The 57,019-nt window shown below is 73.0% G+C and carries 50 protein-coding genes (2 of these 50 only partly in view); 22 read left to right on the top strand and 28 right to left on the bottom strand.

Annotated elements, in window-relative coordinates; translation table 11 throughout:
• From purD to ACZ7LE_RS01960, 3 genes are all read right to left on the bottom strand, one after another.
• A protein-coding gene (gene purD, locus ACZ7LE_RS01970; protein ID WP_470401715.1) for a phosphoribosylamine--glycine ligase crosses the window boundary here: on the bottom strand, positions 1–996 show its 5' portion. Its footprint begins 294 nt before the window's first position; the window shows 996 of its 1,290 coding nt (coding positions 1–996); it begins with the start codon at positions 994–996; its stop codon lies off the left edge, out of view.
• Positions 997–1,013: 17 nt separating this feature from the next.
• A complete protein-coding gene (locus ACZ7LE_RS01965; protein ID WP_470401714.1) occupies positions 1,014–2,306 on the bottom strand; it encodes an adenylosuccinate synthase in 1,293 nt (430 codons plus the stop codon).
• 76 nt (positions 2,307–2,382) lie between these two features.
• Complete coding sequence (locus ACZ7LE_RS01960; protein ID WP_470401713.1) at positions 2,383–2,826, bottom strand: DUF3151 domain-containing protein; 444 nt, start codon at positions 2,824–2,826, stop codon at positions 2,383–2,385.
• A gap of 161 nt (positions 2,827–2,987) precedes the next feature.
• Between ACZ7LE_RS01960 and ACZ7LE_RS01955 the strand changes: the two genes are divergently transcribed.
• A complete protein-coding gene (locus ACZ7LE_RS01955) occupies positions 2,988–3,392 on the top strand; it encodes an STAS domain-containing protein (protein ID WP_285101873.1) in 405 nt (134 codons plus the stop codon).
• 94 nt (positions 3,393–3,486) lie between these two features.
• Here the strand turns inward: ACZ7LE_RS01955 and ACZ7LE_RS01950 are convergent, their stop codons facing one another.
• Positions 3,487–5,793: an ATP-binding SpoIIE family protein phosphatase gene (locus ACZ7LE_RS01950; RefSeq protein ID WP_470401712.1), complete on the bottom strand. Its 2,307-nt coding sequence runs from the start codon at positions 5,791–5,793 to the stop codon at positions 3,487–3,489.
• Positions 5,794–6,180: 387 nt separating this feature from the next.
• Between ACZ7LE_RS01950 and ACZ7LE_RS01945 the strand changes: the two genes are divergently transcribed.
• Positions 6,181–6,660, top strand: coding sequence for an STAS domain-containing protein (locus ACZ7LE_RS01945; protein WP_397390825.1), 480 nt, complete (start codon positions 6,181–6,183; stop codon positions 6,658–6,660).
• Positions 6,661–6,772: 112 nt separating this feature from the next.
• Here the strand turns inward: ACZ7LE_RS01945 and fbaA are convergent, their stop codons facing one another.
• The 4 genes from fbaA to ACZ7LE_RS01925 form a co-directional block, all read right to left on the bottom strand.
• Positions 6,773–7,792, bottom strand: a complete 1,020-nt coding sequence (gene fbaA, locus ACZ7LE_RS01940; protein WP_377230822.1) for a class II fructose-bisphosphate aldolase — start codon at positions 7,790–7,792, stop codon at positions 6,773–6,775.
• A 191-nt stretch (positions 7,793–7,983) separates the two neighbouring features.
• A complete protein-coding gene (locus ACZ7LE_RS01935) occupies positions 7,984–9,234 on the bottom strand; it encodes an MFS transporter (RefSeq protein ID WP_470401711.1) in 1,251 nt (416 codons plus the stop codon).
• A gap of 46 nt (positions 9,235–9,280) precedes the next feature.
• Positions 9,281–9,931: a hypothetical protein gene (locus ACZ7LE_RS01930; RefSeq protein ID WP_470401710.1), complete on the bottom strand. Its 651-nt coding sequence runs from the start codon at positions 9,929–9,931 to the stop codon at positions 9,281–9,283.
• An 80-nt stretch (positions 9,932–10,011) separates the two neighbouring features.
• Positions 10,012–10,638, bottom strand: coding sequence for a TrmH family RNA methyltransferase (locus ACZ7LE_RS01925; protein WP_470401709.1), 627 nt, complete (start codon positions 10,636–10,638; stop codon positions 10,012–10,014).
• A 31-nt stretch (positions 10,639–10,669) separates the two neighbouring features.
• Between ACZ7LE_RS01925 and ACZ7LE_RS01920 the strand changes: the two genes are divergently transcribed.
• From ACZ7LE_RS01920 to ACZ7LE_RS01905, 4 genes are all read left to right on the top strand, one after another.
• Positions 10,670–11,443, top strand: coding sequence for a VTT domain-containing protein (locus ACZ7LE_RS01920; RefSeq protein ID WP_470401708.1), 774 nt, complete (start codon positions 10,670–10,672; stop codon positions 11,441–11,443).
• A 149-nt stretch (positions 11,444–11,592) separates the two neighbouring features.
• On the top strand, positions 11,593–11,898 hold the full coding sequence (locus tag ACZ7LE_RS01915) for a hypothetical protein (protein ID WP_470401707.1): 306 nt from the start codon (positions 11,593–11,595) through the stop codon (positions 11,896–11,898).
• Positions 11,895–12,170 carry a type II toxin-antitoxin system RelE family toxin gene (locus ACZ7LE_RS01910; protein ID WP_470401706.1) on the top strand — a complete coding sequence of 92 codons (276 nt, stop codon included), beginning with the start codon at positions 11,895–11,897 and terminating at the stop codon, positions 12,168–12,170. Before ACZ7LE_RS01915 ends, ACZ7LE_RS01910 begins: the two co-directional genes overlap by 4 nt.
• 66 nt (positions 12,171–12,236) lie before the next feature.
• Positions 12,237–13,013: an HAD-IIA family hydrolase gene (locus tag ACZ7LE_RS01905; RefSeq protein ID WP_285101866.1), complete on the top strand. Its 777-nt coding sequence runs from the start codon at positions 12,237–12,239 to the stop codon at positions 13,011–13,013.
• A gap of 49 nt (positions 13,014–13,062) precedes the next feature.
• Here the strand turns inward: ACZ7LE_RS01905 and ACZ7LE_RS01900 are convergent, their stop codons facing one another.
• Complete coding sequence (locus ACZ7LE_RS01900) at positions 13,063–13,788, bottom strand: type III secretion system chaperone family protein (RefSeq protein WP_470401705.1); 726 nt, start codon at positions 13,786–13,788, stop codon at positions 13,063–13,065.
• A gap of 82 nt (positions 13,789–13,870) precedes the next feature.
• The gene (pyrE, locus tag ACZ7LE_RS01895; protein ID WP_182620223.1) at positions 13,871–14,446 is read right to left on the bottom strand and encodes an orotate phosphoribosyltransferase; all 576 of its coding nucleotides are present in this window, start codon (positions 14,444–14,446) and stop codon (positions 13,871–13,873) included.
• 109 nt (positions 14,447–14,555) lie between these two features.
• Here pyrE and ACZ7LE_RS01890 point away from each other — a divergent pair, with 109 nt between their 5' ends.
• Positions 14,556–15,653, top strand: a complete 1,098-nt coding sequence (locus tag ACZ7LE_RS01890) for a magnesium and cobalt transport protein CorA (protein WP_470401704.1) — start codon at positions 14,556–14,558, stop codon at positions 15,651–15,653.
• Positions 15,654–15,690: 37 nt separating this feature from the next.
• Here ACZ7LE_RS01890 and ACZ7LE_RS01885 read toward each other — a convergent pair whose 3' ends face one another.
• Genes ACZ7LE_RS01885 through ACZ7LE_RS01870 form a run of 4 tightly spaced genes read right to left on the bottom strand, consistent with a single transcriptional unit; the run spans position 15,691 to position 19,528 of the window.
• Positions 15,691–16,470: an SDR family NAD(P)-dependent oxidoreductase gene (locus ACZ7LE_RS01885; protein ID WP_470401703.1), complete on the bottom strand. Its 780-nt coding sequence runs from the start codon at positions 16,468–16,470 to the stop codon at positions 15,691–15,693.
• Between the two features lie 10 nt (positions 16,471–16,480).
• Positions 16,481–17,983: a tripartite tricarboxylate transporter permease gene (locus tag ACZ7LE_RS01880; RefSeq protein ID WP_470401702.1), complete on the bottom strand. Its 1,503-nt coding sequence runs from the start codon at positions 17,981–17,983 to the stop codon at positions 16,481–16,483.
• On the bottom strand, positions 17,976–18,530 hold the full coding sequence (locus ACZ7LE_RS01875) for a tripartite tricarboxylate transporter TctB family protein (protein ID WP_470401701.1): 555 nt from the start codon (positions 18,528–18,530) through the stop codon (positions 17,976–17,978). Before ACZ7LE_RS01875 ends, ACZ7LE_RS01880 begins: the two co-directional genes overlap by 8 nt.
• Positions 18,527–19,528: a Bug family tripartite tricarboxylate transporter substrate binding protein gene (locus ACZ7LE_RS01870; RefSeq protein WP_470401700.1), complete on the bottom strand. Its 1,002-nt coding sequence runs from the start codon at positions 19,526–19,528 to the stop codon at positions 18,527–18,529. Before ACZ7LE_RS01870 ends, ACZ7LE_RS01875 begins: the two co-directional genes overlap by 4 nt.
• Positions 19,529–19,719: 191 nt before the next feature.
• Between ACZ7LE_RS01870 and ACZ7LE_RS01865 the strand changes: the two genes are divergently transcribed.
• Together ACZ7LE_RS01865 and ACZ7LE_RS01860 are read left to right on the top strand one after the other, a co-directional pair.
• The gene (locus tag ACZ7LE_RS01865) at positions 19,720–21,090 is read left to right on the top strand and encodes a sensor histidine kinase (protein WP_470401699.1); all 1,371 of its coding nucleotides are present in this window, start codon (positions 19,720–19,722) and stop codon (positions 21,088–21,090) included.
• A complete protein-coding gene (locus ACZ7LE_RS01860; RefSeq protein WP_470401698.1) occupies positions 21,087–21,794 on the top strand; it encodes a response regulator in 708 nt (235 codons plus the stop codon). The genes ACZ7LE_RS01865 and ACZ7LE_RS01860 overlap by 4 nt, the downstream gene beginning before the upstream one ends.
• A gap of 50 nt (positions 21,795–21,844) precedes the next feature.
• Here the strand turns inward: ACZ7LE_RS01860 and ACZ7LE_RS01855 are convergent, their stop codons facing one another.
• The 7 genes from ACZ7LE_RS01855 to ACZ7LE_RS01825 all read right to left on the bottom strand — a co-directional run bounded on the left by ACZ7LE_RS01855 (position 21,845) and on the right by ACZ7LE_RS01825 (position 30,981).
• Entirely contained in the window at positions 21,845–22,264 is a 420-nt protein-coding gene (locus ACZ7LE_RS01855; RefSeq protein ID WP_470401697.1) for a rhodanese-like domain-containing protein, read from the bottom strand.
• A 155-nt stretch (positions 22,265–22,419) separates the two neighbouring features.
• Positions 22,420–23,424, bottom strand: a complete 1,005-nt coding sequence (locus ACZ7LE_RS01850) for an isopenicillin N synthase family dioxygenase (protein WP_470401696.1) — start codon at positions 23,422–23,424, stop codon at positions 22,420–22,422.
• A gap of 285 nt (positions 23,425–23,709) precedes the next feature.
• A complete protein-coding gene (locus ACZ7LE_RS01845; protein ID WP_470401695.1) occupies positions 23,710–24,390 on the bottom strand; it encodes an alpha/beta fold hydrolase in 681 nt (226 codons plus the stop codon).
• A gap of 128 nt (positions 24,391–24,518) precedes the next feature.
• Entirely contained in the window at positions 24,519–27,182 is a 2,664-nt protein-coding gene (locus ACZ7LE_RS01840; RefSeq protein ID WP_470401694.1) for a dipeptide ABC transporter ATP-binding protein, read from the bottom strand.
• The gene (locus tag ACZ7LE_RS01835; protein WP_400537622.1) at positions 27,179–28,126 is read right to left on the bottom strand and encodes an ABC transporter permease; all 948 of its coding nucleotides are present in this window, start codon (positions 28,124–28,126) and stop codon (positions 27,179–27,181) included. Before ACZ7LE_RS01835 ends, ACZ7LE_RS01840 begins: the two co-directional genes overlap by 4 nt.
• A 24-nt stretch (positions 28,127–28,150) precedes the next feature.
• Complete coding sequence (locus ACZ7LE_RS01830; protein ID WP_470401693.1) at positions 28,151–29,674, bottom strand: ABC transporter substrate-binding protein; 1,524 nt, start codon at positions 29,672–29,674, stop codon at positions 28,151–28,153.
• Between the two features lie 35 nt (positions 29,675–29,709).
• Entirely contained in the window at positions 29,710–30,981 is a 1,272-nt protein-coding gene (locus ACZ7LE_RS01825) for an ATP-binding protein (protein ID WP_470401692.1), read from the bottom strand.
• Between the two features lie 182 nt (positions 30,982–31,163).
• Between ACZ7LE_RS01825 and ACZ7LE_RS01820 the strand changes: the two genes are divergently transcribed.
• Positions 31,164–31,988, top strand: a complete 825-nt coding sequence (locus ACZ7LE_RS01820) for an exodeoxyribonuclease III (protein WP_470401691.1) — start codon at positions 31,164–31,166, stop codon at positions 31,986–31,988.
• A gap of 144 nt (positions 31,989–32,132) precedes the next feature.
• The gene (locus ACZ7LE_RS01815; RefSeq protein ID WP_470401690.1) at positions 32,133–34,010 is read left to right on the top strand and encodes a septum formation family protein; all 1,878 of its coding nucleotides are present in this window, start codon (positions 32,133–32,135) and stop codon (positions 34,008–34,010) included.
• Here ACZ7LE_RS01815 and ACZ7LE_RS01810 read toward each other — a convergent pair.
• The gene (locus tag ACZ7LE_RS01810; protein WP_470401689.1) at positions 33,988–35,031 is read right to left on the bottom strand and encodes an ArsR/SmtB family transcription factor; all 1,044 of its coding nucleotides are present in this window, start codon (positions 35,029–35,031) and stop codon (positions 33,988–33,990) included. The genes ACZ7LE_RS01815 and ACZ7LE_RS01810 overlap by 23 nt on opposite strands.
• A 219-nt stretch (positions 35,032–35,250) precedes the next feature.
• Positions 35,251–37,878, bottom strand: a complete 2,628-nt coding sequence (gene clpB, locus ACZ7LE_RS01805) for an ATP-dependent chaperone ClpB (RefSeq protein ID WP_470401688.1) — start codon at positions 37,876–37,878, stop codon at positions 35,251–35,253.
• A 127-nt stretch (positions 37,879–38,005) separates the two neighbouring features.
• On the opposite strand from clpB, the gene cpt reads away from it, so the two are divergent.
• A complete protein-coding gene (gene cpt / locus ACZ7LE_RS01800) occupies positions 38,006–38,563 on the top strand; it encodes a chloramphenicol phosphotransferase CPT (RefSeq protein ID WP_470401687.1) in 558 nt (185 codons plus the stop codon).
• The gene (locus ACZ7LE_RS01795) at positions 38,547–39,341 is read left to right on the top strand and encodes a sulfite exporter TauE/SafE family protein (RefSeq protein WP_470401686.1); all 795 of its coding nucleotides are present in this window, start codon (positions 38,547–38,549) and stop codon (positions 39,339–39,341) included. Before cpt ends, ACZ7LE_RS01795 begins: the two co-directional genes overlap by 17 nt.
• A 108-nt stretch (positions 39,342–39,449) precedes the next feature.
• Here ACZ7LE_RS01795 and ACZ7LE_RS01790 read toward each other — a convergent pair whose 3' ends face one another.
• Genes ACZ7LE_RS01790 through ACZ7LE_RS01780 form a run of 3 tightly spaced genes read right to left on the bottom strand, consistent with a single transcriptional unit; the run spans position 39,450 to position 43,380 of the window.
• Positions 39,450–40,868 (bottom strand): carboxyl transferase domain-containing protein, encoded by a 1,419-nt coding sequence (locus ACZ7LE_RS01790; RefSeq protein WP_470401685.1) that lies wholly within the window; start codon positions 40,866–40,868, stop codon positions 39,450–39,452.
• Entirely contained in the window at positions 40,865–42,043 is a 1,179-nt protein-coding gene (locus ACZ7LE_RS01785; protein ID WP_470401684.1) for a CaiB/BaiF CoA transferase family protein, read from the bottom strand. Before ACZ7LE_RS01785 ends, ACZ7LE_RS01790 begins: the two co-directional genes overlap by 4 nt.
• 14 nt (positions 42,044–42,057) lie before the next feature.
• On the bottom strand, positions 42,058–43,380 hold the full coding sequence (locus ACZ7LE_RS01780; protein ID WP_470401683.1) for an SLC13 family permease: 1,323 nt from the start codon (positions 43,378–43,380) through the stop codon (positions 42,058–42,060).
• A gap of 109 nt (positions 43,381–43,489) precedes the next feature.
• Here ACZ7LE_RS01780 and ACZ7LE_RS01775 point away from each other — a divergent pair, with 109 nt between their 5' ends.
• The 9 genes from ACZ7LE_RS01775 (at position 43,490) to ACZ7LE_RS01735 (ending at position 55,547) form a co-directional block, all read left to right on the top strand.
• The gene (locus tag ACZ7LE_RS01775) at positions 43,490–44,203 is read left to right on the top strand and encodes a FadR/GntR family transcriptional regulator (RefSeq protein ID WP_470401682.1); all 714 of its coding nucleotides are present in this window, start codon (positions 43,490–43,492) and stop codon (positions 44,201–44,203) included.
• Positions 44,200–44,961: a sulfite exporter TauE/SafE family protein gene (locus tag ACZ7LE_RS01770; RefSeq protein ID WP_470401681.1), complete on the top strand. Its 762-nt coding sequence runs from the start codon at positions 44,200–44,202 to the stop codon at positions 44,959–44,961. Before ACZ7LE_RS01775 ends, ACZ7LE_RS01770 begins: the two co-directional genes overlap by 4 nt.
• Before the next feature lie 104 nt (positions 44,962–45,065).
• Entirely contained in the window at positions 45,066–45,698 is a 633-nt protein-coding gene (locus ACZ7LE_RS01765; protein ID WP_470401680.1) for a winged helix-turn-helix domain-containing protein, read from the top strand.
• Positions 45,695–47,080 (top strand): MFS transporter, encoded by a 1,386-nt coding sequence (locus ACZ7LE_RS01760; RefSeq protein ID WP_470401679.1) that lies wholly within the window; start codon positions 45,695–45,697, stop codon positions 47,078–47,080. The genes ACZ7LE_RS01765 and ACZ7LE_RS01760 overlap by 4 nt, the downstream gene beginning before the upstream one ends.
• Positions 47,077–48,024: an alpha/beta hydrolase gene (locus tag ACZ7LE_RS01755; protein ID WP_470401678.1), complete on the top strand. Its 948-nt coding sequence runs from the start codon at positions 47,077–47,079 to the stop codon at positions 48,022–48,024. Before ACZ7LE_RS01760 ends, ACZ7LE_RS01755 begins: the two co-directional genes overlap by 4 nt.
• Before the next feature lie 114 nt (positions 48,025–48,138).
• Positions 48,139–52,500, top strand: coding sequence for an SCO7613 C-terminal domain-containing membrane protein (locus ACZ7LE_RS01750; protein ID WP_470401677.1), 4,362 nt, complete (start codon positions 48,139–48,141; stop codon positions 52,498–52,500).
• 74 nt (positions 52,501–52,574) lie between these two features.
• Positions 52,575–53,168, top strand: a complete 594-nt coding sequence (locus ACZ7LE_RS01745; protein ID WP_470401676.1) for a GNAT family N-acetyltransferase — start codon at positions 52,575–52,577, stop codon at positions 53,166–53,168.
• Positions 53,169–53,202: 34 nt separating this feature from the next.
• Positions 53,203–54,930, top strand: coding sequence for a DNA-3-methyladenine glycosylase 2 family protein (locus tag ACZ7LE_RS01740; protein ID WP_470401675.1), 1,728 nt, complete (start codon positions 53,203–53,205; stop codon positions 54,928–54,930).
• Positions 54,931–54,998: 68 nt separating this feature from the next.
• Complete coding sequence (locus ACZ7LE_RS01735; protein WP_470401674.1) at positions 54,999–55,547, top strand: methylated-DNA--[protein]-cysteine S-methyltransferase; 549 nt, start codon at positions 54,999–55,001, stop codon at positions 55,545–55,547.
• Positions 55,548–55,570: 23 nt separating this feature from the next.
• On the opposite strand, the gene ACZ7LE_RS01730 is transcribed toward ACZ7LE_RS01735, so the two are convergent.
• Both ACZ7LE_RS01730 and ACZ7LE_RS01725 read right to left on the bottom strand, forming a co-directional pair.
• Positions 55,571–56,500 (bottom strand): carbohydrate ABC transporter permease, encoded by a 930-nt coding sequence (locus ACZ7LE_RS01730; protein WP_377230318.1) that lies wholly within the window; start codon positions 56,498–56,500, stop codon positions 55,571–55,573.
• On the bottom strand, positions 56,497–57,019 hold the 3' portion of the coding sequence (locus tag ACZ7LE_RS01725) for a carbohydrate ABC transporter permease (protein ID WP_470401673.1). 464 nt of this gene lie beyond the right edge of the window; the window shows 523 of its 987 coding nt (coding positions 465–987); its start codon lies off the right edge, out of view — the gene reads right to left on this strand; the stop codon is at positions 56,497–56,499. Before ACZ7LE_RS01725 ends, ACZ7LE_RS01730 begins: the two co-directional genes overlap by 4 nt.

Below are 57,019 nucleotides of genomic sequence, written 5' to 3'. Positions count from 1 at the left end.
GACCACGGTGACGGACGCCTCGGGGCGCCAGCGGAGGGGCTCCAGGTCCGCGAGCCCGCCGCGGGCCGCCGCGAGCAGCACCTCGGACAGCGGTGTCGCGAGCCGGGCCAGCACGGACTGGGTCTCCGGGTCGCCGAAGCGCGCGTTGAACTCGACCACGCGAGTACCGCGGCTGGTGAGCGCGAGCCCGACGTAGAGCACGCCGGAGAACGGCGTGCCGCGGCGGGCCATCTCGTCGACCGTGGGCTGCGCGACACGGCTCAGCACCTCGTCCACGAGGCCGGACGGCGCCCAGTCGAGCGGCGTGTACGCGCCCATGCCGCCCGTGTTGGGGCCCTCGTCGTCGTTCCCGACGCGCTTGAAGTCCTGCGCGGGGACCAGGGGGACCACCGTGGTGCCGTCGCACACGCAGAACAAGGAGACCTCGGGGCCGTCGAGGTACTCCTCGACCACCACCCGGCCGTTCTCGTGGGACAGGCAGGCCGTGCCGTGGGCGAGCGCCGCCGCGCGGTCGTCGGTGACGACCACGCCCTTGCCGGCCGCGAGGCCGTCGTCCTTGACCACGTACGGGGCGCCGAAGGCGTCGAGCGCGGCTTCCAGCTCGGTGACGTCGGTGCACACGTGCGCCATCGCGGTCGGCACGCCGGCGGCGGCCATGACCTCCTTGGCGAACGACTTGGAGCCCTCCAGCCGGGCCGCCTCGCCGGACGGGCCGAAGACCGGGATGCCGGCCGCGCGGACGGCGTCCGCGACACCCGCGACCAACGGCGCCTCGGGGCCGACGACGACCAGCTCCGCGCCGAGCCGCTCGGCGAGGGCCGCCACGGCGGCCCCGTCGAGGGGGTCGACCTCGTGCAGCGTGGCAGCCCCGGCGATGCCCGGGTTGCCCGGCGCGGCGTGCAGCTCGTGGGAGGCGGTGCCGGAGACGTTCTCCCGGTCGAGCGAGTGGACGATGGCGTGCTCGCGGGCACCTGTCCCGATGACGAGGATCTTCACGGTGGCAGAGGTCCTTCTCAGCGCTGGTGGATGAGGTCGTGGACGGGGATGATCTCGTCGCGCTTGGGCCCCACGCCGATGGCGGAGATCCGGGTGCCCGACATCTCCTCGAGCGCCTTCACGTAGGCCTGGGCGTTCTTCGGCAGGTCGTCGAAGGACCGCGCCTGGGAGATGTCCTCCCACCACCCGTCGAGCTCCTCGTAGATCGGCTTCGCGTGGTGGAACGCCGTCTGGTCGGTGGGCATCTCGTCGTAGCGGACGCCGTCGACGTCGTAGGCCACGCAGACCGGGACCTTCTCCATGCCGGTGAGCACGTCGAGCTTGGTGAGCACGATGTCGGTGAGGCCGTTGATGCGCGTCGCGTAGCGCGCGATCACGGCGTCGTACCACCCGGTGCGCCGCGCGCGGCCCGTGGTGACGCCGTACTCGCCGCCCGTCTTGCGGAGGAACTCGCCCTTGTCGTCGAACAGCTCCGTGGGGAACGGCCCCTCGCCGACGCGTGTCGTGTACGCCTTGATGACGCCGATCACGGAGTCGATCCGGGTGGGCCCGACGCCGGACCCGGTGACCGCGCCGCCCGCCGTCGCGCTGGACGACGTGACGAACGGGTAGGTGCCGTGGTCGATGTCGAGCATCGTCGCCTGGCCGGCCTCGAACAGCACGTTCTTGCCCGCGTCGAGCGCCTTGTTCAGCTCGACCGCGGTGTCCGTGACCATGGGCCGCAGGCGGTCGGCGTGCTGGAGCAGCTCGTCGAGCGTCTCCTCGACCGTGATGGCCCGCCGGTTGTAGACCTTCACGAGCAGGTGGTTCTTCTGGTCCAGCGAGCCCTCGATCTTGGCGCGCAGGATCTTCTCGTCGAACAGGTCCCACATGCGGATGCCGACGCGGTTGATCTTGTCGGCGTACGACGGGCCGATCCCGCGGCCCGTGGTGCCGATCCGGCGCTTGCCGAGGAACCGCTCCGTCACCTTGTCGATGGTGCGGTGGTACGGGGCGATGATGTGGGCGCTGCCCGAGACGAGCAGGCGGGACACGTCCACGCCGCGCGCGATCAGCGCGTCCAGCTCCTCGAACAGGACCTCGATGTCGACCACCACGCCGTTGGCGATGACCGGCACCACGCCGGGCGACAGGATGCCCGACGGCAGCAGGTGCAGGGCGTACTTCTCGTCGTCGATGACGACCGTGTGCCCCGCGTTGTTACCACCGTTGAACTTGACCACGTAGTCGACGCGGGAGCCCAGGAGGTCCGTCGCCTTTCCCTTGCCCTCATCGCCCCACTGGGCCCCGACGAGCACGACGCCTGGCATGGATCTCCACCTTCTCGAATTCCTAGGGTTGCCCCGCCGAGTGCGCTCCGTTGGCGCCCGCGGGCCGCGCCCGAGTCTACTTCGTGGTGGGCACCAGGGCGCGAACCTCGTCCACCGAGGTGCCGGAGTCCACCAGGAACGTGGCGCAGCGCTCGGCCTCGGCCTCCTCACCGATGCGGTGCGCGGCCTCCGAGAGGGCCAGCAGCGCGCGGAGGAAACCCTGGTTGGGGACGTGGGCGGCCGGGATCGGGCCCTGCCCGCGCCAGCCCGACCGGCGCAGCGCGTCGAGCCCGCGGTGGTAGCCGGTGCGCGCGTAGGCGTACGCCTCCACGTCGCCCGCAGCGGTGCCCGCCGTCAGCGCACGCTCGGCCAGGACTGCCCACACGAGCGACGACGCCGGGGCCTGGGCCGCCACCGCGACCGGGTCGCCGCCGTCGGCCAGCTGCTCGCGCGCGGCCGGGTGGTCGTCGGACAGCAGGGTGGGGGCAGGACCCTGGAGCAGGTTCTCGTGGGAGCTCATGCTCGCATTGTCACACCCCGGCGACCCCTCGGGCCGACCCGGCGCGCACTAGGGACAACACAGGACAAAGAGGTCGCACAGGATTGCCCTTGACGCCAACCACAACGGTGAATTTTGCCTTTCATCCGGTGCGATCGAGCAACAGTCGTTACGCTCGACACATGATCGAGATCGCGACGTCTCCCACGACGACGACGCTCGTGATCGCCGGCGACCTCGACCTCGCCGAACGAGACCAGTTCCCGGAGATCGCAGCGCGCGTGGTCGGCCTGCGCCGACAGCTGCTCGTCATCGACATGTGCCGGGTGACCTTCATGGACTCCACCGGGGCCGCGTTCCTGATCTCGCTGGCCGACGCCGGCCGCAAGCGCGGCGGCGCCACCGTGATCCGCGGGGCCGACGAGCGGGACCTGTTCGTGCTCGAGGTGTGCGGGGCCATGGAGCTCTTCCGCGTGGACGACGAGCACTCGTGCGAGCCGGCGGCCCCCGACTCGGGGTTCGCCGTGATGACGTCGCGGGACGACGACACGTCGCCGTTATCCCACCGCGACGCGTCGACCGCGTAAAACGTTTCCCAAGCGTCTCGCCGACGCGGCGCGCGGTGCCCGAACGTCTCGGGAGTCCTTGGCGGGATGACCAAAGGTCCCCCCCGCCGGTCCGCTACTTCGGCGGTGTCGGCTGACGGCGCAGCTTGGCCCAGACCAGCTTGCCCGAGCCCGACGGACGCCAGCCCCACTCGGCCAGCCGGTCGACGATCTGCATGCCGAACCCGCCCAGGCGGTTCGGGTGCCCGTCGGTCGCGACCGGCGGCGCCGGGTTGTTGTCCTCGACCTCGATGCGCAGCCCGTCACCCGTGTCGTACAGGCGCAGCGCGATGTGCCCCCAGCCGTGCAGCACGCCGTTCGCCACCAGCTCGGAGACCACCAGCTCGGCCTGCGCGGACTCCTCGATGCCCCACGCCTGGCAGGTGCGCAGCACGGCGTGCCGGGCCCGGCCGATCGAGGACGGCTCGCTCGGCAGCATCCAGCGCCGCCAGCGCGGCGACAGGGCCGTCTCCGCGGCGTCGCCCGCCGGGTCGGGGATCCGGACGACGACGATCGCCACGTCGTCCTCCGGCGCGTCCGCCAGCCGCGAGAGCAGCTCCTCGCCCACGCCCGCCGCGTCGCGGGCCGTGATCGCCGACGCGGTCTCCAGCAGGGCCTCCAGGCCCAGCCGCAGGGACCGGTCGCGGCGCTCGATGAGGCCGTCGGTGTAGAAGAGGAGCGTGTCGCCGGGGTGCAGCTTGGCCTCGCCCGTGGTCCGTTCCCGGGAGCCGAAGCCGACGAGCGCGCCGCCGCCGTCGTCCAGCTTGATCACCTCGCCGGCGCGCAGCAGGAGCGGCGGCAGGTGGCCCGCGCGCGAGTAGCCGACCGTCCAGGTGTCCGGCTCCTCCTCGCGCTGCAGGGAGGCGTACACCATGCTCGCCGAGCGCGGGATGCCCATGCCGGCCACGAGCTGGTCCACGCGTTCGAGCACCCGGCTCGGCGTGGACAGCTCGAACGCGTAGGAGCGCACCACCGAGCGCAGCTGGCCCATGGTCGCGGCGGCCTCGACGTCGTGCCCGACGACGTCGCCGATCACCAGCCCGACCAGCTCCGGCGAGATCTGCAGCACGTCGTACCAGTCGCCGCCCACCTGGGCGTGCTCGGCGTTCGGGGCGTAGTAGGTCCACACGTCGAGGCCCGCGACGTCGGCCTGCTCGGGGAGCATGGCGCGCTGGAGGGTCTCGGCGAGGCGGTGCTCGCGCGCGTACATCCGCGCGTTGTCGATGGCGCTGCCCGCGCGGCGCGCCACGACCTCGATCACGGTGCGCAGGGTGTCGGGCTCGTCGGCCTCGACGTAGTCGCCCGGCTCGTCCTCGTCCGGCACGATGACCACGAGGCCGAGCACGTCCCGCCGGCCGGCGACGGGGTGCACCACCACGGAGTCCGGCGCCTTGCCCAGCTCGTCCGCGAGCCGGAGCGTCAGGTCGCGCTGCAGCCAGCCCGACGCCGAGTGCGGTGCGTGCGGGATGTCGAGGTGCAGCGTGACGGGACCGTCCAGCACGCCGTCGAGCACGTCCTGGACCGAGTCCACGACCTCGAGGATCGGCATGGGGCCCGTCGTCACGGAGTCGCCGAGGGCGTCGGTCTGCGGCCGGCGGCGCTGCGTCTTGTCCGCGATGTTGTCGCCCTCGATGTACCGGGCGTGCCGGCGTCCCCGGCCGCTCGGCGGCGCGGCGACGTCGACGCCGGCGGCGTGCTTGAGGCCGTCGTCGTTCACGTAGAAGCCCGCCCAGCGCACCATCGACTGGAGCAGCTCCGCGATGTCGCGCAGGGCGTAGGGGTACTCGAGGTCGGTCAGGATCTCGGTGGTCTGCGCGATGAGGTCGAGGTCCTCGCGCTGCTGCCGCTCGATCTCCAGGCTCGCGAGCTGGGCGGCGTGCCGCTCCATGTGCTCGGAGACGTCCACGCTGAACCCGACCCAGTGCGTGATGCGGTCGTCGTGCCCGGCCCGTGCCGGGGTGAGCGTGAGCTGGGCCCAGCCGTGCGTGCCGCCCCGCAGGTGCGACCGCACCGTCGCGTGCACCTCCTGGCCCGCGTTCACCAGCTCGGTCATCCGCTCCAGGTCCTGCGGCTCGACGAGCATCTCGCCGAGCCGGCGCACGGTGTACCCGGCGAAGTCGCTGAAACGCACGCCGGCGTAGCGCTCGAACGCCTGGTTGGCCCAGAGCATGGGCATGCCGTCCTCGGTGGGACCGGTCAGGAACACGGGGAGCCCGACAGTTACGGCGGCGCGCAGCACCACGTCGCCGACCGACGGCGGAAGGGTGCGCGGGATGCCCGTGCCCGAGAGCCGGGAGCGCGGGTCGGTACCCGGCGCCCTGTGGGTGCCGCCCGCCGGCGTGCCGGACGGGATGCTCGGCGGCACGCTGGCGGCCGGCGGCACCCCACGGCCGTGGGCGTGCCCGCTCCCCCCGTTCCGGTACCCCGGGTCGTCCGAGGACGCATTCACGGGTGCGTCAGATCGTGCGTTCGATGATGCGTTCGGGGTTGCGCTCGGCGTGTCGCCGGATGTTCCGCCGGTGATGCCGTTCGACATTCCGTCCTGGGTCGGACCGAGGCCGAAAACGGAAAGACCGGGATGGCGCGGCGGCGGAGAGGACGGTGTCAGACCGGATGAATCGGTCAAAATGCCCTCCCTACGGTATCTCATGCTCGAGGTGCTGTTCCAGCAGGACATTCAACCGTAGATTGGGACAGTCCGAGATCTGAACCTCAACCTCTATCATCGGACCGATACAGCGTCACGACCACCGCTCCCGGAAGGAGAACCGTGCAGGACGGAACCTATGACCCGCCGCGCGGTCCGCAGGGCGGGAGCCCCCAGGACCCCGGACATCAGACCCCCGAGATCGGCGATCCTGCGAGCATCCACGTCATCGTGGGCCGCTCGCGCGCACGGATCGTCCTCTCCGGAGAGATCGACGCCGACATCGGCGGCGACCTGCACGAGGCGACGGCGGCGGCCGAGGAGTCTCGTCTTCCCGTCGAGATCGACGCGCACCACGTGACCTTCATGGACTCGTCGGGCGTCGCGTTCCTCGCCCGCCTCGCGAGCCGCAGCCCGCACCGCGTGCGCGTGCTGCGGGCTCCGCCGACGGTTCGCTTCCTGCTGGAGGTGACGCGGATCGGCGACCTCCTCGACATCGTGGACGAGGACCCGGGCTTCGAGCTCGACGACGACGGCCCGTCGGGCCCGCCCTCGGGCACCACCCCGGCCCCGGCCAACGTAGGCGGCCCGCCCCAGTCCTGAACGCGGGTACCCCTGGGTGCCGTAGTGAACTGAATGATCGGCAAAAGGTCAGGTGGTCGGCAGCTCGAGCTGCCGACCACCTGACCTTTTGCCGATCAAGCGAGCAGGATGCTCACATCTTGTGGCCGGCCGAGCGGAGCTGCTGGCAGGCCTCGACGATGCGGGCGGCCATGCCGGCCTCCGCCGTCTTGCCCCAGGCGCGCGGGTCGTAGGCCTTCTTGTTGCCGACCTCGCCGTCCACCTTGAGCACGCCGTCGTAGTTCTTGAAGAAGTGGTCGGCCACCGGACGCGAGAACGCGTACTGGGTGTCGGTGTCGATGTTCATCTTGATGACGCCGTTGTCGACGGCGGCGGCGATCTCCTCCGCCGTCGAGCCCGAACCACCGTGGAACACCAGGTCGAACGGCATCTCCTTGCCGATCTCGGCGCCGACGGCCTTCTGGATGTCGAGCAGGATCTCCGGGCGGAGCTTCACGGCGCCCGGCTTGTACACGCCGTGCACGTTGCCGAAGGTGAGGGCCGTGAGGTAGCGGCCCTTCTCGCCGGCGCCGAGGGCCTTGATCGTGGCCAGGCCGTCCTCGGGGGTCGTGTACAGCTTGTCGTTGATCTCGGCGGTGTGGCCGTCCTCCTCGCCACCCACGACGCCGATCTCGATCTCGAGGATCGTGCGCGCGGCCTGCGACAGCTCGAGCAGCTCGGCGGCGATCACGAGGTTCTCCTCGATCGGCACGGTGGAGCCGTCGAACATGTGCGACTGGAACGTCGGCAGGCCGCCGTTCTTGACCTGCTCCGCCTCGATGGCCAGCAGCGGCTTGACCCAGGAGTCGAGCTTGTCGGCCGTGCAGTGGTCCGTGTGGATGGCGATGTTGACGCCGTAGCCCTTGGCGACCTCGGTGGCGTACGCCGCCAGCGCGAGGGAACCCGAGACCCGGTCCTTCACCGTCGAGCCCGACGCGTACTCGGCGCCGCCCACGGAAACCTGGATGATGCCGTCCGACTCCGCCTCGGCAAAGCCCTGAAGTGCGGCAGTAACGGTCTGCGACGAGGTGATGTTGACCGCGGGGTAGGCGAACTTGCCGGCCTTCGCCCGGTCGATCATCTCGGCGTAGACCTCAGGGGTTGCGATGGGCATCTGCGAAACTCCAAACGAATGATGAGATGGGCGGTCGCGAGCGTGTCCAGGGCCGCCCGGGGATGCACCTTCGATCTTGCCATGATCCACAGGCAGTCGTGTGCGGTCGTTCGACAGTCGAACGGCCGAAACACTGTGGTTTCCGACTTTCGAAGTGCTCCGGACGGGCCGTGAGCGTGCTCCGGACGAGGTCAGCCCGACACCTGGTCGGCGGGCTGGTCCTCGGGGTTGCGGCTGCGGATCGGGGTGAAGAAGCCGACGCCGACCACACCGAGGTAGACGACCGCGACGGCGAGCAGCGGACCCGAGGCGCCGAACCGGTCCGCCGCGGCGGTGAGCGCGGCGGCGCCCAGGGGCGCGAGGCTGTAGTGGATGGTCCAGAAGGCCGCGGTGACGCGCCCGAGCAGCGCGTCGGGCGTGACCAGCTGGCGCAGCGACATCGAGGAGACGGCCGCGAGCATCAGCCCGAACCAGAAGCCGAGCACGGCGGCGCCCAGGACCAGCACGTCCTGGCTCAGGGCCAGGACCGCCGCGGCCACCCCGCACAGCGTCATGGCGCCGAGCCACAGGGCGCCGAACCCGAGCGTCCGGCGCAGCCAGGCGGACAGGGCCGCCGCCACGCACGTGCCGACGCCCGCCGCGGCCATCACGTACCCGACCACGGCCTCACCCTGTCCCAGGCCGTGTCGCACCTGGTAGATGATCACGTCGGTCATGCCGTAGGTGAAGAACGTGGTGATCGTCAGGAAGACGGTCAGTACCCGCAGCACAGGATGGCTCCACAGGAACCGGGCACCGGTCACGAACCCGGTCCGCAGGTCCCGGCCGAGGCCCGGCCGGTCCGCCGGGGTCGCGGCGGGCGCCACCCGCGAGAGCCGGACGGCGAGGAGCCCGAGCGCCGAGATGCCGAAGGTCGCCGCGTCGATGGCGATGGCGGCCGTGACGCCGACCGCCGCCGCGACCAGCCCGGCGAGCGCCGGCCCGCCGATGCTGGCGAGCGAAGCCGTGGCCTGGAGCTTGCTGTTGGCCTCGGCGACCCGGTCCCGGCCCACGATGGTCGGCACGGCCGTGATGTACGTGATCTGGAAGAGCTGCCCGAACACGGCCGCCACGGCCGCGACGGCGAAGAGCAGCCACACCTGCGGCTCGATCGCCCAGACCACGGGGACGGCCGCGAACAGGAGCAGGCGCGCCACGTCGCACGCGACGAGGAGTCGGCGGCGGTCGAACCGGTCGACGATCGCCCCGCCGACGAGCCCCATCAGGAGCGACCCGGCGGCCATGACGCCGGTCAGCAGGCCCATCTGCACCAGCGAGCCGGTGGCCTCCAGCATGAGCAGCGGGAACGCGATCACCGAGAACGAGTCGCCCAGCACCGAGAACGTCTGGGTACCCCAGAAGACGAGGAAGTTCCGGTCACGCGTGAGGGGTCGCCGGTTCACCCGTCGATCCTGTCCGAGCCGCTTGCGGCGGGCAACGGATTACCGGTCAGTGACCAAGCGTGCGCAGCATCGCGACGGCAATGGAGCCGAGCGCAACGAGGATCGCGAACACCCATTCGGGCACGGTCAGGCGGACGGCGCCCACCCGCACCTGCGGGGTGAGGTTCCTGGGGGCGCGCACCTGGACGCGGATACGTTCCAGACGCGCCGCGAGCTCGACCATGGGGCTCTTGCGCCTGACGAGCCTCGCCTGCCAGGGCCGCTCGACGAGCTTGATCGTCGCGGCCTCGCCCTGGTGGTCCGTCACGACCAGAGCGGTGTCGTCATGCCCGACCGTCGCCACGTCGCCCCACGAGTAGTCGTGCTGCTTCGCCCCGGAACGGATCGACAGGCGCACGCCGTCCGCCCGGACGGAGTTCCCGTCGCCGACCAGCATGACGAAACACAACGCGACGGTGACAGCGGCGGCGACCCACCCGTCGACCACCCGGCCCTCGGTGTGCAGGAACCACCTGTCGACGGGGTAGTGGGCGAACACGAACGGTATGCCCACGAAGATCGGCAGCAGCACCACCCTCAAGCCCCATACGGAGAACCGGGAGGGCCAGGTGTAGTTGGGGCCGTTCTGCGCCCGGCTGCCACCGTCGTGGGCGCTTCCGGCCCACTTCGCCCGCCCGACCGGATATTCCGTGACCATTCGGCTCTCCTTGCGCTCGCCGCGGCTCTACGGCCACGCAGGCAGGAGGCTAGCGGTCGGCGGAACCGGCCCGACACGCCTCAGGCGTGCTGTTCCATCCAGGTGTGCATGGCGATCGCCGCCGCCGCGCCCGCGTTGATCGAGCGGGTCGAGCCGTACTGGGTGATGTGCAGCACGACGTCGCACGCGGCCTGCGCCTCCGCCGTCAGGCCCGTCGACTCCTGGCCGAACAGCAGCACGCACTCGCGGGGCAGCGCGCGCCCCTCGATGGGCACCGAGCCGGGCACGTTGTCGATGCCGACGATCGGGAGGCCGCCGGCCCACTCGGCCAGCGCGGCGGCGTCCGGGTGGTGGGTCACGTGCAGGTAGCGGTCGGTGACCATCGCGCCGCGGCGGTTCCAGCGGCGTCGGCCCACGATGTGCACGCCGGCCGCGTTGAACGCGTTGGCCGTGCGGACCACGGAGCCGATGTTGAGGTCGTGCGCCCAGTTCTCGATCGCCACGTGGAACGGGTGCCGGCGCGTGTCCAGGTCCGCGACGATCGCCTCCACGGTCCAGTAGCGGTACTGGTCGGCCACGTTGCGGCGGTCGCCCTCGGCGAGCAGCTCGGGGTCGTAGCGGGGGTCGTCGGGCCGGATGCCGGGCCAGGGCCCGACGCCGACCTGCGGCTCCGCTCCGGGCGAGGTCTCGGCAGGCTCGCTGGTCATGCCGGTCATTGTGCCCCGCTACGCTCGGTGCATGCTGACGACCGCACTCCCGGAAGTCGTGTCCGGACTGGCCGCCGCCTCTGTCCACACAGCGCCCGTGCCGCAGCTCCTGGGCATCGACTGGATGGACCCGAACTACCTCATCGAGCGGTTCGGGGACGCCGCGCTGGTGGGCATCGCGCTCGTCATCTTCATCGAGACCGGGCTGCTGTTCCCGATCCTGCCCGGCGACTCGCTGCTGTTCACGGCGGGTGCGCTCGTGGCGCAGGGCACGCTGCAGATCAACATCGCGGTGCTCTGCCTCATGCTGTTCGCCGCCGCGTTCCTCGGCGACCAGACCGGCTACCTGATCGGCCGCAAGGCGGGCCCCAAGATCTTCGACAAGCCGGACTCGAAGCTCTTCAAGCGGTCCTACATCGACCAGACCAACGCCTACTTCGACAAGTACGGCGGCCGCACCATCATCGTCGCGCGGTTCGTGCCGATCGTGCGCACCTACGCCCCGGTCGCGGCCGGCGTCGGCAAGATGTCGTACCGGCACTTCGTCACGTACAACGCGATCGGCGCGCTGCTGTGGGCGGTCGGCGTGACCCTGCTGGGCTTCGTGCTCGGCAACTTCACGTTCGTCAAGGAGAACATCGAGGCGCTGCTCGTCCTCATCGTGCTCGTCTCGGTGATCCCGATGATGGTCGAGATCTGGCGGGCGAGGCGCGCGGAGAAGGCGGCCGCGGCGGCCGCCCCCGAGGCGGCCGCGCCGTCGGACGACGCCGCCCTGACGGGCGCGCAGCGCGACCCGCGGTCGTAACCAGGGGGACCGCGCCGGGCAGGCGCTGCTGCTCGGTGAGGGGTACGGAGAGGTAGCAGTGCTCGCTCTCCGTAACCCTCCCGGAGCTGCAACCGTTGCCGCGCCGGGGTGATGTGCCGCGGACACACCAGCGATGTACCTTCGTTGGCATGAGTGACGATCTGGCGAAACATATCTCCACCGACCTCTACGTGCCTGAGCTGGTGGACCTGCGGGAGCTGGGAGAGGCCACTGCCGCGCTCGTCGATCGAGTCGCCTCAGACGCGCAACGGATCGGGATCGTGCGTGACGGCAAGGTCGTCGCCGTCCTGATCGACCACGACGACGCGAAGATCTTCGAGACGCTCGAACTCCGCGCAGAGGAGGGATGGCTCACGCGCGTCAAGGAGCACGAGCCCGACGACGGCAAGCGATACACGGCGGACGGCGACCCGATACCCGGGGAGAGTCCGTGAGCAAGCGATACAGCATCACGTACCGGAACTCGGCCCTACGCGACCTGGACAAGCTTCGCAAGAACGACCAGCGCGCGGCCGACAAGGTCAGGGCAGCCATCGACAAGCTCGCCGACGACCCTCGCCCATGGGGTTCGACCAAACTCTCCGGGCACGCCGAGTACCGGATCGCCGTCAACGACCACCGGGTGATCTATGAGATCAGCGACTCACAGGTGACCGTCACAGTGGTCAAGATCGGGAACCGCAGAGACGTCTACCGGGGATGGTGACCCGCCTTCAAACAGGCTCCGGCGGCGGCGCGGGCCTTTCGTGTCCGAGACACTAGGCTGGCGCCCATGATCGAGCGGACCACCGAAGCCTGGCTCACGGACATGGACGGCGTGCTGGTGCACGAGGGCACGGCCCTGCCCGGCGGCCCCGAGTTCATCAAGGCGCTGCGGGACAAGGAGCTGCCGTTCCTGGTCCTGACCAACAACTCGATCTTCACGCCGCGCGACCTGCGTGCCCGGCTCTCGTACAGCGGGATCGACGTGCCGGAGGAGAACATCTGGACGTCGGCGCTGGCCACGGCACAGTTCGTCGCGGACCAGATCCCGAACGGCAGCGCGTACGCCATCGGCGAGGCCGGCCTGACGACGGCGCTGCACCAGGCGGGCTACACGCTCACCGAGTCGGACCCCGACTACGTGGTGCTCGGCGAGACCCGCACCTACTCGTTCGAGGCGATCACCAAGGCGATCCGCCTGATCGTCGACGGCGCCCGGTTCATCTGCACCAACCCGGACGTCACCGGACCGTCGCAGGAGGGGCTCCTGCCCGCCGCGGGCTCGGTGGCCGCCATGATCACGGCCGCGACGGGCCGGCAGCCCTACTACGTGGGCAAGCCCAACCCGGTACTGTTTCGGTCCGCGCTCAACCTGATCGGCGCTCACTCGGAGTCGACCACCATGGTCGGCGACCGCATGGACACCGACATCCTGGGCGGCATGGAGGCCGGCCTGCAGACGTTCCTGGTGCTCACCGGGTCGACGTCGATCGAGGAGGTCGAGAAGTACCCGTTCCGGCCGAGCCACGTGGTGAACTCGATCGCGGACATCGTCGATCTGGTCTGACCCAGCCAGGCATGACCCGGCCGGGCCCGGCCCGACCCGGCAGGAGTCGTCAGGTCAGGCCGGGGATCCCGAACCCGTCGATCGTCCCGCCCGACTCGAAGCGCGGGCCGCCCTTCTCCATGGGCAGCACGATGCGCGCGACGTCGGCGACCCGCTTGGCCCGCTCGGTCAGCGACGTCGCGTCCGTGCGGCCCGGGCGCCACAGCAGCACCGACGGCCCCTCGATGCGCAGCCGGGAGCCGTGGAAGTCCGGCAGCATCACGATGTTCGCGAGGCGGGCGTCCAGGGCGCGGCGCGCGAAGAACTCGTCGGAGGTGCGCACGAGCCACTGGCCGTCGAACGCGGGGTTGTCGATCTGGACGTCCTGCGCACCGAAGAGCTTCTGCCACTTCTCGCGGAGGCCCTCGGGCGACAGGTCGACCACGGGCTCCCCCGGGAGCGCGTCGAGCGCCACCACGTGCGCCGTGCGGCGCAGCCCGAGGCGGCGCGTGTCACCCTCCGTGCCGGACCGCCACGTGTAGGTGAACGAGACCATGTCGAAGCCGTCGACGTTCCCGCGGACCACGTCGCGCGCCGTCCGGTCCAGGCCGACGCCGAACGGCCGTCCGCTCCACCGCTGGGCGAGCACCGGGTCGGTGCCGACGTACTCCCAGCCGTTCGCCTCGGCCCACCGCTCGACGTCCTGCGCGCGTCCGCGCCCCATGACGCGCACCGCAGCGATGGTGAAGACGACGACGCCGACCACGAGCAGGACTAATGCGACAAATGGCCCCATGAACTTAAAGATACAGTAGGGCTAGGCAAAAGTCTCCACGAGGGAGTGATATGGGGACGGCCTGTTCGCGCCAGAAAGGGCCTCAGGCGAGGCCGAGGTCCTCGAGGCCGTAGAGGTAGTGGTACGGCACCCCGAGCGCCTCGATCTTCTCGCCCGCGCCGGTGGCCCGGTCGACGATCGTGGCCACGCCCAGCACCTCGGCGCCGGCGGCCCGGGCGGCCTCGATCGCCGCGATCGGCGACCCGCCCGTCGTGGTCGTGTCCTCGACGACGACCACCTTGCGGCCCGCGATGTCCGGGCCCTCGATCTGGCGCTGCATGCCGTGCGCCTTCGCCGCCTTGCGCACCACGAACGCGTCGAGATCCTGCCCGCGCGAGGCCGCCGCGTGGAGCAGCGCGTCCGCGATCGGGTCGGCGCCCAGGGTGAGGCCGCCGACGGCGTCGATCTCGGCCGTCCCGAGCCCGACCTCCTCGAGGTGGTCCAGGAGCACGTGCCCCACGAGCGGGGCGGCCCGGTGGTGCAGCGTGATACGGCGCAGGTCGACGTAGTAGTCGGCCTCCTTGCCGGAGGACAGGGTCACCTTGCCGTGCACCACGGCGAGCTCCTTGATGAGCTCGGCGAGCTGCTCGCGCGGGGTCGGGGAGAAGTCAGCGTTCACGGTGCAAGGGTACGTCGCGCGCCCCGACCGCAGCCTCGCGCCGCCGGGCCCCGGATGCCGGATGCGGACCGCGGCCCGGGTTGCCGTCCGACTCTGGGAAGGTTCTGCTGTGAGCATCATGGACAACGCGGTGTACGTGGACGGCAGGCGCACGGCCAACCCGGCCAGCATCGAGGAGACCTGCGAGACGACCCGCGAGCGCGGCGGGATCGCCTGGGTGGACCTGGCCTGGCCGGCGCCGAAGGAGATCGAGGCCGTCGCCGCGGAGTTCGACCTGCACCCGCTAGCGGTCGAGGACGCGATCCACGCGCACCAGCGCCCCAAGGTCGAGCACTACGACGACGTGCTGTTCGTGGTGCTGCACCCCGCGCGCAGCGTGGACGACGACGGTGACGGGCACGTCGACCGCGTCGAGTTCGGCGAGGTGCACGCGTGGGTGGGCCCGGACTTCGTCGTCACGGTCCGGCGGTCCGTCACGCCCGACCTCGGCGCGATGCGCGGCCGGCTGGAGCAGGACCCGGACCTGCTGCGCCTGGGGCCGGTCGCGATCCTGGCGGCGCTGCTGGACGAGGTCGTGGACACCTACCGGCCCGTGGTGACGCGGCTGCGCGGCGACATCGACCAGATCGAGGACCAGCTCTTCTCCCGCGACCCGGAGGTGTCGTTCCGGATCTACGAGGCGACCCGCGAGGTGATCGGCCTGCAGCGTGCCACCGGCCCGCTGGTCGAGATGCTCCAGGACCTCTACGACGCCAAGCGGGAGTACGCGGACGAGCAGTCCGCCGCCGCGCACCCGGACGACGGCCCGCACCCCGACGGCGACGCGCAGGACCACCGCTGGGTCGAGCTGCTGCGGAGCCTGCGCAACGTGCTCGACCACGCGATCAAGCACTCGGAGACCTCGGACACGTTCCGGTCGCTGCTGACCAACGCCCTCAACGTGCACTCGACGCTGGTGACGCAGGAGCAGAACGAGGAGTCGCGGCGCATGACGGAGATCAGCCTCAAGCAGGACGAGCAGATGAAGAAGATCTCCGCGTGGGCGGCCATCCTCTTCGCGCCCACGCTGATCGGCACGATCTACGGCATGAACTTCACGCACATGCCCGAGCTGCACTGGACCTTCGGGTACCCGCTCGCGATCCTCGGGATGATCGGCCTGGGCGGGATCTTCTACTGGATCTTCAAGCGGGTCGGCTGGCTCTGACGGTGGAGGCGCGCGCCGGGCGGCGGGCCGGGCCGCCTCAGCGGTAGCTGCCGACCGCGCGCACGGCCCAGCGCGGCATGATCCGCAGGGCCGCGGAGGCGACCTTGTAGCGCACCGAGGGCGTGGAGAGGACGACGCCGCGGCGCACGTCCGCGAGCGCCGTCCGGACCACGTCCTCGGCCTCCAGCCAGCCCCACTCCGGGATGACGGCGGACTCACCGATGCCCGCGCGCGCGTGGAACTCGGTGTGCGTGAACCCCGGGGACAGCAGTGTCGCGGTGACGCCGGTGCCGCGGAGCTCGGCGGCCAGCGACTCGGTGAACGTGCGCACGTACGCCTTCGCGGCGGCGTAGGAGCCGCCCGCGGTGAGGGCGGCGACGGAACCGACGTTCAGGATCGCGCCGCGCCGCCGTTCGAGCATCTGCCCGACGGCGGCGTGGCTGAGCTCGACGACGGCCTTGACCATGACGTCGATGCCCCGGCGCTCGGTGGTGATCCGGCCCGTCGCGAACGGCGAGCTCGTGGCGAACCCGGCGTTGTTGACGAGCAGCCCGACGGGCCGCAGGTCGCCGTCCTCGGGCCGGCTGCCGACGACGGCGAGCCGCCGCGCGACCCGCGCGACGTCGTCGGGCACCGAGAGGTCGGCCGGCAGGACCTCGACGGCCACGCCGGTGGCGGCGCGGAGCTGGGCGGCGACGTCGGCCAGCCGCCGGTCGTCGCGCGCCACCAGCACCAGGTCGTGCCCGCTCCCCGCGAGCTGCCGTGCGAACTCGAGGCCCAGGCCGGCGGACCCGCCCGTGATCAGTGCTGTACCCATGGGGGGCACCCTAGGCCTCCTCGGCCCGCTCCCGGCGCTTGAGCCACAGGCCGACGACGAGGAGCACCACGATCGCGATGTACGCGGTCGCGGCGAACGGGCTGGTCACGAGGTAGGTCAGGTCGCCCTGGCTGATCGCGAGGGAGCGGCGCAGCCGGTCCTCCGCCATCGGGCCGAGGATCATGCCGACCACCAGGGGCGCCACGGGGTACCCGTACCGGCGCATGAAGAACCCGGCCAGCCCGATGAGCACCAGGAGCAGCACGTCCACGGGCGAGAAGTTCAGCGCGTACGAGCCCAGCGCGCCGAACAGGAGGATGCCCGCGTACAGGTAGTGCCGCGGGATGCGCAGCACCTTGACCCACATGCCCACCAGCGGCAGGTTCAGCACCACCAGCATGAGGTTGCCGATGTAGAGGCTGGCGATCAGCGCCCACACCAGGGCGGACTCGCTCTGCAGCAGCAGTGGCCCGGGCTGGATGCCGTAGGACTGGAACGCGACGATGATGATCGCCGCCGTCGCCGTGGTGGGCAGGCCCAGGGTGAGCAGCGGCACGAGCACGCCTGACGCCGCCGCGTTGTTCGCGGCCTCGGGCCCGGCCACGCCCTCGATCGCGCCCTTGCCGAACTGCTTGCGCCGCGGGCCGGCGAGCCGGCGTTCGGCGGCGTAGGAGAGGAAGGTCGCGACGTCGGCCCCGCCCGCGGGGATGGTGCCGACGGGGAAGCCGATCGCGGCGCCGCGCAACCACGGCTTCCAGGACCGGCGCCAGTCGTCGCGCTTCATCCAGGTGCGCCAGCCCTTCTCGACCGGGATGATCCGGACCGGGCCGTGCCGCATCCGGGAGCCCACGTACAGGGCCTCGCCCACGGCGAACAGCCCGACGGCGACGATCACGACGTCGATCCCGTCGGCCAGGTTGAGCACGCCGAACGTGAAGCGCTGCTGGCCGGTCAGCGTGTCGGTGCCGACCAGGCCGAGGAACAGGCCGAGGGCGAGCGCGGCGAGGCCGCGGGGCACCGAGGACCCGAGCAGCGCGCCCACGGTGACGAACGCGACCACCATGAGGGCGAAGTAGTCCGGCTCGCCGAGCTGCACCGCCCAGCGGGCGATCACGGGCGCCAGGAACGTCAGCGCCACGGTGGCGAGCGAGCCCGCCACGAACGAGCCGAGGGCGGCGGTGGCGAGCGCGGCGGCACCGCGCCCGGCGCGCGCCATCTTGTTGCCCTCGATCGCCGTGACGATCGAGGCGGACTCGCCGGGGGTGTTGAGCAGGATCGACGTGGTCGACCCGCCGTACATGCCGCCGTAGTAGATGCCGGCGAAGAGGATGATCGCCGCCGTCGGCTCCAGCGTGTACGTCAGGGGCAGGAGCAGGGCGATGGCCATGGCCGGGCCGATGCCCGGCAGCACGCCCACCGCCGTCCCGATGAACACGCCGAACAGCGCGTACAGCAGGTACATCGGGTGCAGCACGGTGGCGAACCCGTCGATCAGGGCCGAGAAGTTATCCACGGAGGAACGGCACCCCTTCCAGCAGCGGTCCGGCCGGGAGCGACAGCCCCAGCAGCCCGCCGAAGATCACTTGGATGACCAGGCCCAGCACGAGCCCGACCAGTGCGGCGCGCCACCACGGGCGGGCGCCCAGGATGACCGCCGCGCCCGCGAACAGGAGCGCGGCGGCGAACGGCCAGCCCACGACGTTGATCGCGAACACGTGGACCACCAGGACCACCACGAGCAGCACCACCGTGAGCCAGTCGGTCCGGACGGTGGGGTCGACGTCCTCGCCGCCCTCCTCCTCGCCGGCCCGGCCGCTCAGGATCAGGACGGTCAGCACGACGCCCGCGGCGACGAGCATGCCGCCCACCAGGTACGGGAAGGCCCGCGGGCCGAGCGTGTTGGTCGAGCCGGGGACCGTGATGCTCCCGGCGGCCACCAGCACGTAGGCCCCGAGGGCGGTCGTGGCCAGGGCGAGCACGAGCTCGCCCCACCTGCGGGGCGGCCGTTCGGCCGCCTCGGCCACGTCGGGCGCCCCGGGCGCCGTGCCGTCCGACGTCACCGGACGAGCCCGATGTCCTTGAGCACGGCCAGGGACTCCGCGATGTTGCCCTCGAGGTACGTGTCGAACTCGTCGCCGGCGAGGAAGGCGTCGTCCCAGCCCTTCTCCTCGAGCGTGGCCTGCCACGACTCGGACTGGGCGAGCTCGGTGACCGTGGTGGTCAGCGCCTCGCGCTGGGCGTCGTCGATCGTGCCCGGGGCGACCACGCCGCGCCAGTTGGTGAGGACGACGTCGTACCCGGCCTCGGTGAGGGTCGGCGTGTCGGGCAGGGCCTCGACCCGCTCCTCGCCGGAGACCGCGAGGGCCCGCAGCTCGCCCGCGGCCACCTGCTCCGCGTACTCGCTGACCCCCGAGATGCCCGCGCTCACGTTGTTGCCCAGCAGCGCCGCCAGCGACTCGCCGCCGCCGGAGTAGGCGATGTAGTTGAGCTTGGTGCCGATGTTCTCCGACGGGATGCCGCCGGCCTGCATGAGCATCCCCGCGAGGATGTGGTCGGTACCGCCCGCCGAGCCGCCGGTGATCGAGACCTTCTTGCCGTTCTCCTTGATGTCGGCGACGAGGTCGTCGACGTTCTGGTACGGCGACTCCTTCGGCACCACGATGACCTCCTGCTCCTCGGTGAGGCGCGCGATCGGGGTGGTGTGCTCGATCCGGGCCTGTGACTGGTTGGTCTCGACAGCCCCCACCATGACCAGGCCCATCACGAGCAGGGTGTTCGGGTCGGTGGCGTTGGCGATGTTCGCCAGACCCACCGTGCCGCCGGCGCCGTCCACGTTGGTGACCGTGGCCGAGCCGACCAGGCCCTCCCCCTGCAGGTCGGCCTGCATGGCGCGGCCGGTCTGGTCCCAGCCGCCGCCGGGCCCGGCGGGCACGACGATGCTGAGCTCGTCGATCGCGGCGTCACCGCCACCACCGTTCGACTCCAGGACCGAGCAGCCGGCGAGCGCCAGTGCCAGGACGATTCCGACGGGGGCAGCCCCGGACCGGATGATGCGCATGTCTCCTCCTCGAGCGGATGCGTGTGCGGACGGTCGGGGCCGGCTACGCCGCCGGTCCTCTGTCCGTCCGGGCGAGAGCGTAGGGAGCGGCGGCCGTAGCGGCCCGGTTCTGGTCGCAACGAAGGTTGTGGTCGTTTCGGTCACGCCGTGCGGCTACCGCCTCGACCGGCAAGCGGTGCACACTGGCCCCCGTGAGAAGAGCGATGACGCTCCGGGTGCAGCTCCTGGCGCTGCAGGTCGTCATCGTGCTCGTGCTCGTGTGCACGACCGGGCTCGTGGCCTCCACCCTGCAGGAACGACAGCTCCGCGAGGCCTACGTCGACCGCATGTCCGGCGTGGCCCAGTCGGTCGCGCGCCTGCCCGCGATCCACGACGCGTTCGACGACGAGGACCCGGCCGCGACCATCCAGCCGATCGCCGAGGTGATCCGCGAGGCCTCCGACGTCACCTACGTCGTCGTCACCGACGAGCACGGCGTGCGCTACTCCCACCCCGACCCCGAGCAGATCGGGCAGCGGGTCTCGACGGACCCGTCCGTGCCGCTGTCCGGCAAGGTGTGGACGGGCACCCAGACCGGCACCCTGGGCACGTCGTGGCGCGTCAAGGTGCCCGTCTTCGGCGACGCGGCCGACGACTCCACGCCCGCCCCGGTGATCGGCACCGCCAGCGTGGGCATCCTGGAGTCCGAGCTGCGCGCCGACCTGACCGACGACCGGGGCTGGCTGCTCGCCGCGCTGGCCGCGGCCGCCGTCGTCGGGGTGCTGTGCGCGGCCTGGGTGACGCGCCTGGTGCGCCGCCGCATCTACCTGCTCGAACCCGAGGACATCGCGACGCTGCTGGAGACCCGCGGGCTCACGGACGCCCTGCGCTCGCAGTCGCACGAGTTCGCCAACACCGTGCACGTCATCTCGGGGCTGCTGGAGCTGGGCCGCACGGAGGAGGCGGTCGCGTTCATCGAGCGCTCCGGCCACGGCGGGCTGCTCACCGCGTCCGCCGTCGCGCCGGGCGTCCGGTCCCCCGAGGTCGCCGCACTGCTGCTGGTCAAGGCGATCACCGCGCGGGAGCGCGGCGTCACGCTCGACGTCGCGGACGAGTCCGCGCTCGACGCGCCGACGACGCCGGACGGTTCGGCGCTGCACACCGACGTCCTCATCGTGCTGGGCAACCTGATCGACAACGCGGTGGACGCCGCGGGGCCGGACGGCCGGGTCCGCGTGCTGCTGCGTGCTGACGGGGCGCGGCTACGGCTCCAGGTGGACGACGACGGCCCCGGCATCCCCACGCCGCTGCACCACCAGGTGTTCAAGGCGGGGTTCTCCACGAAGGTGCCCGGCGACCGGGAGCACAGCCGGGGCATCGGCCTGGCCCTGGTCCGGCGCGTGGTGGACCGGCGCCACGGCGAGGTGGTGCTCGGGACCGGCGACCTCGGCGGGGCATGCGTGCGGGTCGAGCTGCCGGTGCCGGTCGCGGCGGTTGCCGGTGGGCGGGCGCGGGCGGGCGTGGGGGCTGGTGCGGGCTCAGGCGCTCGGGCGGGCGCCGGGACTGCGGAGGCCCGGTCGTGACCGAGCAGGCGCGGACGCTCGTCGTCGAGGACGACCCCGTGGTCGCGACCGTGCACCGGGGTTTCGTGGAGAGCCATCCCCGGTTCGTCGTCGTGGGCGAGGCGCGGACCGGGGCGGACGCGCTGCGCCTCGTGTCCGCGCTGCGCCCCGACCTGGTGCTGCTGGACCTGCACCTGCCGGACATCGGCGGGCTCGACGTGCTGCAGCGGCTGCGGATGCTGCCGGGGCCGCCGGTCGACGTCGTCGCCACCACGGCCGTCCGCGAGCTCGACAGCGTGCGCCAGGCGATGGCCGGCGGGGTGGTGGCCTACCTGGTCAAACCCTTCACGTCCGCGGCGCTGCGGGAGCGGCTCGACGAGGTGTGGCAGCGGCGCGAGGACGTGCGCCGGGCCCAGGACACCCTCGACCAGGACGAGGTGGACCAGCTCCTGGCCGGCCCGCGCTCCGCCGACCGGCTGCCCAAGGGACTCTCGGGCCGCAGCCGCGACCTGGTCCGGGCGGCGCTGGCGCGGCTGTGCGCGGGGGACGGCGGGGGCGGGGCTGCGGGTGCCGACGCCTCGGCGGCCGAGGTCGCCGAGGCGGTCGGGATGTCGCGCGTCAGCGCCCGCCGCTACCTGGAGCACCTGGTCACGGAGGGGTACGCCCAGGTGGCGCCCCGCTACGGCGCGACGGGCCGCCCGGAGAACCGCTACCGCCCGGCGTGACCCGCCGCCGTCCGCCGTCCGCCGTCCGAAGTGGCCTCGACAGCCGGGTGTCAGACCGGGGCCGTCAGCGGGTCCGGCTCCGGCTGGACGGGGCCGGTCGCCGTCTCGTAGGCGAAGCCCTCCCGGACCCAGTACTCGAACCCGCCGATCATCTCCTTGACCTCGTAGCCGAGCTTCGCGAACTCCAGGGCCGCCTTGGTCGCGCCGTTGCAGGCCGGCCCCCAGCAGTACACGACCACGGGCTTCTCCCGGTCGACGGTCTGCTCGGCCCGCAGGCGCACCTTGCCGCCGGGCAGGTGCACGGCGCCCGGGATGTGGCCCTGGTCCCAGCAGGTCGGGGAGCGGACGTCGACCAGCGTGAACGGGCTGTTCGCGGTCAGCGCCGCGTGGACGTCGCTGACGTCGGTCTCGAAGGCGAGGCGCCCCGCGAAGTGGGCGACGGCGGCGGAGGTGTCCTGGGAGATCGTCATGGCCAGAGTCTGCGGACGCCGGGATACCGGGGACAAGAGTCCGGATACGCACTGTTTCTGAAGCGTCCGTAAGGCTGGCTACTCCGTGCCACGTGTCAGACCCACAGGTCGCCCGAGGGATCGGTGAGTCTGACACGCGCGAGGGCGGGGGGTGCTCACGCCTGCTGCAGCAAGCCCGGGTGCTGGGCCTCCACCACGTTGGGGTGCGCCCGCACCCGGCTCTTGAGCCAGTTGTCGCCGAACACCGCGTGCAGCGGGTTCGCCGGGTCCAGCGTGACACCGGGCGCGGCGGCGCGGAGCGGCTCCGGCAGCTCGACGTCCGGGATGGTCGCGTCGAGCGCGGGCCCGTGGAAGTACGGGATCGAGATGCGCTCGGTGCCCGCCGGCGGGGACACGACACGGTGCAGCGTCGCCTTGAGGTAACCGTCCGTCGCGATCTCCAGCAGCTCGCCGATGTTCACGACGAACGCCCCGGCGGGCGGGACGACGTCGAGCCACGCGCCGTCCTTCTCGACCTGGAGGCCCGCCTTGCCGTCCTCGACCGAGAGCAGCGTGAGCACGCCGAGGTCCTTGTGCGCGCCGACGCCCTGCGCGGGCGCGGCCCCCTCGACCCCCGGGTAGCGCGCGATCTTCAGGTGGGGCGAGGGCCGCTCGAAGACGGCGTCGAACGTGTCCGACGGCGCGCCGAGCGACTCGGCCCAGGCTCGCAGCAGCCGGGTCGCGACGCCGTCGAGCCTGCTGAGCCACTCCTCGGCGACCTCGCGCAGGGCCGGCAGGGACTCGGGCCACAGGTTCGGGCCCTCCAGGACCCAGTAGTCGGGGACGCCGGGTCCGGCGGGCACCGCCGGCCGCTCGGCGCCGATGTCGATCTGCTCGCGCCGGTCCACGCGGCCGAGCGTGCGTTCGCCGCCCATCCGCGTCCAGCCGCGGAAGTGGGGGCTGTGGACGTTCTCGATCGCGCGCTTCTGCTCCTCGGGGAGCGCGAAGAACTCGCGGGCGGTGGCGTACGCGCGGTCGATCAGGTCGCGGGGGACGCCGTGGCCGACCAGGGAGAAGAAGCCGACCTCATGGGTCGCGCGCCGCAGCTCGTCGCGGAAACGGGCCTGGTCGCCGGGGTCGCCGTCGAGCAGCGAGAGGTCCAGTACGGGGATGCCGGGCATGGTGAGGGTCCTTTCGAGGGTGCCGGGGGTGCGCCGACGGCGGCCGCCCCGGCATCGCCGAGACCTCGCCCGGGTGCTCCGACGCCTCCGGACGGAGGAATGCGGGAGCCCGGTGCGCGTGCACAGGGATGCGATGTGAGCAGGAGCTGCTGTCGGCGGCGCGAGGAATCGCGCCAGGGGGTCGCCCGGAGGGCGACCGCTCAGCGGCGACAGCAGGTACAGAGGAAGGTGCTCACGATGTGAGACACGGTAGCACCCGGACCCGCGGAACGGCAGGGATCCGGCTCAGTCCGTCGCGACCTCGCGCAGGAACCGGACGACTCGCCGCGCGCGGAACATCAGCGCGTACCCGATCGCGATCACGTGGCCCACCACGCGCATCGTCTCGTTCACGGCACCCTCGAGCAGGGTGTCCTCGTCGTCGACCACGCCGTCCCGCGCCGAGCGCAGGCTCAGGATCCTGGCCCGGTCGTCGGGGCCGAGGTCCTCCAGGAGCTTCGGCACGGCGGACAGCGACTGGGCGAACGGCGCGTTGCGTTCGAGCACGGGCTTGATGATGTCCTCGGGTTCGAGGAACTTCCCGGCGATGATCACGACGGCGACGATCGAGCGGCGTCGGGCGTACTCCGCGAGCACCGCGCCCGCGCCGGCGGACGCGCCCATGAGGGCCACGCGCTCGCCCCGCTGCTCGAACTGGTCGACCAGGGCGTCGAGCCGGTCCAGCCGTTCCTCGAACGTCGCGTCGGACGACCAGCGGACGCGGAACATCGTGGTGCGCACGCCCAGCGCGCGCCAGGTGCGCAGCGCCTCACGCTGGAGATGCACGAGCGGCGGCATCCGGTCGCCGAGCCCGGGGACGTAGATCAGGCGGATGGGCGGCTTGCCGGCGTGCGTTGTCCGGGCGGCCGGGGTGGCGTCGTCGGGCGCGGAAAGGTCACCGTCACCGCTGGTCACGTGGTCGCTCATCTCGCGCAGGAGGCTACACCGGCGAACGGGCCGCGGCTGCGCCGATGTGTCAGACGTCCCCGCACGTGTCAGACCCACAGGTCACCCGGGGATCCGTACGTCTGACACGTGCGTGGGGGTCTGACAGGTCAGCGGGTGAGCTGCGGCGTCGCCGCGCGCAGGCGCCGCGTGTACTCGTGCCGCGGGTCGTCGTAGACCTGGGCCGTCGGCCCCTGCTCCACGATCAGCCCGTCGTGCATCACCGCGACGGTGTCGCAGACGTGCCGCACGACGCCGAGGTCGTGCGACACGAGCAGCAGCGTCAGCGCGTACTCGTCGGCGAGCCGCGCGAGCAGGTCGAGCACCTGCCGGCGCACGGAGACGTCGAGCGCGCTGACCGGCTCGTCCGCCACGAGGATGCGCGGCCGGCACACCAGGGCTCGCGCGATCGCGATGCGCTGCCGCTGCCCGCCGGAGAACTGGTGCGGGTACCGGTCCGTCGCATCGAGCGGCAGGCCGACGGCGTCCAGCATCTCGCGGACGACGTCGCGCCGGGCAGCCGCGGTCCGAGGGCCGCCGTCCCGGACGTTCGCCGGGTTGAGCAGCGGCTCCGCCACGATGTCGCCCACGGTCATCCGGGGGTCCAGCGAGCCGTAGGGATCCTGGAACACGAGCTGGAGGGCGGCGCGGAGGTCGCCGAGGTCGTGCGCCGCCGCCGGCCCGCCGCCGCGCGCGCCTGCTGACGACGCGGCCTCCGCGGGGCTCAGGTCGACACCCGCGCTGGTCACGCGGCCCGACGTCGCCCGGTCCAGTCCGGAGACGATGCGCAGCAGCGTCGACTTGCCCGACCCCGACTCGCCCACGATGCCGAACCGCTGCCCCTCGCGGACCTCCAGGGAGACTCCCCGCAGGGCGTGCACGGTCTCGCCGCGGCTCGCGTAGGTACGGGTCACGTCCGCGACGCGGATCAGGGCGGGCTCCGGGACGACGGCGGGCGGGGTCTCGACAGGCTCGACCAGCGCTGCGGGCTCGACCAGCGCTGCGGGCTCGGCCAGCGCTGCGGGCTCGGCCTGTGACGGGCGAGGTTCCAGGGTCGATGCCGCGAGCAGCCGCCGCGTGTACTCGTGCCGGGGGTGCGCGAACACGTCGGCGACCGGTCCCTCCTCCACCACGACGCCGTCGAGCAGCACCACCACGCGCTCGCACACCTGGGACACCACGGCCAGGTCGTGCGTGATGAACAGCAGCCCGGCGCCCCGCTCACGGACCAGCCGGACCATGAGGTCCAGCACCTGCCGCTGCACGGTGACGTCGAGGGCCGTGGTCGGCTCGTCGGCCACGAGCACCGCCGGGTCGTTCGCCAGCGCCATCGCCAGCACCACCCGCTGCCGCTGCCCGCCGGACAGCTCGTGCGGGTACCGCCGCGCGGCGCCGTCGGGCAGGCCCACCTCGGCCAGCAGGTCCGCCGCCCTCAGGGAGGCTGTCCCAGCCGCGACGCCGTGCACCGTCATCGCCTCCGCGACCTGGCGGCCCACGCGCATCAGCGGGTTGAGGGCCGTCATCGGCTCCTGGAAGACCATCGAGATCTCCCGCCCGCGCAGCCGCGCCAGCGCGCGTTCGCCCCGGTCCAGGAAGTTCCCGTCCACCCCGGCGAGGCCGACGTGCCCGGATGCCGAGACGCCGTCGGGCAGCAGGCCCAGCGCCGCGAGCGCCGTCATCGTCTTGCCCGACCCGGACTCGCCGATCAGCCCGACGCGCTCGCCCGCGGCGACGCGCAGCGAGACGTCGGACAGGAGCGCCCGTCCGCTCGGGGTGCGGACGGTCAGCCGGCGCAGGTCCAGGGCGGGTGGCGCCGCGGGAGGCTCGACGAGCTCGACCTGCGCTGGTGCGGCGGGGGCCTGGACGGGCTCGACCAGCGGGGGTCTGGCGGGGTCGGCCGCCAGCCGCGGGTCCAGGACGTCGCGGAGGCCGTCGCCCAGCAGGTTGAAGCCCAGCACCGCCACGGCGACGGCCACGCCCGGCACGATCGCGAGGTGGTCGGCCACGCCCAGGAACTGCTGCGACTCCTGCAGCATGCGGCCCCACGACGGCGTGGGCGGGGGCGTGCCCAGGCCCAGGAACGACAGCCCGGCCTCGGCGAGCACGGCGATCGCGAAGTTCACGGAGCACTGCACCAGCACCGTGCCGGCGATGTTGGGCAGCACGTGCCGCGCCGCGATCGCGAGGTTCCCCCGGTTCGCCGCGCGGGCGGCGAGCACGTAGTCGGAGCGCATCACCTGCAGGGTGCCGCTGCGGGCCACGCGCGCGAAGGCGGGGATCGAGCCGATGCCGAGCGCGACCATCGCCGTCACCGTGCCCGCGCCGTAGACCGCGCCCAGCACGATCGCGAGCAGCAGGCCCGGGAACGCGAGCAGGATGTCGCTGCCCCGCATGAGCACCGCGGCGGGTCGCCCGCGGCCCGACCCCTGGAGCATCCCCGCGAGCACGCCGACCGGCACGCCGACCACGGCGGCGATCCCGACCGCGACGAGCCCGACCAGCAGCGTGATCTGCGCGCCGACCATGACCTGCGAGAACACGTCGCGACCGAACCGGTCGGTGCCGAACCAGTGCTCGGCGCCCGGCGGCAGCAGCCGCTCCGCGCCGGTGTGCTCGGGGTCGTACGGGGTCCAGACCAGGGACACGAGCGCCGTGACCACCACGAGCCCCACCAGCACCGCACCGATGACGAGCTGCGGGTGCAGGCCGGGGCGACGGCGCGAGGTCTCGACAGGCTCGACCACCGGGGTCCAGGGCCCGCCCGGGCCGCTCATGCCGCCCTCCGCAGCCGGGGGTCCAGCAGCGTGTAGGCCAGGTCGACCAGGAAGTTCAGCAGCACCACCAGCACCACGAGCACCGCCACGATCGACTGCACGGCCAGCAGGTCGCGGTTGCCCACGGAGTCCAGCAGGAGACTGCCGAGACCGGGCACGGCGAAGACCCGTTCGATCACCACGGCGCCGATCAGCATGGACGCGATCTGCACCCCGACGACCGTCACGATCGGCACGCCCGCGTTCCGCAGCCCGTGCCGCACCAGCGCGCCGGTGAAGGTGAGCCCCTTGGCGCGGGCGGTACGCAGGAAGTCCTCGCGCATGATCTCCAGCACGGCGCTGCGCACGTACCGCGTGATGATCGCGGCCTGCACGGAGCCCAGGGCGACAGCAGGCAGCAGCACGTGCCGCCAGAACTCGCCGAGCCCGTCGACAGGCGCCGTCCACCCGCCCGAGGGCAGCCAGCCCAGGCGCACCGCGAACACGGACACCAGCAGCACACCCACCAGGAAGTTCGGCACGGCCACCCCGACCTGGCTCACCGCGGAGAGCGTCACGCCGCCCGCGTTCCGGTGCCAGACGGCGGCCAGCGTCCCCAGCGGCACCGCAACCACCAGGGCGATCAGCATGCCGAGCAGCACCAGGATGCCCGTGACCTGCACCCGGTCCGCGACGAGCGGCGTCAGGTCCTGCGACGTGACGTAGCTCGTGCCGAGGTCACCGGTGAGCAGCCCACCCACCCAGCTCAGGTACTGGACGACCAGGGGGCCGTCCGTGCCGTGCTCGGCGCGCCAGGCCGCGAGCGCCTCCGGGGACGCCTCGATCCCGAGGGCGACGACGGCGGGGTCGCCGGGCAGCACCCGCAGCAGCACGAAGATCGCCGCCGTCGCCACGAGCAGCGTGGCGGCGAGCTGGGCGACGTGGGACGCGAGGTGTCTGGCCACGGCGGTGTCCGGCGGCGGGCCGGATCAGCTGTCCGACCAGCGCAGGCCGGTCAGGTCCATGGACTCCGTGGTGGCGTTCGCAGCGATGCCCGTGAGGGCGGCGTCGGCCACGACCGTGTTGGGGAAGAGGAACAGGGGGTCGCTCGCGGCGTCGTCCACGATCATCCGGGCGACCTCCTGCATGCCGGCGACGTACTGGTCGGGGCTGCCCTCGTCGGCCTGCTCGGCCACCTGCGCGAGCTCCGGGTTGTCGTAGCCGATGTAGTAGTCGGGGTCGCCGAAGATCGTGAGCATGTCCCGGGCCTCGGTGTGGAGGATCACGGACATCTCGTAGTCGTGCTCGGTGAACACCTTGTCGAGCCAGACGGCGGGGAACTCGGCCGGGACGATCTTCGCGTCGATACCGACGTCCTTGAGCTGCGAGACGACCACCTGGGCGACGGCCTCCGCGTAGGGGCGGGTCGGGACGTCGAAGGTGATGCTCAGGTCCTCGGCGCCGGCCTCGGCCAGCAGCTCGCGCGCGCGGTCCGGGTCGTACGGGTAGGAGCCCGTGAGGTCCTGGTAGTAGGGGTCGGTCGGCGGCACCATCGAGCCGATGAGCTGGCCGTGCCCGGCCCACGCCGTGTCCAGGACGGCCTGCCGGTCGATCGCGTACATGACCGCGCGGCGCACGTTCAGGTCGTCGAAGGGCGGCCGGGCGTTGTTCAGCGAGAGCAGCACCTCGCCCGTCGAGGTGCCGTCGATCACCTGGAGGTCCTCGTCCTGCTCCAGCCCGGAGATCAGGTCCGGGGCCTGCATGTTGTACGCCATGTCGACGTCGCCGGCGCGGACCGCGTTGGCCTGCGCGTTCGCGTCGGCGAAGTACCGCACCGTGACCTCGGTGAGCGCGGGCGCCTCGCCCCAGTAGTCGTCGCGGGCGGCGAGCGTGACGTGCTCGCCGGTCGCGACCTCCTCGACCGTGTAGGGACCGGTGCCGACCGCCTCGGTCGCGAGGTCGACGGACAGGTCGTCGGGGAACATGGCGCCGACGGACGTGCCCATGTCGAACAGCCACGCGTTGCTGGGGTGCGCCAGGGTCACCGCGACCACGGTGTCGCTGACCGCCTCGACGCTCTCGACCACGTCCATCTTCGACTTGAGGCTCAGCGTCCAGTCGTCCTGGACCCGCCCGATCGACGACACCACGTCGTCCGCGGTGAAGGCGGAGCCGTCGGAGAACGTCACGCCGTCGTGCAGCGTGAAGGTGTAGACCGTGCGGTCGCCGTTGATCTCCCAGGACTCGGCGAGCTGCGGCTGCACCTCGCCCTCCTGGTCGATGGTCACCAGGCCCTCGTACACGTTGTTCATCAGCAGCTGGGGGATCGCCGAGCCGGACGTCGTCGTGAAGTCGAGGTTGGTCGGCTCCCCGGTCAGCCCGACGACGACGTCGGTCCGCCCCTCTCCCGAGGCCTCGCCGGACGAGCTCCCGGCGCTGCAGGCCGTGACCAGGGCCGCTGACGTGAGGACGACGACGGCGCCGACGGCACGACGCCCGGTGAGGATCTGCACACGACCAGGGTAGTCGGGGTGAAACGGCTCGATAATCAGGGTCCGAGAAGTGCGGCGGGAATCACAGCGACGCCGTCTCGCCGGCGGTAAGCGTGCTTACCCGTGGTGATGACGGCCATGTCTGCGAGGTTGTCACCGATCTGCTCGCGGAGCCACAAGAGCTGCCGAACATCGTGGTCGTCCGGCGTCGCTGTGAGCTTGACCTCCAGGGCGACGACACGATTTCCGACGCCTTCGACGACGAGATCCACCTCGTGACGGCCGTCCCGGTCCCGGAGGTGATAGACGCGGGCTTCCACGTTCTGGGCATAGACCTGCGTGTCGAGGGTGACCAATGACTCGAAGAGCGCACCGAGTATGCCTCCGTGGTCGATGGCTGCCATGTCACCGCGACCTGCCATCAGCCCGTCCGCGGTCAGGTTCAGCAGCCGGGCCGCAAGCGCAGGATCAGCGAGCTGGTGCTTGCTGGCCTGTCCCAGCCTGGCCAGGTGATTCGACGTCGGCATCCACGCGGGGGTCGGGTCGAGCAGCCACAGTCCGGAGAGCGCATCTCTGTATCCGATCGTCGTCTTCTTCGAGGGCTTGTCGCCTTCGTTGGGTGTCGCCGCATCGAGGATCTCGACGTACTTGGCCGTGGTGGACAGTGCGGCTGCGTACGCAGCGAGCCACGCGCGAAGGGCCTCGGGACGGCGGACCGGGTACCCCTGCTCCACGAACTCCCGCTGGGCGATGTTGTCGAGGTAGGTATTGAGTCTGAGACGACGGAGCTGCGGCGTGGGAGCGGAGCGGACACCAGGCAGGCCCGACGCAACGATCTCCTCGACGTAGTCGCCGAGCACGACATCTGTCTCCCCGCCGATCTCCGCCTCCCCGCGAAGCATGTCGGCGAGGCTCACTGCGGGACTGGCCACACCACGCTCGAGGAGGCTCATCGGACGCATTCGGAGGCCGATGATCCGCCCGGCACCCGAGTGCACACCGGCCCCGCGTGGAGCCGAGCTCCCGGTGAGCAGGAAACGGCCGAGCTCAGCGCCGTCATCTACCGCTCGGCGCACTCGATCCCAGGACTCCGGCCAGCGCTGCCACTCATCGACCAGCACCGGACCGGGAAGCGTGCGCAGCAGGCCAGGATCGGACAGGAGCCGCTGCCTGCCGCTCTCCTGATCGAGTTCCAGGACGGACTTCGCTCTACGGCGAGCCGTCTCCGTCTTTCCTACGCCCTTTGGCCCGTAGATCGAGGTGGCTTCCAGGTGGGGCTGTACCTCATCGAGCAGGTCGTCTATCACGCGACGCTCATAGACGGCCACGTACATCTCCTCCATCTCGGGCAACGGAGCACTGGCGGGCTCGCAGCTGCTACTACACGATTTGCGCACCATCTACTACACCGCGCGCGCACTATCTACTACACCATATGCGCATCACCTGCTCCACCGCACGCGCACGGGTCGTACGACGGTCGGCACAGCCGCGCACGTAGGCTGTCGGCGTGCGCCTCGCTACCTGGAACGTCAACTCGATCCGCACGCGGGTCGACCGTGTGCTCGCCTTTCTCGACCGGTCGCAGACCGACGTCCTGGCGATCCAGGAGACCAAGTGCCGGGACGACCAGTTCCCCACCGCGGCGTTCGAGGCCGCCGGGTACGAGGTGGCGCACTTCGGGCTGTCGCAGTGGAACGGCGTGGCCATCGTGTCGCGCGTCGGCCTGGACGACGTCGCCACCCAGTTCCCGGGGCAGCCCGGCTTCGCGAAGGCGGTCGCCGACGACGGCCCGGACGCCCTGCTCGACGTCGTCCCGCCGGTCGAGGCGCGGGCGATCGGCGCGACCTGCGGCGGCGTCCGCGTGTGGAGCCTGTACGTACCGCACGGCCGGGCGCTCGACGACCCGCACTACGCGTACAAGCTGGCCTGGCTGGAGTCGCTCCGGGCCGCGGCGAAGACCTGGGCGGACGCCGGCGACGCCGTCGCGCTCACGGGGGACTGGAACGTGATCCCCCTGGACACCGACGTGTACGACGCCGCCGACTTCGCCGGGAAGACCCACGTGTCCCCGCCGGAGCGGGCCGCGTTCGAGGCCTTCGGCGACGCCGGGTACACGGAGCTGACCCGCAAGTTCCTCCCGGAGGAGCACACCTACACCTACTGGGACTACCAGCAGCTCGCGTTCCCGCGGAACAAGGGGCTGCGGATCGACTTCTGCTGGGCCTCGCCCGCGCTCGCGGGACGGGCGGCCGGCGCCGTGATCGACCGCGACGAGCGCAAGGGGAAGGGCGCGTCGGACCACGTCCCGGTGATTGTCGACCTGACCGATTGATCCGTCCTGCGACGGCTGTGATGTGGGCAGGTTCCACTCCCGATGGGGAAATCCTCGGGTGAATTTGTCCACAGATCGAGTGCGGTCGAAACGGTTGCCGTTCCGGTAGCGGGGTCGTTACAGAATGTCGGTAAGTTAACCTGCATGACGTCGACGCCCGACCAGTCCCCGGCCGCCACTGAAGTCGCCGAGATCCCCGTCTCGGATCCTGTGGCGAAGGCGTCCCCGGTCGAGTCGGAGCCGGATCGCACGCCCGGCAGCCTCGGCGGCAAGGACGACGGCGAGGGCGACGCGGAGGCCGCGGAACCGTCCGGCCGGGCTCCTGAGGCCGCAGAGCCCGAGGACGCCGAGCCCGCGCCCGCGGAGGGCGTGGGCGGCACGACCGACGAGGTCGCCGAGACGGCTCCGGCCGCGGACGCCGCCGCCTCGGACGCCGCCGACCCGACGGGTTCGGCCGCGGACGAGACGAGCGACGACGGCAGTGACGCCGCGGTCGCGGACGACGAGTCGTCCGCCGCGAGCCCGGCCGAGCCGGAGGCGATCACCGAGCCGGCCTCCGCGCCCGAGCCGGCGTCCGCGCCCGAGTCGCCGTCCGCACCGGAGCCCGCCGCCGTGTCGGCCACCGTGCCGGAGCCCGAGGACGTGCAGCCCGCGGAGCCCGCGCCCGAGCCGTCCCAGGCGGCGGCGGACCGGACGCGACGGTACGAGGCGCCCACCGAGGAGATCCGCGTCGTCCCGGCCGCCGCGCGACCGGCCGCGCAGGCCGCGACCCCGGCGGCGTCCGCACCCGAACCGACACCGGAGCCCGAGGAAACGGCGCCCGAGGCGACCGCCGACGCCAAGACCACTGCCGACGAGGCCGCGGCGTCCGCCGACCGGGCCGGCGACGAAGCCGACGACACGTCGGACGACAAGGCCGCCGACACCAAGCCGGCATCGACAGCCGCGCCGGTCGTCGACGAGACGTTCGACTTCAAGGCCCTCTCCTTCGCGGCGATCGCCGCCGCGCACAAGAAGGCGCTCGGCCCCCGCACCGTCGCGGCCGAGGACGAGGCGGCGGGCGACGACGCCTCGGCCTCGAGCCCGGACGCGCAGAGCCCGGACGCACCGTCCGACGGCTCCCCCGCGGACGCGCCGGACGCACCCGCCCCCGCGGCCCAGGCGGCCGAGCGGGCGGCGGGGGACACCCCGGCCGAGCCCGCCGCGGCGGAGGACGACCAGGACACCGAGGAGCCCGGGACGAGCACCCCGGCGTCGGATGACGACTTCGCCGCCGCCTCGGAGCTCTTCGCCTCCCCCGCGACCCGCACCCCGCCGGCCAGCACGCCGCCGAGCCCGTTCCCGACGCCCGCGGCACCGCAGCAGCACCCGCAGGGCGGGTCGCCGCAGGCGCCGTCGGCACCGCAGCAGCCGCCGTCGCCGTTCCCGGTGACGCCCGGGGGTTCACCGCACTCGTTCCCGGCCGTCCACGACTACGCGCCCGAGGCCTCCTACGCGGGCTGGCGCCCGCCCACCGAGGCCGACGAGTCCGCAAAGCGGCGCCGGTACGCCCTGATCGCCGGGGCGACGCTGGCCGTGGTGGCGGTCGTCGCGGTGATCGTCCTGATCGTGAACGTGGTCGGCCGGCAGCAGTGGGAGCCCATCGAGGCGATGATCGCGGAGCCCCAGGAGGTGCACCCGCTGCAGCTCGTGCTCGGCTCCTGCGTGGAGAGCGTCCCGCCGGACGGCGAGATCTCGGAGGTGCTCGCGGTCCCGTGCGACGCCTCGCACACCGCCCAGGTGGTGGGCCGCACCGACTTCGCCGACGCCGCCGTCTGGCCGGGCCGGGACGCCGTCGACACGCGAATCGCGCAGGTCTGCGGCACCAAGCAGCTCGGCCCGAACGCGCGCACGAGCCCGGTCGCGGACTCGGTGAGCTACGTCGTGTGGGGCCCCAGCGAGGACTCGTGGGCCGACGGCGACCGGGTCGGCCTGTGCCTGGCGACCACCGCGGAGCCGATCACGCAGGATCTGCTGCAGTAGCGGTCGACCCCGTCGGCACGTGGCCGTCGCCGCCGTCCAGCAGGGTGCGGCCCAGCGGGGTCAGCGCGTGGAGCACGGTGTTGCGCTCGCGCCCGCTGGAGACGAGCCCGGCGTTGCGCAGCACGGTGGCGTGCTCCGACGCCGACGCCGGGGAGATCGCCAGGCGCTGCGCGAGCTCGCTCGTGGTCGCGCCGGTGCCGAGCGCGCGGAGCACCGCGGCCCGGGTGCGCCCGAGCAGCGCGGTGAGCTGCCGGCCGCCGTCGGCCTGCGCCACGGGCCGGGTGCCGGTCCAGACCTGCTCGTGGGTGATGGGGTAGATCAGCAGGGGCGGGAGCTCGGGGTCGGCCAGCGAGATCGGGGCCCGGTGGCAGAAGTACGACGGGACGATGAGCAGGCCCCGGCCCGCCAGGTGCACGTCCCGCTCGGCGGCGGTCGTCACGGAGAGCACGGGGTGCTCCCACCGGATCGCGGGGTGCAGCGTGCGCAGCGCGTGCTCGGTACCGCCCTCCACCCAAGCCCGGGTGCGCGCCGCGCGGTCGACGTCGACGGCGGCGAGGATGCCGCTCCAGTACGGCCCGACCGCCTGCTCGTGGTACGAGCGCATCGCGACGCCGAGGCCGCGCACGGCGGGCGCGGACCCGTCGGCGAGGTCCCGCATCCACAGGTGTGGCCTGCGCCCGTGCGCGAGCCGGGAGATGTCCCGCCGGAGCTGGTCCCGTGGCGTGGACAGCACCGCGTCGAGCCCGGTCTCGAACGCGTCGACGCCGGGCAGGAGCAGGTCGGCGCCGGTGACCGGCGTGAGGAAGTCCGGCGAGTACCCGCGCGGCGGCGCCAGGCGCAGCAGCATCCGCGCCGCGGGCGGCAGGCCGGACAGCACGCGCTCGCGCCAGGGGTCGAACAGCGTCGTCCCCCCGCGCTGGTTCACCACGTGGGCGCTGAGCAGCGTCTCCCACAGGGGGTCCGGGCCCGGGGCGATCCGGACCCGGGCCAGGTCGTCCGAAGTGAAGTGGAACCGCAGCACCGGGCCTCCTCGACCGTCTGCCTCTCGTGATGGCTCCCGCCGGCTCGCCCCCCGCGCGCCCTGGACCGTGCCGGGCCGTGCGCGGCCGGCCGCGCACGGATTCACCCCGCACATACAGAGGGACGTGCGGGATTTCCGGTTCTGGGCGAACGGGGGGCCACCTTCACAACACCGTCACATCCGGTGGTACCGGCCGGCGGTGAGCAGCCACCGCTCCGGCTACGCGGTGAGCACCCGCCGTTCGAGGGCCAGGCCCTCGCCGTCGGCGCGGTCCACGATCACCGTGTCGCCGTCGGACACCTCGCCCGCGAGCAGCAGCCGCGCCAGGCGGTCGCCGATCTCGCGCTGCACGAGGCGACGCAGCGGCCGGGCACCGTAGGCCGGGTCGAAGCCCTCCAGGGCAAGCCACTCGCGGGCCGCCGTGGTCACCTCCAGCGTGATGCGCCGGTCACCGAGCCGCTTCGCGAAGGCCCTGACCTGCAGGTCGACGATGCGGCCGAGCTCGTCGAGCGACAGCGCGTCGAAGATCACCACGTCGTCTAGCCGGTTGAGGAACTCCGGCTTGAACGCGGCGCGGACGGCGGTCATCACGGACTCCCGCCGCTCCTCGTCCGACAGCATCGGTTCCACGAGGAACTGCGAGCCGAGGTTCGAGGTCAGCACGAGGATGGTGTTGCGGAAGTCCACGGTGCGGCCCTGGCCGTCGGTGAGGCGGCCGTCGTCGAGCACCTGGAGCAGGATGTCGAAGACCTCGGGGTGCGCCTTCTCCACCTCGTCCAGCAGCACCACCGAGTACGGCCTGCGCCGCACGGCCTCGGTGAGCTGACCGCCCTCCTCGTACCCGACGTAGCCCGGAGGGGCGCCGACGAGCCGGGCGACGGAGTGCTTCTCCCCGTACTCGGACATGTCGATGCGCACCATGGCGCGCTCGTCGTCGAACAGGAAGTCCGCGAGCGCCTTGGCGAGCTCCGTCTTGCCCACACCGGTGGGCCCGAGGAAGAGGAACGACCCGGTGGGCCGGTCGGGGTCGGAGACGCCGGCGCGGGTGCGCCGCACGGCGTCGGACACGGCGGCGACCGCGGCCCGCTGGCCGATCAGGCGTTCGCCGAGCACGTCCTCCATGTGCAGGAGCTTCTCGGACTCGCCCTGGAGCAGCCGCCCGGCGGGGATGCCGGTCCAGGCGGCGACCACCTCGGCGATCTCGTCGGCGCCGACCTTGTCGGCGATCATCGGGGGCTCGGCGGTCTCCGGGCCGAGGCCGTCCGGCACGTCCTCCGCGCCGGCCTCGGCCTCCTCGGCGGCCGCGAGCTCCTTCTCGACGACAGGGATCTCGCCGTACCGGATGCGGGCCGCGCCCTCCAGGTCGCCCTCGCGGAGCTTGCGCTCGGCGTCGGTGCGCAGCTCGTCCAGGCGTGCGCGCAGGTCGCCCACGCGGTTGTGCCCTGCCTTCTCGGACTCCCAGCGCGCGGTGAGCGCGGCGAGGGCCTCGCGACGGTCGGCGAGGTCGGCACGGAGCCGTTCGAGCCGGTCCTTGGAGGCGGCGTCGGCCGACTCGGAGAGCACGACCTCCTCCATCTCCAGGCGAGTCACGGCGCGCTGCAGCTCGTCGATCTCGATCGGGGAGGAGTCGAGCTCCATGCGCAGGCGGGACGCGGCCTCGTCGACCAGGTCGATCGCCTTGTCGGGAAGCTGGCGGCCGGAGATGTACCGGTCGGAGAGCGACGCGGCAGCCACGAGCGCCGAGTCGGCGATCGTCACCTTGTGGTGCGCCTCGTACCGCTCCTTGAGCCCGCGCAGGATCGCCACGGTGTCCTCGACCGAGGGCTCGCCCACGAAGACCTGCTGGAACCGGCGCTCCAGCGCGGGGTCCTTCTCGATGTGCTCGCGGTACTCGTCGAGCGTGGTGGCACCGACCATGCGGAGCTCGCCGCGGGCCAGCATGGGCTTGAGCATGTTGCCGGCGTCCATGGCGCCGTCACCGCCGGCGCCCGCGCCGACCACGGTGTGCAGCTCGTCGATGAAGGTGACCACCTCGCCGTCCGACGCCGTGATCTCCTCCAGGACCGCCTTGAGGCGCTCCTCGAACTCGCCGCGGTACTTGGCGCCGGCCACCATCGAGGCCAGGTCGAGCGCGATCAGGCGCTTGCCCTTGAGGGACTCGGGGACGTCGCCGGCCACCACGCGCTGGGCGAGCCCCTCGACGACGGCGGTCTTGCCGACGCCGGGCTCGCCGATGAGCACGGGGTTGTTCTTCGTGCGGCGGCTGAGCACCTGGATCACGCGGCGGATCTCCGAGTCGCGGCCGATCACCGGGTCCAGCTTGCCGTCACGCGCTTGCTGCGTCAGGTCGGTGCCGTACTGCTCCAGCGCCTTGTAGGTGCCCTCCGGGTTGGGGCTCGTGACGCGGCCGGAACCGCGGACGGCGGGCAGGGCGGCGCGCAGCGCGTCGGCGGTCGCCCCGGCGTCGGACAGGATCTGCGCCGCGGACGACTGCCCGGCGGCCAGCGCGATGAGCAGGTGCTCGGTGGAGACGTACTCGTCGCCCAGCCCCTGGGCCTCCTTGCCCGCCAGGTCGAGGACCGTCGCCAGGGCGCGGCTCGCGCTCGGCTGGGCGGTGCTGCTGCCGCTGGCCTGGGGCAGCGCGACGAGAGCGGCGCGCACCTGCTGGCCGATGGCCTGCGCGTTCGCCCCGACCGCGTCGAGCAGGCCGACGGCCACGCCGCGCTCCTGCTGGAGCAGCGAGGCGAGCAGGTGGACCGGCTCGAGCTGCGGGTTGCCGGCGGCCGACGCCGACTGGATGGCGTCGCCGATCGCCTGCTGCGACATGGTCGTGAACTTGGTGTCCATGAAGCCTCCCGGGGCTGGTTCAGGTGGGACAGAGGTCTACTGGTTGAAACCTGCGCAAAGTTGAGTCTATTCCGCTCAACTTGATAATCACTGTAGCGCGCGTCACCGACACTCGTACGGTGGCGGCGTGCACACCCAGGTCATCGTCCTCAACGGCGGATCCAGCTCGGGCAAGTCGGCGATCGCCCGCGAGCTCCAGGCCGTGCTGCCCGAGCCCTGGCTCTCGCTCAGCATCGACACGCTCGTCGACGCGATGCCCGCCCGGCTGACGGCCGGCGGCGACGGGATCGGGTTCGCCGACGACGGCGGCGTCGCCGTCGGGCAGGACTTCATGGCCCTGCAGGACGCCTGGATCGCCGGGCTGGTCGCCATGGTGCGCGCCGGCGCGCACCTCGTGGTCGACGACGTGTTCCTGGGCGGCGGCGGGTCGCAGCGCCGCTGGCTCGACGCACTGGGTGACGTGCCGACGCTCTGGGTGGGCGTGCGGTGCGACCCCGACGTGGCCGGGCAGCGCGAGGCGGCCCGCGGCGACCGGGTGGCCGGCATGGCCGCGCAGCAGGCCGACGTCGTCCACCAGGGCGTCCGCTACGACCTGGAGGTGGACACCACGCGCACCGCCTCGCTGGACTGCGCACAGACCATCGCCGCACACCTGAGATCATCACGGGGTGACCGAGCAGACTGACGACTCCCTGACCCCACCCCGCGCCGTCCTCGTCGGGATCGTCGGCGGAGCGTTCTCCGGTCTGTTCGGCCTCGGCGGCGGCATCGTGATGGTCCCTCTCCTGACCTCGCTCGGCGGGCTGACGCAGCGCCGCGCGAGCGCCTACTCGCTGGCGGCGATCCTCCCGGCCGCGATCGTCGGGTCCATCCCGTACCTGACGCACCAGGCGGTCGACCTGATCTCCGCCGGGCTGCTCGTCGTCGGCTCCGTGGTCGGCGCGGCCTACGGCGCGCGACTGCTCGCGCGCGTGCCCGAGACCCTGCTGCGCTGGCTGTTCGTCGGGGTGCTCGTCGCGGGCATCGTGCGCTCCCTGCTCGACTCGTTCGTCGACCCGCCGTCCGTCGACACCGCGCAGGGGGTTCCCAGCCTGCTCGACGGCGCCGGCATGGTCGGGCTCGGCCTGGTCATGGGCATCGCCTCGGGCCTGCTCGGCATCGGCGGCGGCCAGATCGCCGTGCCGGGGCTCTCCGCGCTGTTCGACTTCGCCCCCGCGCTCGCCAAGGGCACCTCGCTGGTCGCGATGATCCCCACCGCCGTCTCGGGCACCTGGGTCAACGCGCGCAACGGCCTGGTGCACCTCAGGACGGCGGCGATCATCGGCCTGGTCGCTTCGGTGTTCTCGTTCGGCGGCGCGAGCCTGTCGGTCGTGCTGCCCGACAACGTGGCATCGATCCTGTTCGCTGCGCTCCTGGTGTTCGCGCTGGTCCAGCAGGTCCGCAAGGCCCTGGAGAAGCGCTAGCTGTTCAGTCGGCAATTCGGGTGGTCGGCAGAATGTCAGGTGGTCGGCAGCTCGGAATACCGACCACCTGACATTCTGCCGATCACCCGAAACTGCCGACCACCCGAACTACCGACCAGCCAGCACCGCCGCGCACTCCGCCGCCACTGCCACCGCGACGTCGCGGACCGTGTCGCCGTCGTGCTCCGGGACCACGCGCTGGACCGCGCCCTCGGCGAGCAGGTCGACGGCGCGCACGTGCTGGGCCTCGGCCAGCTCGGCCGCGTGCGTGGTGTCCCCGTGCACGATGACGCTCGCACCCTCGGGCGGCAGCGGCGACAGCCAGGCGTGCTCCGCCGCGATCACCGCCTGCGCGGGCAGCAGCGCGAGCGCCCCGCCGCCGCAGCCCTGGCCGAGGATCACGGACAGCGTCGGCACGGTCATCCGGGTCAGCGCCGCCATGCAGCGGGCGATCTCACCGGCGAGCGCGCCCTCCTCGGCGGCCTGCGAGAGCTCGGCCCCGGGCGTGTCGATCACGGCGACCAGGGGCAGTCGCAGCTCCTCGGCCAGCCCCATCGCGCGCCGGGCCACGCGCAGCGCGGCCGGACCCATCGGGGTGGCCTCGGTCTGCCGACTGCGGTCCTGGCCGACGACCAGGCACGGCCGGCCGTCGAGCCGCGTGAGCGCGACCAGCATCGACTCGTCCCGCTCGCCCTCGTCCGTGCCGGACAGCCGCACGGTCCCCGAGGCCCCGTGGCGCAGCAGGTCGCGCACGCCGACCCGGCCCGCGGCGCGGGTGCGCAGCACGGAGTCCCAGGCCGACGTCGTCCCGGAGGGCTCGCCCGTCCGGCGCGGCAGCGTGGCCGACGACGGCGGGTCGACCAGCACCGCGAGCGCCCGCTCGACCAGCGCGGGCAGGCTCTCGGGCGTGACGACGCCGTCGAGCACGCCCTTGGCGGCGAGGTTCTCGGCGGACTGCACGCCGTCGGGCAGCGCCTTGCCGGTCAGGGCCTCGACCACGCGCGGGCCCAGGAACCCGATGAGGGCACCCGGTTCGGCGACGGTGAGGTGGGCGAGCGAGCCCCAGGACGCGTAGACGCCGCCGGTCGTGGGGTGCCGCAGGTAGACGAGGTAGGGCAGGCCGGCGTCGCGGTGCGCCATGACGGCGCGCGAGATCTCGACCATCCGGAGGAACGCGGGCGTGCCCTCCTGCATGCGCGTGCCGCCCGACGCCGTCGTGGCCAGGACGGGCAGGCGCTCCGCAGTCGCGCGCCGGACGGCGGCGGTGATCCGTCGCGCGGCGGCCCGGCCGATCGAGCCCCCGAGGAACCGGAACTCGTTGACGACGACCACGACGGGCCGCCCGCGGACGCGCCCGCGGCCGGTGAGCACGGACTCGTCGGTGCCGGCCTTCTCGGCCGCGGCGGCCAGCACCGCGCGGTACTCCGCCGGGTGCCCGGAGGTGTCGACCGGCTCGTCCCAGGACTCGAAGCTGCCGGCGTCGAGCACCAGGTCGAGCAGCTCGCGCGCCGTCCAGCGGCGGGTCACGGCGTCCCCGACGCGTCGAGCCAGGCCCGGATCCGGGCCGCGTGCTCGTCCAGCACCGGCGGCGCGCGGTGCTCGCGGCGCGTGACCTCGGTGCCGTCGGCGTCGAAGAACCGCAGCGGCGGCCCCGGCAGGGTGAGCCGGCCGAGGCTCGTGTGCTCCACGTCCACGAGCAGCCCCTGGCTCGCCGTCTGCTCCCATGCGTACACCTCGTCGAGCGTACGCACCCGGCCCGCCGGGATCCCGGCGTCGGCCAGCTTGGTCAGCAGCGCGTCGGCGTCGTAGGCCTCGAAGGCTTCCTCGACCACCTTGATCACCTGGTCGCGGCGGGCCACCCGCCCGGAGTTGTCCCGCAGACCCTCGGCGTCCGCGTCGAGCCCGAACGCGAGGCAGAACCGCTGCCACAGCGCCTCGGACCCGACGGCTATCTGGACGGCGCCGTCACGGCAGCGGAACAGGCCGTACGGCGCGATGGAAGGGTGGTGGTTGCCCTGCGCGCGCCCCACCTCCCCGGCGACCGTCCACCGCGTGCCCTGGAAGGCGTGCACCCCCGTGACGGCGGCCAGCAGCGACGTGCGCACCACCTGGCCGGCGCCGGTGCGGTGCCGCTCGTGCAGCGCCGCCAGCACGCCGTACGCGCCGTAGATCCCGGCGAGCAGGTCGCCGATCGGCACGCCCACGCGCTGCGGGTCGTCCGGACCGGAGCCGGTCAGGGACATCAGGCCGGCTTCGCCCTGGGCGATCTGGTCGTAGCCGGCACGTCCGCCCTCCGGACCGTCGTGCCCGAACCCGGTGATCGAGAGCACCACGAGGCGCGGGTTGCGCTCCAGCAGGGAGTCGACACCCAGGCCGAGGCGGTCCAGCACCCCGGGCCGGAAGTTCTCCACGAGCACGTCGGCGCGGTCCACGAGGTCGAGGAGCGTCTCCCTGTCGGCGTCGGCCTTGAGGTCGAGCGCGATCGACTCCTTGTTGCGGTTCGCGGAGAGGAAGTACGTCGACTCGCGGGCGTCCTCCGCACCGACGAACGGCGGGCCCCAGCCGCGCGTGTCGTCGCCCCGCTCGGGCACCTCCACCTTGACGACCCGCGCGCCCAGGTCGCCGAGCATCATGGTGGCGTGCGGCCCGGCCAGGGCGCGGGAGAGGTCGACGACGACGACGTCGGTCAGCGGTCCGGTCATGGTGCTCACCGTGCTCACCAGCCCGGCAGGACGAGGATGGCCCAGACCAGCAGCGGCCCCGCGAGGGTGACGATGATGGCGTAGTTGAGGATCTGCTTGTAGTAGGCCTGCTCGGAGATCGTGTCCGGGCGGTTGGCGAGCATCAGGGCTCCGTTCGTGGAGAAGGGGCTGACGTCGACGATGGTCGACGAGACGGCCAGGGCGGCGGCCATCGCCCAGGGGCTCACGCCCCCGCCCGCGATGAGCGGGACGGCGATCGGGATGATCACCGGCAGCAGCGCCGTCGACGACGCGAAGGCCGATGCGATGCCGCCCACGTAGCACAGGACGAGCGCGCCGATGGCGGCGACGCCCAGTCCGGCGGCCCAGGTGCCGATGTACTCGGGCGCGCCCGCCTCCGTGAGGATCGCGGCGTAGGTGCTCACGCCCGCGACCAGCAGCACCGTCGGCCAGGCGATCTGCTTGACGGCGTCCTTGTGCTGGTGCGGGGAGAGCATGGCCAGCGCGACGGCGGCGGTGATGGAGACGAAGCCGATGTTCTGGTCGAACGCGAGCGCCGTCGTGGCGACCGCGGCGAAGGCGACGAGGGTCAGCACGTGGTCGCGGCGCACGCCGAGCCCGCGCGTGGTGGTCGAGACGCCGGCGCCCTGGCCGCTGACGGTGACGGAGGCGCCGCCCGCGTGCAGGTCGTCGACGAGGTGCCCGGAGGCATCGGCGGGGTCGACCCGCTCGTTCATGAGCTGGCGGCCGCCCAGCACGAGGAAGAGGACGACGGCCATCGCGGTGTTGATCGCGAGCGACGCGATGAAGACGCCCATCTCGGTGCCCTCGTAGCCGACGCCGGCCATGACGGAGTTGGTGATGGTGCCGTAGATGCTGATCGGGGAGAACCCGCCGCCCTGGGCGCCGTGCACCACGAACATGCCCATCATGAGCGGGTTGATCTTGTAGCGGCGGGCGAACCCGAGCGCGACCGGGCCGATGATGGCGCAGGCCGCGGGGCTGGCGGCGCCGATCGCGGTGAGCAGCGCGGTCACGGCGAACATGACCCAGGGGATGAGCGCCACCCGGCCGCCGACGGCGCGGACGGCCTGGGACACGATGAGATCGACGGTCCCGTTGTTCTTGGCGATCGAGAACAGGTACGTGACGCCGACGAGCGTCAGGACGAGATCGGCGCTGATCCCGCCCAGCACCTCCTTCTCGTCCATGTTCAGGGCGAAGACGCCGACAAACCACGCCGCGACATAGGCGAGCGCGCCCATGTTGATCGGCAGGACTGTCCCGGCGACGAACAACGCGACGAGCGCGATGATCGCGATCCACTCAGGACCCATGAGAACTCCTCCGTCTCCATCGCGGCGGTCACCGTTGACCGACGAGGCACGATGGATCAGTGGCCTAGCCAATAGGCCAGTGTCCTTTCTGTCAAGTATCCTCAGGGTTGTGACCCCGAAGGCTTCCGCCGAACTGCCGACCCCACTGGCCCGCACCCGCCTCTACGAGCAGGTCGCGGAGCAGATCACCACGTGGATCAGCCAGAACGGGCTGAAAGCCGGCGACCGGCTGCCCCCGGAGCGGGAGCTCGCCGCCCGGCTCGGCGTCAGCCGCGCCACCCTCAGCCAGGCGCTCGTGGCGCTCGAGGTGGTGGGCGTCGTGGTGGTGCGGCACGGCGACGGCACCGTGCTGACCGGCAGGCACAGCGAGAGCCGCATCGTCGAGGCCATCCGGGCGCACGCCGACCGCATGCCCGAGATCATCGACATCCGGGACGCGCTGGAGACCAAGATCGCGGCCCTGGCCGCACAGCGCCGCACCGAGGGCGACCTGGCGGCGATCGACGCCGCCCTGGACGCGATGGAGGAGTCCATCGAGCACGGGGACCGCGGGGTGGACGCCGACGAGCAGTTCCACGCGGCGGTGACGGCGGCGGCACACTCGGACCTCCTGGCGCAGACCATGCGCGAGATCGCGAGCCTGATCCGGGAGAGCCGGATCGAGTCGCTCTCGCAGCCGGGCCGGCCCCGCAACTCCCTGGCCGGGCACCGCGCCATCGCGGATGCCATCCGCGCGCAGGACCCGGAGACCGCCGCCGCGGCCATGCACGCGCACGTCGAGATGGTCAGCGACGTGGCCCTGCTGCGGGAGGAGGAGCGGTGACCGGCTGGGAGCACCTCGCCGTGCTCGGTGCCGGCTTCGGGGCGGGCGTGCTGTCCTCGACCGTCGGCGTCGCCTCACTGCTGAGCTTCCCCGTGCTGCTGGCCGTGGGCCTGCCGCCCGTCGTCGCGAACGCGTCCAACACCGTGGGGCTGGTGCCGGCCGGGCTGAGCGGGTCGTTCGGCTACCGCGAGGAGCTGCGTGAGCACCCGCGCGTCGCGGCGATCGTGGTCGCGACCTGCGCCGTCGGCTCCATCGGCGGAGCCGTGCTGCTGCTCGCACTCCCGCCGGGCGTGTTCGAGGCGATCGTGCCCTGGCTCATCCTGACCTCCTGCCTGCTGGTCGGGGTGCAGCCCTGGATCAGCCGGTGGCTGCGGCGCACCCGCGACGAGCCGACCCGCCTGCGGCACGGCATGTCGCCCGCGACGGTCGTGTTCTCCGTGCTGACCGGCGCGTACGGCGGCTACTTCGGCGCGGGCGCCGGCGTCATGATGGCGGCGGTGCTGGGGCTCGGGACCGACCTGGCGGTGCGGAACATCAACGCGCTGCGCACGGTGGCGCTGCTCGCCGCGAACCTGATCGCGACCGTCATCTTCATGGTCGTGGCCGACCTGGACTGGCTGGCGATCGGGCTGCTGGGCGCCGGGTCCCTGGTGGGCGGGTACGTGGGCGCGCGCATCGGGCGCAAGATGCCGCCGAGCGTGTTCCGCGTGCTCGTGGTGGTCGCCGGCGTGGTGACCGCCGTCGTCATGCTCTTCTGACGTCCGTCCCTCTCGCCGGACCTCCGGGCCGATCCCTCCGAATCGTGCACACTTTTTGTGCAGGACTCTTGTGCACAGTGATTGTGCATGCGTACTGTGCACGCATGACCGCTCCCCAGGACGACTTCCGCCTCACCCCCGAGGCCGTCAAGGTGCTCGCCCACCCACTGCGCTCGCGCCTGCTCGGCGCCCTGCGGCGCGGCGGGCCCGCGACGGCCACCACGCTCGCCACGGCGCTCAGCACCAACACCGGCGCCACCAGCTATCACCTGCGCAAGCTGGAGTCCGTCGGCCTGGTCGCGGACACGGGCGACGGCGCCGGCAAGCAGCGCCTGTGGCGGGCCACCACGAGCTCCCACAGCTGGGCGCCCTCGGAGCTCTCCGTCGACGAGGACGCCGCCACGGCCCTGAGCTGGCTGCAGCGCGACTACCTGCGGCTCTTCAGCACCGAGTTCGGTCACTGGCTCGACGTCGCCGAGGCCTGGCCCAGCGAGTGGCAGGACGCCGCGGGCCAGGGCGACACCGGCCTCGACCTGAACGCCGAGCAGCTCACGGCACTCCGCGCGGACGTGGACCGGCTCTTCGAGCGGTACCGGGAGGCCGGGGGTGGCCCCGGCGCCCGCCGCGTGACGATCTGGCAGTCCGCCTTCCCGCTGGAGCCGGACGACATCCCCGGCCTGGACGATGCCGGCACCGACGCCGAGGCCGACGACGACGCCCGGACGGACCGGTCATGACCCCCCTGACCCCGCACCGCGCCCGGCAGGTCTTCCTGCTGCTGACCCTGACCCGCTGGTTCCCTGTCGGGCTGGTCGTCACGGTCACCACGCTGCTGCCGATCGAGCGCGGGCTGTCGGTACCGCAGGCGCTGACGGCGCTGTCCGTCGCCGGCTTCGTCGTGTTCGCGCTGGAGCTGCCCACCAGCGGCCTCGCCGACTCGCTCGGCCGGCGCCCGATGCTGGTCGCCGCCGCCGTGCTGCAGGTGGCGTCCGCCGCCCTGTTCCTCACCGCGCAGTCCTTCTGGGCCTTCGCCCTCGCCGCCGTGGTCACCGGCATGTTCCGGGCGCTCGACTCCGGACCGCTGGAGGCCTGGTTCGTCGACACGGTGCACGCCACCGAGCCGGGGGCCGACGTCGACCGCCCGCTCGCCGCGCAGAGCACCGCGCTGGGCGTCTCGATCGCCGTCGGCGCCCTGATCTCGGGCGGGCTCGTCTGGTGGCACCCGCTGGACGCCTGGTCCGCGCTCGCGCTGCCCTACGCGGTCTACGGGGTGCTCGCGATCGTGCACCTGGTCGCCGTGATCGTCCTGGTCCGGGAGACGCCGCGCGGCGCGGCGCACCGGGCCGAGGTGGACACCGCGGCCGACGCCGGGGCGGCCGGACCCGGGGCGACACCGGCCCTGCCGCCGGCGCCGTCGTCGGACGCGAAGGGCAGCCAGGGCGTGGCCGGACGCGTGCTCGACTCCGCGCGGCAGGCACCCGGGGTGATCCGCGACGGTCTGCGCCTGGCGCGGGACAACCGGGTGCTGCGCTGGCTGCTCATCGTCGAGGTGTTCTGGAGCGTGGGGATGGTGATCTTCGAGACGTTCCAGCCGATCCGGCTCTCGGAGCTCCTGGGCGGCACCCAGGCCGGAGCCGCGGTCTCCGGGCCGGCCGCGGCCGCCGGCTGGGCGGTCTTCGCGGGCGGGGCGGCCCTGACGGGCCTGGCCACGCCCCGGCTCGGCGTGGCCCGGACGGCGATCATCGCGCGGTTGCTCAACGGGCTGGGGGCGGTGTGGATGGGGCTCGCACTCGGTCCGGTCGGGCTGATCGCGGCGTACCTCGTGACCTACGGGCTGCACGGCGCGTGCGGGCCCGCCTACCAGGCGCTGCTGCACCGCGAGGCCGAGTCCCGGAACCGCACCACGGTGCTGTCGATGGCGTCGATGGTCGGGTTCGCGGCCTACTCGCTGGGCGCCCCCGCCCTCGGCTGGACGGCGGGCCTGCTGTCCACCCAGGCGGCCATGATCATCGGCGGGGTGTTCAGCACGCTGGGCGCCCTGTGCTTCCTGCCCGCCCTGCGCCGCGAGCGCATGTTGTCTGGCCGCACGCCGCGCATGTCGGGCACACTGGCCGGGTGAACGACTGGACCGAGGACGTGCTGGGCGCGGGCTTCGACGCGCGGACGCTCCACCTCCCGGGCGGCGCCGAGGCCACCCTGATCCGCTACACGCCCGAGGGCGGGCCGGTGGTCGGACGCCCGCCGGTGCTGTACGTCCACGGGTTCACCGACTACTTCTTCCAGCGGCACCTGGCTGAGGCCGTCGCGGGGCGCGGCTACCCGTTCTACGCCGTCGACCTGCGCGGCCACGGCCGATCCATGGACGCGTGGACGGCGGCAGGCCGCGACGCCAACATGGTCAACCGCCTGGAGCTCTACGCGCAGGACCTCGACGCGGCCGCCGACGTGATCGCCGCCGACGGCCACACCGGGCTGGTGCTCCTGGGGCACTCGACGGGCGGGCTCATCACCTCGATGTACGCGAACGCGCGCCCGGACCGGGTGACGGCGCTCGTGCTGAACAGCCCCTGGTTCGACCTCAAGGGGAGCTGGTCCGACCGCACCCTGGTGACCCAGGCCGTCTACGTGCTCGGCCGGGTCTCGCCCCGGCTCGTCGTGTCCCGGCTGGGCGAGGGCTACGGCCGGGCCCTGCACGTCACCAACGGCGGCGAGTGGGAGTACGACCTGCGGTGGAAGCCGTACGCGGGGTTCCCGGTGCGGGCCGGGTGGCTGGCGGCGATCCGCCGCGGGCACCGCGCGGTCGGGCGCGGGCTGTCCGTGCGGTGCCCGGTGCTCGTGTGCACCAGCGGCCGGACGGGTTCCGACGTCGGGGACATCGCGGAGCAGCTCGGCACGGACGTGGTGCTCGACGTCGCGCACATGCACGCGCGTGCGCCGCGGCTGGGTACGGCCGTGGAGATCGCGGTGATCGAGGGCGGCGCCCACGACCTCGCGCTGTCCCCCAAGCCGGCCCGGGAGAAGTACCTGACCACGGTGCTGGACTGGCTGGACGCCAAGGTCTGACATCGCTGAACACCGCGTCCAGACGCGCGAAACGCACATTCGGCATGAAACTGTGACCGTTCCCTGGCGTGCCGGGCTGTCCCCGTAGGGTCCGGCTCCGCCAGGCTTCCGCCCATGGAAGAGACGTGGGTACGTCATGCGCTGCGGCGTCTGCCCGACACCGTGTCCTGCCCGGCCTGCGGCGCGGCCCTCCGTGGCAGCGTCTGCGGGACCTGCGCGCTCGACCTCGGCGGCCGGCGCGGGATCGAGGTGCACGAGGCCTCGCTCACCGTCGAGCGGGCCATCCGGGAACGACAGCGGATCCTCGACGAGATGCGCGCCGAGCAGCCCGCGGCGGCCGCGTACGCCCGGAAGGCCGGGGCCGCTGGGCCCGCGGTCGGCACCCTGACGCCCGGCCGGGCGGGGCAGGACCGGGCGGTCGCCCGGAGCGGTGACGCTCCCCCGGTGCGCAAGCACCGGACGACGACGGCGCCCACGCCCGGTTCCGTGCCCGCCGGCCCGGCCGTGACGTCCGCCGGGAAGCCGGCCGGCACCGCCCCGGCGTCCGGCGCGAGGAAACCCGCCGCCCCGCGCAGCACGGTGGCGCTCCAGCCGATCCTCGCCGGGGTCGGCGCCGCGCTGGTCGCCGTCTCCGCGGTGGTCTTCGTGTTCTTCACGCTCGCCGACCAGCTCGTGCTGCGCACCGTCGCGACGCTCGCGGTCACGGTCGCCTCCGTGGTGGCGGCGGCGCTGATGCGCCGGGCCGGGCTGCGGTCGTCGGCGGAGGCCGTGGCGACCCTGGCCGTCGCGCTCGGCTGGGTGTGCGCGGAGCTCGGGCTGGAGGCCGGGCTGCTCGGCGGCGTCGCGCCGTTCCTCGCGCGCGCGTCCCTGCTGGCGCTGCTCGCCCCGGCGCTCGTGCTGCTCGGCAGCCGGCTGCGGGTGCGGTCCTGGGTCGCCGCCGGGGCCGTCGCGGCACCACTCGTCCCGCCGCTGCTCGCGGCGGGCCTCTCCGACGTCGGCCTGCCCCGGTGGGTCTGGATCCTCGCCCTGGCCGCGGCGGGCCTCGTGGCGCACGCCGCGACCGGCGTCCTGCTCCGGGCCGGCGAACGGCTCGGCGGCACCCTCCGGTGGGAGTCGCGCGTGCTGGGCGTGGTCCGCACCGCCGCACTGCCCGCGGCCCTCCTCACGACGTTCACGCTGCCCGACGTCGACCCGCTGCCCTTCGCCGTCTGGTGGGCGGCCGTCGCGGTCGGCGCCGGCGCCGTCGGGCACGCCCTGCGGGTGCGGGCCTGGGTCACGACCGGCCTGGTCGCGGCGCCCTTCGCGGCCTTCCCGGCGGCGCTCGCCCTCTCGGACGACGACGGCACGCTGCCGTGGGCCGTCGGCGCGGGCGCGCTGCTCGTCGCGCTGGCCACGCTGGCGGGGCCACCGGTCGCCCGCGTCACGGGCCCGCGCGTCGGCTCGGAGCTGCGGGTGGAGCTCCGGCTGCTGGAGGTGGCCCAGGCGCTGGGGGTGGGGCTGGCCGTCTGCACCGCGTTCCTGGTGCCGCCGGCCGGGTTGCTCGCCGGCCTCCCCGGGGACGCCGGGACAGCGGCCGTGCTGGCGGTCACCGCCGTCGTCGCCGCCGTGCTGCGACGCGGCACGCACCGCCGCTGGTGGACCTTTGCCGCCGGGGCGCTCGGCGCGGTCGCCGCGCTGTTCCTCACCCAGTGGGACGACATCGAGTTCCTGTGGGTGCTGCCCGCGGCGGCGGGCCTCGCGTGGGCGGTGCTCGCCGTGACGCTGACCGCGCTGGTCGCCGTCCGGGCGCGGGGGCTCGTGCCCGCCGCCCGAACGCGTGCCGACCTGCTGCTCGCGGCGTGGCTCGTCGCGGTGCTCTCGGCCGTCCCGGCCGTGTGGCTGTCCGCCCTGCGCGTGCTGGAGGTGCTGACGGGTCCCCTCGGCGTCGCCCCGGCGCGGACGCCCGACGACGCCCCGCTCGGCGGACCGTTCCTGCCGGCGGACGTCCGCGGACTGAGCGTGCTCGGCATGCTCGTGCTGACCGCCCTGGTGCTGGCGGCGTCCCGGCTGGGCGTCGCGGCGGGTCCGGCGGGACGTCCGGCCGCACCCCTGGTACTGATCGCGCGTGGCCTCGCGCCGTGGGCGACGGTGGGCCTCGGCGTCGCCGCCACGCTGCACGCCCGGCTGGCCGCGACGACGTCACTCGCTCTGCTGGCGGTCCTCGCCGCCGCGCTGCTGGCGGCGACGGCCGAGCCGGCGCGCTCCTGGCGCGGGCTGCGCGCCGTCGTGACCGCCGTGCGGGCCGGGGCCGACGGCCTGCGCCGGGTGACGCGGCACACCGTGCGGCTCGGCGGCTCCGCGACGAGCCCGCAGGAGGGCGCGACCTGGCATCCGGCCGCGCTGACCGCGGCCTGCGCCGCCCTCGTGCTGCTGACGGTCGGCTCGTGGCAGAGCCGGCCCACGGTGCTGCTCGCGGCCGCCGTCGTCGTACCGCTGACGCTGGCCGCGCGCGCGGCACTGCCGCGCGTCGCGCACCCCGCCCTCGTCGGCGGCGCGTACGCGTACGCGCTGGTCGTGGGCGGCGTATGGCTGGGCTGGCTCGGGTTCGGCTGGGTCGCCGCCGTGTGCACCGTTTCGGCCGCGGCCTCGCTGACGGCGGTCGCGGTGACCGTCGGCACGCGCGTGGCCCGCGCCGAGTGGGTCGCGGTGCTCGGCGTGACGGCCGTACCGTTCGCGCTCGGGGTGTACACGGTGGTGCTCGACCGCACGTGGTGGTCCGCCGGGGCGGCCGCCGCGATGCTGCTCCTGGAGCTCGTGCTGCTGCTCACCCGGCGGACCGGGCTCGCGCCCGCCGTCCGGGTGCTGGCCGCGGGCCTGGTGCTGCCCACCACCGCGGTGGCGATCGTGAGCGCGGGCGCCATGCTGCTCCCGCTCAGCGGCTCGCCCGTCCTGCTGCCCGTGATCGCGGCGGCGGTCGCCGTCGTCGCGGGCGGGGCGCCGCGCGTGGCCGGCTTCCTCGCCCGCCGGGTGCCGGACGGCGGCGGCATCGGCGCACTGGTGCGCGGCATGCTCGAGCTGAGCGTGGTGGTCACCGGCGCGATCACGGTCGGCCTGGCCTACGGCCGCCCGGCCGCCGGGCCCGACGTCGCGGTGGCCGTGCTGCTGCTCCTCGCCGTCGGCGCCGGGGTCGTGGCGCGCGAGCCCGACCGCACCCGTATCTGGTGGGCCGCCGGCGCCCTCGCGACGGCGGCGGCGTGGACCGCGCTGGCCGACGGCGGCGTGCGGCTCGTCGAGGCCTACACCCTCCCGCCCGCCGTCGGCGCGGTGCTCGTCGGGGCGCTGCTGGCCCGGCGGGTCGGGACGCACGGGTGGCGGCTCGTCGCCGCGGGCCTCGTGCTCGCGCTGGTGCCGAGCGACCTGACGCTGGCCCTCGCCACGAGCCCGGGGGACCCGCGCGCCTGGGTCCTGCTGGTGACCGGCCTGGTCCTGACGCTCGCGATCCTCGCGCTCCGGAGGTGGCCCCTCGTGTCCGCCGGGTGGGCCGCACGGGGCCGGACCCTGCTGGCGGGCGCGGTGCTGCTCGCGGGTGCGGGCCTGACCGTCGAGTCCTTGCAGGTGGCGGGGTCCACGGTCGGTGACACGGGCGTCCGGTTCGCGACGGGTCTGGGCTGGGCTCTCGCGGCGGGTGCGCTCGCCCTCGTGGCCGTCGGCGGTGCCCGGACGGATGCGCCGTCCGCCCGCCTGCGGCGTGTGACCGACACCGCGGGCCGTGTCCCCGCGCTGCTGTTCCTCACCGTGGGAGCGGTGGCGAACGTCGAGCCGCACTGGGGCGCGATCATCACGCTCTGGGCGCTGGAGGTCGCGCTGCTCGTGCTCCTCGTGGTCGTCGCGCGACGGCTGTTGCGCGGCCACACCACGGGTGTCCCGTCCTGGGCCGTCTGGATGGCCGCCCTGGCGGCGGGCATCGCCGCGTGGGTGCCGCGGGAGCTGCGGGTCGAGGTGTTCTCCGTGCCGCTCGGTGTGGGCCTCGTCGTGGCCGGCTGCTTCGCGCTCGGCGAGTGGGAGGCGCGCACCAAGGTGGGCGGACCCGACTCCGCCCGCGCCCCGGAGCGCACCCTGGTGGGCTGGCCCGTGGGCTGGACGGGCTCGTGGGCCCTGCTGGGGCCCGGGATCCTCGCGCTGCTCGGGCCCTCGGTGCTCGCGACCTTCACCGACCCGCAGACGTGGCGGGCCGTGCTCGTCGTCGCCGTGGCCCTGACCGGGGTGCTGGTGGGGTCCCGCCGCGGGCTCGCGGCGCCGTTCCTGCTCGGGGTCTGGGTGCTGCCGATCGAGGTGCTGATCGTGTTCGTCAGCCAGCTCGGGACCGAGATCTCCGCGGTGCCGTGGATGCTCACGCTCGCGGCGGCCGGCGGGGTCCTGCTCATCATCGCCACCCTGGACGAGCGGCGGACCGAGGGCTACGGGGGTGCGGCGGCGTACCTCCGGGACCTGCGCTGACCGGTTCCTGGACGCGGCGTCCCGGGCACCGGACAGGACAGTCCGGGACGCCGGGGGCGTGGTGGGATGACGCCATGCAGCACGATCTCCACCTCGCCGCCCACGGCGTCCGCCTCGAACCGCTGACGCGCGACCACGCGCCGGCCCTGGCCGCGCTGGTCGACACCCAGCTCTGGGCGGGCATGACCAGTGCCCTCCCCGACACGGTCCCGGCGATGGAGGCGTACGTGGACGCCGCCTTCGCGGCCCCGGACCACCTCGCGTTCGCGGTGCTCGGGGCCGACGGCGCGGTGCGCGGCTCGACCCGGCTCTACGAGCTCAACGCCGGGCAGCGCCGCGTCGAGATCGGCTCGACGTTCTACGGGCGCGACTGGTGGGCCGGCGAGACCAACCCGGCGTGCAAGCTGATGCTGCTGCGGCACGCGTTCGAGGAGCTGGGGCTGCGCCGCGTGGCTCTGCGCTGCGACGCGCGCAACACGCGGTCCCGTGCGGCGATCCTCAAGCTCGGCGCACAGGAGGAAGGCCGGCTGCGCGCGCACCGCGTGGCCCCCGACGGTTCCGAGGGCGACACCCTGTACTTCTCGATCCTGTCGGACGAGTGGCCCGGCGTCCGCGACGGCCTCGAGGCGCGGCTGACGGCCCGCACTGCCGTGTCCGAATCCCGCTAGCCGCCGCGCCCGGACGGGGCGCAGGATGGTGGGCATGACCGACGTCGAGCTCCGCGATCCCGCGTTCACCGAGCGCTACCGCGCCATCGCCGCGCGTGACTCCCGCTTCGACGGGCAGTTCTACACCGCGGTCCGTACCACCGGGATCTACTGCCGGCCCTCGTGCCCGGCGCGCACGCCGAAGGCCGAGAACGTCTCGTTCTACCTGACGTCCGCCGCCGCGCACGAGGCCGGCTTCCGGGCCTGCAAGCGCTGCCTCCCCGAGGCCGCCCCGGGCACGCCCGCATGGGACCTGCGCCGCGACCTCACGGGCCGCGCCATGCGCCTGGTCGCCGACGGCGTGGTCGACCGCGAGGGCGTGTCCGGCCTGGCGCAGCGCCTGGGCTACTCCGAGCGGCAGCTCCACCGGCTGCTGGTCGGCGAGCTGGGCGCCGGGCCGCTGGCCCTCGCCCGGGCACAGCGCGCGCAGACGGCGCGCGCCCTCCTGGTCGGCACCTCGCTGCGCCTGGCCGACGTCGCGTTCGCCGCCGGGTTCGGCTCGATCCGGCAGTTCAACGACACCGTGGCCGAGGTCTTCGGCGCGACGCCGTCGGAGCTGCGCGCCCGCGCCCGGCGCCCGGCGGGGTCAGGCACGACCCGTGAGATCGGTCGGTCGCCGCGAGCTCGGTCGGTTGACGGACCGAGCTCAGGGCATCAGACCGAAGTCGCGGCAGCGGCGGGCGAGCCCGTGCGGATCTCCCTCACGCTGCCTGTGCGCGAGCCGTTCGACGCGCGCGGCGTGCTGGAGTTCCTGGCCGTCCGCGCGGTCGAAGGGGTGGAGTCAGCCGACCTGGGCCCGGCGGTCCCGGCCGGTGCGGACGGGCCGGCCCGGTCGGCCGACGGCGCGGCGCACGTGCTCCGGTACGCCCGCACCGTCGTCCTGCCGCACGGCCCGGCGGCGTTCGAGGTGCGGGTGCCCCGGCCGGGCAGCGGCCGCGTCGACCTGGACCTCGAGCTCGCCGATCTCGCGGACGCCCCGGTCGCCGTCGCGCGCGTGCGGCGGCTGCTGGACCTCGACGCCGACCCGGTCGCCGTCGACTCCTCGCTCGCGGCCGACCCCGTGCTCGCGCCGTCGGTCGAGGCCGTGCCCGGGATCCGGGTGCCCGGCACGCTGGACCCGGCCGAGCTGCTGGTCCGCGCGATCGTGGGCCAGCAGATCAGCGTCGCCGCGGCGCGCACGCACCTGTCGCGCCTGGCGAAGGGCGTGGGCACCCCGTACGTCTCGGCGTTCGAGGGACTCAGCATGCTGTTCCCGACGCCGCGGCAGATCGCCGGTCCCCCGGCCCCGCCGGACGACCCGCACGGTCGGGCGGACGGCGCGGCGGGCAACGGCGTCCCGGCAGGCGTCCCGGCCGCCCAGGGCGGCGCCCCCTACCTCCGGCTGCCCGCCCGGACGCTCGCGACCGTGCTCGGCGCGGCCCGGGACCTCGCGGACGGCGCCCTCACCCTGAGCGTCGGCGACGACCCCGACGACCTCCGGCGCCGGCTCGTGGCGCGGCCGGGGATCGGCCCGTGGACGGCCGGTTACGTGGCGCTGCGCGTGCTCGGCGACCCGGACGTGCTCATGGACGGCGACGTCGCCCTGCTCGCCGGGGCCCGCAACCTCGGGCTGGTCTCCGCCGAGGACTCCCGGCCCCACCAGTTCAAGGAGCTCGCCCTCCGCGGCGCGGCCTGGGCGCCCTGGCGCTCGTACGCCGCGATGCACCTCTGGCGCTCCGCCTGACGTGTCAGACCCACAGGTCACCCGAGTGACCTGTGCACCTGACAGCTCGAACTCTCGGAAGGAAGAACATGAGGACCACGACCCTGATCACCCCGGACGGCCCCTTCAGCGTCGTCGTCGCGGCGGTCCCCGCCCGCGACGGCGGCCCGGCAACCCGCGAGACGCAGGAGCAGGTGCTGGCCGCCGGCTGGACGGACGACGTCGACGCGCTGCTCGCCCTGGTCCACCCCACGCTGCGCCCGTCCGGCGACGTCCGGGACACGAACCCGACGGGGCTGCTCGCCGAGGCCGCGGACGCCGTCCGCGCCTACTACGACGGCGACCACGGGGCGCCCGGGCGTGTCCCCGTGCTCCAGGCGAGCGGGCCGTACCGGACCCACGCGTGGGACGTGCTACGCGAGGTGAAGGCCGGCGAGCGGCTGACGTACAGCGAGTACGCGGTCCGGACCGGCCGCCCGGCCGCCGTCCGCGCGGCGGCCGGGGCGTGCGCCATGAACGCGGCCGCACTGTTCGTGCCGTGCCACCGCATCCTGCGCACGGACGGCACGCTCGGCGGGTTCCGCTACGGGCTGCCCATCAAGGAGAGCCTGCTGGCCCGCGAGGCCCCTGCGGCGTAACGTTCGAGGCGACTATGGCGGCGTCAGCCCTTGACCGAACCCGCCAGCAGGCCGCGCACGAAGTACCGCTGCAGCGACAGGAAGACGATCAGCGGCACGATCATCGAGATGAACGCACCGGCCGACAGCAGGTGCCAGTCGCCACCGCGCGAGCCCGCGAGCTCGGCGACCCGGACCGTGAGCGGGAACGTGTTGAGGTCACCCATGACCAGGGCGACCAGCAGGTCGTTCCACACCCACAGGAACTGGAAGATCGCGAACGCGGCCAGCGCCGGGGTGAGCAGCGGCAGCACCACCCGGAAGAAGACCTGCACGTGGCCGGCGCCGTCCATCCGCGCCGCCTCGACCAGGGACCTCGGGATCTCCTTCATGAAGTTGTGCAGCAGGAAGATCGCGAGCGGCAGCGCGAAGATCGAGTGCGACAACCAGATGGTCCAGAACGTGCCGTTGATGCCCAGGTCCACGTAGGCCGACAGCAGCGGCACCAGCGTGATCTGGATCGGCACGATCTGCAGGGCGAACACCGCGATGAACAGGAAGTCGGCGCCCTTGAAGTCGACCCAGGCGAACCCGTACGCGGCCAGCAGCGCGAGGGTGATCGGGATGAACACCGCGGGCAGCGTGACCACGAACGAGTTGATGAAGAACACGGCCAGGTTGGTCGACCCGTCGAACAGCGCGGCCTCGTAGTTGCGCAGCGAGAACACGCCCTCGCCGGCGAAGGCCGAACCGAACACGGTCCACCAGCCGCTCTGCCGGATGTCCAGCTCCGGGCGGAACGACGTGATCAGCAGGCCGACCGTCGGGATGGTCCACAGGATGGCGATGACCACGGCGAGGGTGCTCGCCCACGGGTTGGAGAGTGCCTTGCGCGCCTTGCGGGCCCGGCCGCTGATATCGGACTTCGCCCGGGGCACCTCGGGTGCCGCGTCGGCTGTCTTGACGGTGCTCATCGGACATCCTCCGAGAGGCGCTGCTGGCGCACGTTGTAGATGATCACCGGGATCACGATGACGAACAGCAGCACGGCCAGCGCCGCGCTGAGGCCCGCCTCGTTCTGCCGGAACCGCTGGTCGTAGAACTCCAGGGCCACGATCGAGGTGTTGAACTGGCCCGCGGTCATCGTTCGGACGATGTCGAAGGTTTTCAGCGTCGTCATCGCGATCGTGGTGAGCACGACCACCAGCGCAGGCCGGATGCTCGGGATGGTGATGCGCCAGAACATGCCGACGCCGGAGACGCCGTCGAGCCGGGCGGCCTCGATGATGTCGTCGGGGATCGCCTTGATCGACGCCGACAGCAGCGTCATCGCGAAGCCCGCCTGGATCCAGATGAACACCACCATGATGAGGAACGTGTTCAGGGGCCGGCTGATGAGGAACTGCTGCGGCTCGCCGCCCAGCCAGACGATGAACTGGTTGAGCAGGCCGGTCTGGTTCACGCCCGCCGGCTTGAACTCGTAGACGAACTTC

The sequence above is a fragment of the Promicromonospora sp. NPDC110617 genome, assembly GCF_055598465.1.
This window is presented reverse-complemented; position numbering and strand designations above follow the sequence as displayed.

Excerpts from the sequence above, each read along its gene's own strand:
- ACZ7LE_RS01965 (WP_470401714.1), bottom strand. The coding sequence starts at position 2,306 with ATGCCAGGCGTCGTGCTCGTCGGGGCCCAGTGGGGCGATGAGGGCAAG.
- ACZ7LE_RS01960 (WP_470401713.1), bottom strand. The coding sequence starts at position 2,826 with ATGAGCTCCCACGAGAACCTGCTCCAGGGTCCTGCCCCCACCCTGCTG.
- ACZ7LE_RS01955 (WP_285101873.1), top strand. The coding sequence starts at position 2,988 with ATGATCGAGATCGCGACGTCTCCCACGACGACGACGCTCGTGATCGCC.
- fbaA (WP_377230822.1), bottom strand. The coding sequence starts at position 7,792 with ATGCCCATCGCAACCCCTGAGGTCTACGCCGAGATGATCGACCGGGCG.
- ACZ7LE_RS01930 (WP_470401710.1), bottom strand. The coding sequence starts at position 9,931 with ATGGTCACGGAATATCCGGTCGGGCGGGCGAAGTGGGCCGGAAGCGCC.
- ACZ7LE_RS01925 (WP_470401709.1), bottom strand. The coding sequence starts at position 10,638 with ATGACCAGCGAGCCTGCCGAGACCTCGCCCGGAGCGGAGCCGCAGGTC.
- ACZ7LE_RS01920 (WP_470401708.1), top strand. The coding sequence starts at position 10,670 with ATGCTGACGACCGCACTCCCGGAAGTCGTGTCCGGACTGGCCGCCGCC.
- ACZ7LE_RS01915 (WP_470401707.1), top strand. The coding sequence starts at position 11,593 with ATGAGTGACGATCTGGCGAAACATATCTCCACCGACCTCTACGTGCCT.
- ACZ7LE_RS01905 (WP_285101866.1), top strand. The coding sequence starts at position 12,237 with ATGATCGAGCGGACCACCGAAGCCTGGCTCACGGACATGGACGGCGTG.
- ACZ7LE_RS01900 (WP_470401705.1), bottom strand. The coding sequence starts at position 13,788 with ATGGGGCCATTTGTCGCATTAGTCCTGCTCGTGGTCGGCGTCGTCGTC.
- ACZ7LE_RS01885 (WP_470401703.1), bottom strand. The coding sequence starts at position 16,470 with ATGGGTACAGCACTGATCACGGGCGGGTCCGCCGGCCTGGGCCTCGAG.
- ACZ7LE_RS01870 (WP_470401700.1), bottom strand. The coding sequence starts at position 19,528 with ATGCGCATCATCCGGTCCGGGGCTGCCCCCGTCGGAATCGTCCTGGCA.
- ACZ7LE_RS01855 (WP_470401697.1), bottom strand. The coding sequence starts at position 22,264 with ATGACGATCTCCCAGGACACCTCCGCCGCCGTCGCCCACTTCGCGGGG.
- ACZ7LE_RS01850 (WP_470401696.1), bottom strand. The coding sequence starts at position 23,424 with ATGCCCGGCATCCCCGTACTGGACCTCTCGCTGCTCGACGGCGACCCC.
- ACZ7LE_RS01845 (WP_470401695.1), bottom strand. The coding sequence starts at position 24,390 with ATGAGCGACCACGTGACCAGCGGTGACGGTGACCTTTCCGCGCCCGAC.
- ACZ7LE_RS01840 (WP_470401694.1), bottom strand. The coding sequence starts at position 27,182 with ATGAGCGGCCCGGGCGGGCCCTGGACCCCGGTGGTCGAGCCTGTCGAG.
- ACZ7LE_RS01815 (WP_470401690.1), top strand. The coding sequence starts at position 32,133 with ATGACGTCGACGCCCGACCAGTCCCCGGCCGCCACTGAAGTCGCCGAG.
- clpB (WP_470401688.1), bottom strand. The coding sequence starts at position 37,878 with ATGGACACCAAGTTCACGACCATGTCGCAGCAGGCGATCGGCGACGCC.
- ACZ7LE_RS01785 (WP_470401684.1), bottom strand. The coding sequence starts at position 42,043 with ATGACCGGACCGCTGACCGACGTCGTCGTCGTCGACCTCTCCCGCGCC.
- ACZ7LE_RS01780 (WP_470401683.1), bottom strand. The coding sequence starts at position 43,380 with ATGGGTCCTGAGTGGATCGCGATCATCGCGCTCGTCGCGTTGTTCGTC.
- ACZ7LE_RS01765 (WP_470401680.1), top strand. The coding sequence starts at position 45,066 with ATGACCGCTCCCCAGGACGACTTCCGCCTCACCCCCGAGGCCGTCAAG.
- ACZ7LE_RS01760 (WP_470401679.1), top strand. The coding sequence starts at position 45,695 with ATGACCCCCCTGACCCCGCACCGCGCCCGGCAGGTCTTCCTGCTGCTG.
- ACZ7LE_RS01750 (WP_470401677.1), top strand. The coding sequence starts at position 48,139 with ATGGAAGAGACGTGGGTACGTCATGCGCTGCGGCGTCTGCCCGACACC.
- ACZ7LE_RS01745 (WP_470401676.1), top strand. The coding sequence starts at position 52,575 with ATGCAGCACGATCTCCACCTCGCCGCCCACGGCGTCCGCCTCGAACCG.
- ACZ7LE_RS01740 (WP_470401675.1), top strand. The coding sequence starts at position 53,203 with ATGACCGACGTCGAGCTCCGCGATCCCGCGTTCACCGAGCGCTACCGC.
- ACZ7LE_RS01735 (WP_470401674.1), top strand. The coding sequence starts at position 54,999 with ATGAGGACCACGACCCTGATCACCCCGGACGGCCCCTTCAGCGTCGTC.
- ACZ7LE_RS01730 (WP_377230318.1), bottom strand. The coding sequence starts at position 56,500 with ATGAGCACCGTCAAGACAGCCGACGCGGCACCCGAGGTGCCCCGGGCG.